The 56,301-nt window shown below is 62.5% G+C and carries 55 protein-coding genes (1 of these 55 cut by a window edge); 26 read left to right on the forward strand and 29 right to left on the reverse strand.

Translation table 11 applies throughout. The annotated features are described in order from the left end of the window. The 3 genes from NKI72_RS12865 to coaD form a co-directional block, all read right to left on the reverse strand. On the reverse strand, positions 1–315 hold the 5' portion of the coding sequence (locus NKI72_RS12865) for a peptidylprolyl isomerase (protein ID WP_254817363.1). The gene continues 198 nt to the left of window position 1, outside the view; the window shows 315 of its 513 coding nt (coding positions 1–315); it begins with the start codon at positions 313–315; its stop codon lies off the left edge, out of view. A gap of 29 nt (positions 316–344) precedes the next feature. Next, complete coding sequence (locus NKI72_RS12870; protein ID WP_352471695.1) at positions 345–935, reverse strand: peptidylprolyl isomerase; 591 nt, start codon at positions 933–935, stop codon at positions 345–347. A gap of 76 nt (positions 936–1,011) precedes the next feature. Then, entirely contained in the window at positions 1,012–1,512 is a 501-nt protein-coding gene (gene coaD / locus NKI72_RS12875) for a pantetheine-phosphate adenylyltransferase (RefSeq protein WP_352448768.1), read from the reverse strand. 195 nt (positions 1,513–1,707) lie between these two features. On the opposite strand from coaD, the gene NKI72_RS12880 reads away from it, so the two are divergent. After that, positions 1,708–1,860, forward strand: coding sequence for a hypothetical protein (locus tag NKI72_RS12880; protein WP_352540595.1), 153 nt, complete (start codon positions 1,708–1,710; stop codon positions 1,858–1,860). 53 nt (positions 1,861–1,913) lie between these two features. On the opposite strand, the gene gyrA is transcribed toward NKI72_RS12880, so the two are convergent. Both gyrA and NKI72_RS12890 read right to left on the reverse strand, forming a co-directional pair. After that, positions 1,914–4,718 (reverse strand): DNA gyrase subunit A, encoded by a 2,805-nt coding sequence (gene gyrA, locus NKI72_RS12885; RefSeq protein WP_352471697.1) that lies wholly within the window; start codon positions 4,716–4,718, stop codon positions 1,914–1,916. 147 nt (positions 4,719–4,865) lie between these two features. Further along, positions 4,866–5,693: a helix-turn-helix transcriptional regulator gene (locus tag NKI72_RS12890; protein WP_352833095.1), complete on the reverse strand. Its 828-nt coding sequence runs from the start codon at positions 5,691–5,693 to the stop codon at positions 4,866–4,868. Between the two features lie 86 nt (positions 5,694–5,779). Here NKI72_RS12890 and NKI72_RS12895 point away from each other — a divergent pair, with 86 nt between their 5' ends. After that, a complete protein-coding gene (locus tag NKI72_RS12895) occupies positions 5,780–6,310 on the forward strand; it encodes a hypothetical protein (protein ID WP_352455708.1) in 531 nt (176 codons plus the stop codon). 74 nt (positions 6,311–6,384) lie between these two features. Further along, entirely contained in the window at positions 6,385–7,014 is a 630-nt protein-coding gene (locus NKI72_RS12900) for a MarC family protein (RefSeq protein WP_352833098.1), read from the forward strand. A gap of 8 nt (positions 7,015–7,022) precedes the next feature. On the opposite strand, the gene NKI72_RS12905 is transcribed toward NKI72_RS12900, so the two are convergent. Continuing rightward, positions 7,023–7,448 (reverse strand): OsmC family protein, encoded by a 426-nt coding sequence (locus NKI72_RS12905; protein ID WP_352770376.1) that lies wholly within the window; start codon positions 7,446–7,448, stop codon positions 7,023–7,025. Positions 7,449–7,570: 122 nt separating this feature from the next. Further along, on the reverse strand, positions 7,571–8,083 hold the full coding sequence (locus NKI72_RS12910) for a single-stranded DNA-binding protein (RefSeq protein WP_352448761.1): 513 nt from the start codon (positions 8,081–8,083) through the stop codon (positions 7,571–7,573). A 208-nt stretch (positions 8,084–8,291) separates the two neighbouring features. Here NKI72_RS12910 and NKI72_RS12915 point away from each other — a divergent pair, with 208 nt between their 5' ends. The 9 genes from NKI72_RS12915 to NKI72_RS12955 all read left to right on the forward strand — a co-directional run bounded on the left by NKI72_RS12915 (position 8,292) and on the right by NKI72_RS12955 (position 15,956). Next, positions 8,292–8,681: a cupin domain-containing protein gene (locus NKI72_RS12915; RefSeq protein WP_352471700.1), complete on the forward strand. Its 390-nt coding sequence runs from the start codon at positions 8,292–8,294 to the stop codon at positions 8,679–8,681. Between the two features lie 82 nt (positions 8,682–8,763). Next, the gene (locus tag NKI72_RS12920; RefSeq protein ID WP_352448759.1) at positions 8,764–9,078 is read left to right on the forward strand and encodes an ArsR/SmtB family transcription factor; all 315 of its coding nucleotides are present in this window, start codon (positions 8,764–8,766) and stop codon (positions 9,076–9,078) included. Continuing rightward, entirely contained in the window at positions 9,075–9,599 is a 525-nt protein-coding gene (locus tag NKI72_RS12925) for an SRPBCC family protein (protein ID WP_352682875.1), read from the forward strand. Before NKI72_RS12920 ends, NKI72_RS12925 begins: the two co-directional genes overlap by 4 nt. A 26-nt stretch (positions 9,600–9,625) precedes the next feature. Continuing rightward, positions 9,626–10,231, forward strand: coding sequence for an ATP-dependent Clp protease proteolytic subunit (locus NKI72_RS12930; protein WP_352455702.1), 606 nt, complete (start codon positions 9,626–9,628; stop codon positions 10,229–10,231). Next, complete coding sequence (locus tag NKI72_RS12935) at positions 10,228–10,626, forward strand: hypothetical protein (RefSeq protein ID WP_352682877.1); 399 nt, start codon at positions 10,228–10,230, stop codon at positions 10,624–10,626. The genes NKI72_RS12930 and NKI72_RS12935 overlap by 4 nt, the downstream gene beginning before the upstream one ends. A 696-nt stretch (positions 10,627–11,322) precedes the next feature. Next, positions 11,323–14,244 (forward strand): excinuclease ABC subunit UvrA, encoded by a 2,922-nt coding sequence (uvrA, locus tag NKI72_RS12940; protein ID WP_352833101.1) that lies wholly within the window; start codon positions 11,323–11,325, stop codon positions 14,242–14,244. After that, positions 14,244–14,654, forward strand: coding sequence for a DUF302 domain-containing protein (locus tag NKI72_RS12945; protein WP_352448755.1), 411 nt, complete (start codon positions 14,244–14,246; stop codon positions 14,652–14,654). The genes uvrA and NKI72_RS12945 overlap by 1 nt, the downstream gene beginning before the upstream one ends. Further along, the gene (locus tag NKI72_RS12950; RefSeq protein WP_352833104.1) at positions 14,651–15,121 is read left to right on the forward strand and encodes a GNAT family N-acetyltransferase; all 471 of its coding nucleotides are present in this window, start codon (positions 14,651–14,653) and stop codon (positions 15,119–15,121) included. Before NKI72_RS12945 ends, NKI72_RS12950 begins: the two co-directional genes overlap by 4 nt. A 28-nt stretch (positions 15,122–15,149) precedes the next feature. Next, a complete protein-coding gene (locus NKI72_RS12955; protein WP_023674858.1) occupies positions 15,150–15,956 on the forward strand; it encodes a DUF72 domain-containing protein in 807 nt (268 codons plus the stop codon). Positions 15,957–16,001: 45 nt separating this feature from the next. On the opposite strand, the gene NKI72_RS12960 is transcribed toward NKI72_RS12955, so the two are convergent. The 6 genes from NKI72_RS12960 to urtA all read right to left on the reverse strand — a co-directional run bounded on the left by NKI72_RS12960 (position 16,002) and on the right by urtA (position 22,190). After that, positions 16,002–16,202, reverse strand: coding sequence for a hypothetical protein (locus tag NKI72_RS12960; RefSeq protein WP_023674857.1), 201 nt, complete (start codon positions 16,200–16,202; stop codon positions 16,002–16,004). A gap of 211 nt (positions 16,203–16,413) precedes the next feature. Continuing rightward, positions 16,414–17,109 carry an urea ABC transporter ATP-binding subunit UrtE gene (gene urtE / locus NKI72_RS12965; RefSeq protein WP_126041867.1) on the reverse strand — a complete coding sequence of 232 codons (696 nt, stop codon included), beginning with the start codon at positions 17,107–17,109 and terminating at the stop codon, positions 16,414–16,416. Positions 17,110–17,179: 70 nt separating this feature from the next. Further along, positions 17,180–17,926, reverse strand: coding sequence for an urea ABC transporter ATP-binding protein UrtD (urtD, locus tag NKI72_RS12970; protein ID WP_023674855.1), 747 nt, complete (start codon positions 17,924–17,926; stop codon positions 17,180–17,182). A gap of 7 nt (positions 17,927–17,933) precedes the next feature. Beyond that, positions 17,934–19,166, reverse strand: a complete 1,233-nt coding sequence (urtC, locus tag NKI72_RS12975; RefSeq protein ID WP_352455696.1) for an urea ABC transporter permease subunit UrtC — start codon at positions 19,164–19,166, stop codon at positions 17,934–17,936. Then, positions 19,163–20,779 carry an urea ABC transporter permease subunit UrtB gene (gene urtB / locus NKI72_RS12980; protein WP_352816657.1) on the reverse strand — a complete coding sequence of 539 codons (1,617 nt, stop codon included), beginning with the start codon at positions 20,777–20,779 and terminating at the stop codon, positions 19,163–19,165. The genes urtC and urtB overlap by 4 nt, the downstream gene beginning before the upstream one ends. Positions 20,780–20,879: 100 nt before the next feature. Next, positions 20,880–22,190, reverse strand: a complete 1,311-nt coding sequence (gene urtA, locus NKI72_RS12985) for an urea ABC transporter substrate-binding protein (protein ID WP_352455694.1) — start codon at positions 22,188–22,190, stop codon at positions 20,880–20,882. Between the two features lie 301 nt (positions 22,191–22,491). On the opposite strand from urtA, the gene NKI72_RS12990 reads away from it, so the two are divergent. Beyond that, on the forward strand, positions 22,492–22,887 hold the full coding sequence (locus tag NKI72_RS12990) for a hypothetical protein (protein ID WP_352502497.1): 396 nt from the start codon (positions 22,492–22,494) through the stop codon (positions 22,885–22,887). Positions 22,888–22,929: 42 nt separating this feature from the next. Here NKI72_RS12990 and NKI72_RS12995 read toward each other — a convergent pair whose 3' ends face one another. Together NKI72_RS12995 and cckA are read right to left on the reverse strand one after the other, a co-directional pair. Continuing rightward, on the reverse strand, positions 22,930–23,640 hold the full coding sequence (locus NKI72_RS12995) for a purine-nucleoside phosphorylase (protein ID WP_352502496.1): 711 nt from the start codon (positions 23,638–23,640) through the stop codon (positions 22,930–22,932). 83 nt (positions 23,641–23,723) lie between these two features. Beyond that, positions 23,724–26,297, reverse strand: a complete 2,574-nt coding sequence (cckA, locus tag NKI72_RS13000) for a cell cycle histidine kinase CckA (RefSeq protein WP_352742617.1) — start codon at positions 26,295–26,297, stop codon at positions 23,724–23,726. A gap of 203 nt (positions 26,298–26,500) precedes the next feature. Here cckA and NKI72_RS13005 point away from each other — a divergent pair, with 203 nt between their 5' ends. Continuing rightward, entirely contained in the window at positions 26,501–27,253 is a 753-nt protein-coding gene (locus tag NKI72_RS13005; RefSeq protein ID WP_352502494.1) for a hypothetical protein, read from the forward strand. 82 nt (positions 27,254–27,335) lie between these two features. Here NKI72_RS13005 and dksA read toward each other — a convergent pair whose 3' ends face one another. Further along, complete coding sequence (dksA, locus tag NKI72_RS13010; RefSeq protein WP_023674847.1) at positions 27,336–27,752, reverse strand: RNA polymerase-binding protein DksA; 417 nt, start codon at positions 27,750–27,752, stop codon at positions 27,336–27,338. Positions 27,753–28,012: 260 nt separating this feature from the next. Between dksA and NKI72_RS13015 the strand changes: the two genes are divergently transcribed. The 4 genes from NKI72_RS13015 to NKI72_RS13030 all read left to right on the forward strand — a co-directional run bounded on the left by NKI72_RS13015 (position 28,013) and on the right by NKI72_RS13030 (position 31,790). Continuing rightward, positions 28,013–28,516 carry a SixA phosphatase family protein gene (locus tag NKI72_RS13015; RefSeq protein WP_352471715.1) on the forward strand — a complete coding sequence of 168 codons (504 nt, stop codon included), beginning with the start codon at positions 28,013–28,015 and terminating at the stop codon, positions 28,514–28,516. 62 nt (positions 28,517–28,578) lie between these two features. Then, positions 28,579–30,057: a YcjX family GTP-binding protein gene (locus NKI72_RS13020; RefSeq protein WP_352833110.1), complete on the forward strand. Its 1,479-nt coding sequence runs from the start codon at positions 28,579–28,581 to the stop codon at positions 30,055–30,057. Further along, positions 30,054–31,148 carry a YcjF family protein gene (locus NKI72_RS13025; protein WP_352833113.1) on the forward strand — a complete coding sequence of 365 codons (1,095 nt, stop codon included), beginning with the start codon at positions 30,054–30,056 and terminating at the stop codon, positions 31,146–31,148. Before NKI72_RS13020 ends, NKI72_RS13025 begins: the two co-directional genes overlap by 4 nt. 87 nt (positions 31,149–31,235) lie before the next feature. After that, a complete protein-coding gene (locus NKI72_RS13030; RefSeq protein WP_023674843.1) occupies positions 31,236–31,790 on the forward strand; it encodes a hypothetical protein in 555 nt (184 codons plus the stop codon). Between the two features lie 63 nt (positions 31,791–31,853). Here the strand turns inward: NKI72_RS13030 and NKI72_RS13035 are convergent, their stop codons facing one another. After that, positions 31,854–32,018 (reverse strand): hypothetical protein, encoded by a 165-nt coding sequence (locus NKI72_RS13035; protein ID WP_352540610.1) that lies wholly within the window; start codon positions 32,016–32,018, stop codon positions 31,854–31,856. 134 nt (positions 32,019–32,152) lie between these two features. Here NKI72_RS13035 and NKI72_RS13040 point away from each other — a divergent pair, with 134 nt between their 5' ends. Together NKI72_RS13040 and NKI72_RS13045 are read left to right on the forward strand one after the other, a co-directional pair. Next, entirely contained in the window at positions 32,153–33,988 is a 1,836-nt protein-coding gene (locus NKI72_RS13040) for a monovalent cation:proton antiporter-2 (CPA2) family protein (RefSeq protein WP_352682898.1), read from the forward strand. 20 nt (positions 33,989–34,008) lie between these two features. Next, positions 34,009–34,557, forward strand: a complete 549-nt coding sequence (locus NKI72_RS13045) for a DUF924 family protein (protein WP_352471797.1) — start codon at positions 34,009–34,011, stop codon at positions 34,555–34,557. 24 nt (positions 34,558–34,581) lie between these two features. Here NKI72_RS13045 and folK read toward each other — a convergent pair whose 3' ends face one another. From folK to folP, 3 genes are read right to left on the reverse strand one after another with little or no spacing between them, the layout of a single operon-like run. Then, the gene (gene folK / locus NKI72_RS13050) at positions 34,582–35,106 is read right to left on the reverse strand and encodes a 2-amino-4-hydroxy-6-hydroxymethyldihydropteridine diphosphokinase (protein WP_352833116.1); all 525 of its coding nucleotides are present in this window, start codon (positions 35,104–35,106) and stop codon (positions 34,582–34,584) included. Continuing rightward, positions 35,090–35,449 carry a dihydroneopterin aldolase gene (gene folB / locus NKI72_RS13055; RefSeq protein ID WP_352471721.1) on the reverse strand — a complete coding sequence of 120 codons (360 nt, stop codon included), beginning with the start codon at positions 35,447–35,449 and terminating at the stop codon, positions 35,090–35,092. Before folB ends, folK begins: the two co-directional genes overlap by 17 nt. 3 nt (positions 35,450–35,452) lie before the next feature. Continuing rightward, positions 35,453–36,298, reverse strand: a complete 846-nt coding sequence (gene folP / locus NKI72_RS13060; RefSeq protein WP_352502492.1) for a dihydropteroate synthase — start codon at positions 36,296–36,298, stop codon at positions 35,453–35,455. Between the two features lie 96 nt (positions 36,299–36,394). Here folP and NKI72_RS13065 point away from each other — a divergent pair, with 96 nt between their 5' ends. Next, the gene (locus NKI72_RS13065; RefSeq protein ID WP_023674836.1) at positions 36,395–37,012 is read left to right on the forward strand and encodes a DUF922 domain-containing Zn-dependent protease; all 618 of its coding nucleotides are present in this window, start codon (positions 36,395–36,397) and stop codon (positions 37,010–37,012) included. A gap of 200 nt (positions 37,013–37,212) precedes the next feature. Then, positions 37,213–38,694: an MDR family MFS transporter gene (locus NKI72_RS13070; protein ID WP_352833119.1), complete on the forward strand. Its 1,482-nt coding sequence runs from the start codon at positions 37,213–37,215 to the stop codon at positions 38,692–38,694. 27 nt (positions 38,695–38,721) lie between these two features. On the opposite strand, the gene NKI72_RS13075 is transcribed toward NKI72_RS13070, so the two are convergent. The 3 genes from NKI72_RS13075 to NKI72_RS13085 form a co-directional block, all read right to left on the reverse strand. Further along, complete coding sequence (locus NKI72_RS13075) at positions 38,722–39,750, reverse strand: NAD(P)/FAD-dependent oxidoreductase (RefSeq protein ID WP_352766685.1); 1,029 nt, start codon at positions 39,748–39,750, stop codon at positions 38,722–38,724. Between the two features lie 81 nt (positions 39,751–39,831). Next, positions 39,832–40,152, reverse strand: coding sequence for a 2Fe-2S iron-sulfur cluster-binding protein (locus tag NKI72_RS13080; RefSeq protein WP_023674833.1), 321 nt, complete (start codon positions 40,150–40,152; stop codon positions 39,832–39,834). A 97-nt stretch (positions 40,153–40,249) separates the two neighbouring features. Next, positions 40,250–40,618, reverse strand: coding sequence for an Hpt domain-containing protein (locus tag NKI72_RS13085; protein ID WP_292660938.1), 369 nt, complete (start codon positions 40,616–40,618; stop codon positions 40,250–40,252). Between the two features lie 285 nt (positions 40,619–40,903). On the opposite strand from NKI72_RS13085, the gene NKI72_RS13090 reads away from it, so the two are divergent. After that, positions 40,904–47,290, forward strand: a complete 6,387-nt coding sequence (locus tag NKI72_RS13090) for an apolipoprotein A-IV repeat region-like domain-containing protein (protein WP_352850208.1) — start codon at positions 40,904–40,906, stop codon at positions 47,288–47,290. A gap of 131 nt (positions 47,291–47,421) precedes the next feature. Beyond that, entirely contained in the window at positions 47,422–47,877 is a 456-nt protein-coding gene (locus tag NKI72_RS13095) for a macro domain-containing protein (RefSeq protein ID WP_352448960.1), read from the forward strand. Positions 47,878–47,918: 41 nt separating this feature from the next. Here the strand turns inward: NKI72_RS13095 and NKI72_RS13100 are convergent, their stop codons facing one another. From NKI72_RS13100 to NKI72_RS13115, 4 genes are read right to left on the reverse strand one after another with little or no spacing between them, the layout of a single operon-like run. Next, complete coding sequence (locus tag NKI72_RS13100; protein ID WP_352742602.1) at positions 47,919–48,572, reverse strand: ABC-type transport auxiliary lipoprotein family protein; 654 nt, start codon at positions 48,570–48,572, stop codon at positions 47,919–47,921. Positions 48,573–48,609: 37 nt separating this feature from the next. After that, positions 48,610–49,983, reverse strand: coding sequence for an MlaD family protein (locus tag NKI72_RS13105; RefSeq protein WP_352540616.1), 1,374 nt, complete (start codon positions 49,981–49,983; stop codon positions 48,610–48,612). A 13-nt stretch (positions 49,984–49,996) separates the two neighbouring features. Continuing rightward, positions 49,997–50,815 (reverse strand): ABC transporter ATP-binding protein, encoded by an 819-nt coding sequence (locus NKI72_RS13110; RefSeq protein WP_352593549.1) that lies wholly within the window; start codon positions 50,813–50,815, stop codon positions 49,997–49,999. A 1-nt stretch (position 50,816) separates the two neighbouring features. Next, the gene (locus tag NKI72_RS13115) at positions 50,817–52,001 is read right to left on the reverse strand and encodes an ABC transporter permease (RefSeq protein WP_352833125.1); all 1,185 of its coding nucleotides are present in this window, start codon (positions 51,999–52,001) and stop codon (positions 50,817–50,819) included. Between the two features lie 78 nt (positions 52,002–52,079). Here NKI72_RS13115 and dgcA point away from each other — a divergent pair, with 78 nt between their 5' ends. Next, positions 52,080–53,063 carry an N-acetyl-D-Glu racemase DgcA gene (gene dgcA, locus NKI72_RS13120; RefSeq protein WP_352833128.1) on the forward strand — a complete coding sequence of 328 codons (984 nt, stop codon included), beginning with the start codon at positions 52,080–52,082 and terminating at the stop codon, positions 53,061–53,063. On the opposite strand, the gene NKI72_RS13125 is transcribed toward dgcA, so the two are convergent. Then, complete coding sequence (locus NKI72_RS13125) at positions 53,034–54,251, reverse strand: MFS transporter (RefSeq protein ID WP_352540619.1); 1,218 nt, start codon at positions 54,249–54,251, stop codon at positions 53,034–53,036. The two genes, dgcA and NKI72_RS13125, sit on opposite strands and share 30 nt — an antisense overlap. Positions 54,252–54,378: 127 nt before the next feature. Next, positions 54,379–55,200: a UDP-2,3-diacylglucosamine diphosphatase gene (locus tag NKI72_RS13130; RefSeq protein WP_352471734.1), complete on the reverse strand. Its 822-nt coding sequence runs from the start codon at positions 55,198–55,200 to the stop codon at positions 54,379–54,381. Positions 55,201–55,320: 120 nt separating this feature from the next. Here NKI72_RS13130 and NKI72_RS13135 point away from each other — a divergent pair, with 120 nt between their 5' ends. Next, entirely contained in the window at positions 55,321–56,100 is a 780-nt protein-coding gene (locus tag NKI72_RS13135; RefSeq protein WP_352816684.1) for an SDR family oxidoreductase, read from the forward strand. Positions 56,101–56,301: the final 201 nt, after the last annotated feature.

A 56,301-nucleotide genomic window follows, 5' to 3' on the forward strand; every position in this document is an offset into this window, starting at 1 on the left:
CATCGAGCAGGTGCCGCGGCCGTGGTTGGCGTTGGAGAACTCGGCCTTCAGATCGGGTTTGTCGGAACCGCCAGTGCCGGCGCGCGATGGCGCGAAAGACGGCTTGTTGGAATTGCCGAACTTCACGTCGCCGGTCTGCGCCATGAAGCCGTCGATGACGCGGTGGAAGACCACGCCGTCATAGGCGCCTTCGCGCGCCAGCTCCTTGATACGGCCGACATGGCCGGGCGCCAGATCTGGAAACAATTCGATGACGACCTTGCCCTTGGTCGTGTCCATGATAAGCGCGTTCTCGCGGTCCTTGATTTCGGCCATGTCAGAAATATCCTTTTGAACAATTGGGGTTACTTGCCGTCCGCGGCGATGCGCACCTTGATCATGCGATCGGGGTCGGTCACCGTCCCGTTCTGCGCCTCGTCGCCTTTCTTGATGTGGTCCACCAACTCCATGCCGCTGACGACATTGCCAACGATGGTGTACTGGCCATCGAGCGGCGGTGCCGGCGCGAACATGATGAAGAATTGCGAATTGGCGGAATTCGGATCGTCGGAGCGGGCCATGCCGACCACGCCGCGCTGGTAGTGCTCCGTGCTGGAGAATTCGGCCGGCAGGTCAGGAAGATCGGAGCCGCCGGTGCCGACAGCGTCGGCATTGAAGCCGCTCTTCATGTTGCCGAACTTGACGTCGCCGGTCTGCGCCATGAAGCCGTCAATGACGCGGTGAAAGGCGACGTTGTCGTAGGCGCCCTGGCGCACCAGCTTTTTGATCTGCGCGACGTGCTTCGGCGCAAGGTCGGGCCTCAGCGCGATGGTCACGTCGCCGTCCTTCAGCGTTACGATCATGGTGTTTTCCGGATCGGCGGCAAAGGCCGACACGGATGCGGTCACAAGACCGGCAAGCACGGCAAGCAAGAAGGCAAGCTTTTTCAGCTGCATGGGATCTTTCTCCGAATATCTTCGTTCATGCATGTCGTTACCCAAAGCCGGGTTCCACTTTTGGGTGACATGCATTTTATTTCGCGAATTTGGCGGTGAGCGCGCCGGCCACGGCCGCCGGCACGAAGGGGCGGATGTCGCCTCCCATCGAAGCTATCTGGCGCACAAGTGTGGCGGTAATGGTGCGCACTGAAGGGCTGGCGGGCAGGAACACCGTCTGCAGCTCCGGCGCCATGGTCTCGTTCATGCCGGCCATCTGCATCTCATAGTCAAGGTCGGTGCCGTCGCGCAGGCCGCGGATCATGATCGAGGCGCCATGCTTCCTGGCCGCGTCGATTACCAACCCGTCGAAGGCAACTACTTTGATACGCGCACCGTCGCTGCCGAATTCTGCCTTCGCGGCCGTTTCGATCAGGCCAACCCGTTCCTCGAAGGAAAACAACGGCTTCTTGCCGGGATGGATGCCGATCGCCGCATAGATTGTATCCGCCACGGCCAGCGACGCCTTCAGCACGTCGAGATGGCCGTTGGTCAGCGGGTCGAAAGAGCCGGCATAAAGGGCGATGCGTTCGGTCATGGCAGGTGCTTCTAGCGAGCCTCTCTCCTAAAGGCAAATCCGATCGCCAGCCCGCGCCGTGAACCTTTTGGCCGACGTGAACGACAGATGAATGTGCCGCTCACAACAGCTTCACGCAGTGTTCACTAAGTTGCAGCTGCAGGAGATGAAACCAAACACCCATCTAATCGTTGTTAGGCGCAGGAGAACACGCACATGCTGATCTACATGCTCGCCACCGCAATGACCGTCGCCATGCTGATCGCCACCGTATTCGGGTTGCATCAGGAAGCACAGCGCGTCCGCGCCAAGGCCAACACCAAGCGGTTCGAAGGCTTCGGCAACCGCAGGCCTTATCGCCGCTTCTAGATTGCGGGTGTCTTCACACGCCGGCCCACAGGGCTGGCGTCGTCGTGCCAAACTCACTCGACGGAAGTATCGGGCTCCCTACCATCGGCATCGGCAACAGCGCCGCTTTCAGCATTCTCTTCGATCTCTTCATCCGCTTGCGGTTCTGAAATTCGCTCCACCGAAACGACCTTCTCGCCCTCTGCGGTATTGAAGATGGTAACGCCCTTGGTGGCGCGGCTGGCGAAACGAATGCCGTTGACCGGAACGCGGATAACGGTGCCGCCATCCGAAACCAGCATGATCTGATCGTCATTGCCGACCGGGAAGGTCGCCACCAGGCGGCCGATTTCGGCCGTTTTCGAGACGTCGGTGGCGCGAATACCCTTGCCGCCACGGCCGGTCAGGCGGAAATCGTAGGACGATGAACGCTTGCCGTAGCCATATTCCGTCACCGTCAACACGAACTGCTCGTGCGCCTTGAGGAACTCATAGCGGTCGTCGGAAAGCTCCGCCTCTTCGCCGACCTCTTCATTGGTGAGCTGGATTTCTTCCTCCTCGCCGGCCGCGATGTCAGCAGCGAGCCGGCGTTCGGCCACCACCCGCTTGAGGTAGGCGGCACGTTCCGCCGGCGGCGCATCGACATGCTCGATCACCGCCATCGAGATCACCCGGTCGCCATCGGCCATCGCAATGCCGCGCACGCCGACCGAATTGCGGCTCTGGAAGACGCGTACGTCGCTGACCGGAAAGCGGATGCACTGGCCGGAACTTGCCGTCAAAAGCACGTCGTCATTGTCGGTGCAGGTCTCGACGCCGAGGATCTCGTCGCCTTCCTCGTCCAGCTTCATGGCGATCTTGCCGTTGCGGTTGACCTGGACGAAGTCCGACAGCTTGTTGCGACGCACGGTACCGCGCGTGGTGGCAAACATGACGTCGAGCTCGCCCCAACTCGTCTCATCCTCCGGCAGCGGCATGATCGTGGTGATGCGCTCGCCCTGTTCGAGCGGCAGCATATTGATCAGCGCCTTGCCGCGCGATTGTGGGTTGCCGATCGGCAGGCGCCAGACCTTTTCCTTGTAGACGATACCGCGCGAGGAGAAGAACAGCACCGGCGTGTGCGTGTTGGCGACGAACAGCCGGGTGACGAAATCCTCTTCTTTGGTCGACATGCCGGAGCGGCCCTTGCCGCCGCGGCGCTGCGCCCGGTAGAGCGACAGCGGCACGCGCTTGATGTAGCCGGAATGGCTGACCGTGACGACCATGTCCTCGCGCTGGATCAGGTCCTCGTCTTCCATGTCCGCCCCGCCCTCGGCGAGCTCGGTACGGCGCGGCGTGCCGAACTCGTCGCGAACGGCGATGAGCTCGTCCTTGACGATCTGCTGGACGCGGGCGCGGGACGAGAGGATGTCCAGGTAGTCCTTGATCTCGTCGCCGATCGTGTTCAGCTCGTCGGCGATCTCGTCGCGGCCGAGCGCGGTCAGGCGCTGCAGGCGCAGTTCGAGGATGGCGCGCGCCTGCTCCTCGGAGAGATTGTAGGTGCCATCCTCGTTGATGCGATGGCGCGGATCGTCGATCAGAAGAATCAGCGATTCCACGTCGCCCGAAGGCCAGCGCCGCTCCATCAACTGCTCGCGCGCCGTCTGCGGGTCCGGAGCGCTGCGGATCAGCTTGATGACTTCATCGATGTTGGCAACAGCGATGGCAAGGCCGACCAGCACATGGGCGCGGTCGCGCGCCTTGCGCAGCAGGAATTTCGTGCGCCGGCTGATCACCTCCTCACGGAAGGCGACGAACGCCTTCAGCATGTCGGTCAGAGTCAGCAATTCCGGCTTGCCGCCGTTCAGTGCCACCATGTTGGCGCCGAAGGACGTCTGCAGCGGGGTGAAGCGGTAAAGCTGGTTGAGAATGACATCGGCGACGGCATCGCGCTTCAGTTCGATGACGACGCGGTAGCCCTGGCGGTCGCTCTCGTCGCGAATGTCGGAAATGCCTTCGATGCGCTTGTCGCGCACCAGCTCGGCCATCTTCTCGATCATCGACGCCTTGTTCACCTGATAGGGAACCTCGGTGATGACGATCGATTCACGATCGTTGCCGCGCGCCTCGACGTTGACGCGGCCGCGCATGACGATGGAGCCGCGGCCGGTCGAATAGGCGCTGTAGATGCCGGAGCGGCCAAGCACGATGCCGCCGGTCGGGAAATCCGGTCCCGGAATAATCTCCATCAGCGCCGGAAGGTCGATCGCCGGATTATCGATGAGGGCAATGGCGCCGTTGCAGACCTCGCCCAGATTGTGCGGCGGGATGTTGGTGGCCATGCCGACGGCGATACCGCCGGAGCCGTTGACCAACAGGTTCGGAAAGCGCGCCGGCAGGACTTTCGGTTCGCTGCCCGACGCGTCGTAAGTGTCCTGGAAATCGACGGTGTCCTTGTCGATGTCTTCCAGCAACTCATGCGCGACCTTGGTCAGCCGCGATTCCGTGTAGCGCATCGCCGCCGGCGGATCGCCGTCGATCGAGCCGAAATTGCCCTGCCCGTCGATCAGCGGCACGCGCAGCGACCAATCCTGCGCCATGCGCACCAAAGCGTCGTAGATAGAGGCGTCGCCATGCGGATGGTATTTACCCATCACGTCGGCGACCGGGCGTGCCGATTTCACATATTTGCGGTTCCAGTGATAGCCGCTCTCATAGGCGGCGTAGAGGATGCGGCGATGCACCGGCTTGAGGCCATCGCGCACGTCCGGCAATGCGCGGCTGACGATCACGCTCATGGCGTAGTCGAGATAGGAGCGCTGCATCTCCTCGATGATGGATATCGGCTCGATGCCGGTGGGGCCGCCGTCGGCGCCGCGCGGTGTCTTTTGGTCGGTCAAATCGGATCACAATCTAATCAGGAATCACTTGGTGCTTATATAGGAAGCCAGCCTGAAACTCCAACAATCGCGGCAGTTTTCCAGTGTGGTTTTTAGCGGCAAATTCAAAAGGATAAACCAATTGCGACGATATGGCCGTGTACCCTTTCACGGGCGTCGCCGGCGGGCGCGATAAGTACCCGGCGCCTCGCCCATCAGCCGCCGGAAACGGCGATTGAAGGTTGATAGATCGTTGAATCCCGCCGAAAAGGCAATCGCCGAAATCGTCTGATCCGACGTCCGCAGCCGCACGGCTGCCCTGTGCAGCCGCGCTCTCAGCAGGAATTGGTAGGGCGTCATACCGGCAACGTGCCGGAAGGTGCGCAGGAAATGGTAAGGGCTGGTGGCGGTCTCGTCGGCGAGTTCGGCAAGCGAGATCGGCCGGTCGGCATCGACTTCGATGCGCCGCACCGCTTCGGCGACACGCTTCTGGTCACGGCGGCTCGGCGTCCGTCCCCGATCCGTAGCGCTGCAAGCCGCTGTTACCGCGGCACCGGCAATGCGCAGGGCGAGTTCCTCGAACGCGCCGGTGTCGGCCGTCTCGCGCGCCGCCTCCGCTTCGGCAAGCAGCGACATCAGCGCCGGCAAGGGCGGCAGGCGCGGCGTGCCGAAATCGAGCGTCTTCGTGCCCGGCACGTCGGCGACGATCCGCTCCATATAGGCCGGCCCGAAATGGAAGGAGAGGCAGCGGTCGCCGGCGCCATGCTCGTGACCGCATTCATAGCATGTGCCGGGATTGCCGAGCAGGAGCGCGCCCGGCGCCAGCATCGCCGTGCCCTCGCGCGCACGATAGCGGAAGGTGCCGTTGGTTACGGCGGCAACGCAGAAATCCCGATGCTCCTCCTCGAATGGCCTGTCGGCGGCGCTGGCGGTGCAGATGACATCCGACACCTGCCAGCCTCGGCCCGACGCCAGCCTGTACGCGCTCGTCGTCATCGCCGAAACATAGCAACTTTTCCCAAGCGCAGAACCCCTGTCGGCCTCTATGCTTGCCGGTCTCCTGACAAGATGAGAGCGAAGCCATGTCCAATTCCTTTGCCAAGGCCCTGCACAGCGATGGGCCCGTACCGGCCCTTGCCGAGAAACTGAATCTTTATGGCCGCTTCGTCGGCGCCTGGACGTTCGACGCCACGCGCCATCTCGAGGACGGTCAGGTGCTGACCGGGCGCGGCGAAGTGCATTTCGGCTGGGTGCTCGAAGGCCGCGCGATCCAGGACGTATGGATCCTGCCTGCCCGTGACGCCGGCCCCTCGCCCTCGCTCGGCAAATGGACCTTCTATGGCACGACGTTGCGCGTCTACGATCCCGGCGTTGACGCCTGGCACATCTTCTGGAGCGATCCGCGCAATCAGTACTACAGCCGCCAGCTCGGCCGTGCGGAGGGCGATACCATCATCCAGCAAGGCGCAGACGGCACCGGATCTGCTGTGCGCTGGAGCTTTTCGCGCATCACCGAAAATTCGTTCCGCTGGCTGGGCGAACGCTCACAGGACGACGGCGCTACCTGGCGTCTTGAAGTCGAGTTTCTGGCGCGCCGGGCCGTCAGCCCCTGATCCGCACGGTTTCCACTGGCTCCGCTTTGCTCTACCAATCCCGTTATCCGGCTTTGCCGGCGGGGAGGGTCAGCATGCCGAGCTTCGACAGCCTGTTCAACGCCTTCGTCACCATGCTGGTGACGATCGATCCGCCCGGCCTGGCGCCGCTCTTCCTCGCCGTGACCCGCGGCATGAACCGCGAGGAGCGCAACCAGGTCTCCGTGCGCGCCTCGGTCATCGCCTTCCTGGTAATGGCGTTGTTCGCAATCGCCGGCGCGTCGATCCTGTCAGTCTTCGGCATCACTCTGCCGGCCTTCCGCGTCGCCGGCGGCTTTCTGCTGTTCTTCATCGCCTTCGAAATGGTGTTCGAGCGCCGGCAGGACCGCAAGGAGAAGATCGGCGACGTCGCCATCACCAGGGACATGATCCACAACATCGCCGCCTTTCCGCTGGCGATCCCGCTCATTGCCGGTCCCGGCGCGATTTCGGCGACCGTCCTGCTCTCAAGCTCGTTTCAGGGTTTGGGCGCGCAGACAGCCCTTGTCGGCATCATCGCCATCTGCCTCGTCATCACCTACCTGGTGTTCGTGCTGTCAGAGCGCATCGACCGTATCCTCGGCCAAACCGGCCGTTCGATCCTGACAAGGCTGCTCGGCGTCATCCTGGCGGCGCTCGCCGTACAGTTCGTCGCCGACGGCATCAAGGCGCTGATGGCGACGTAGGAACAGCCCTACTTCGCTGTCGTTTCAATGACTTCGAAGTCGTGGGTAATCTCGGCAGTCTTGGCCATCATTGCCGAGGCCGAGCAGTATTTCTCGATCGAAAGCCCGATCGCCCGCTTCACCTTGGCGTGTGATAGCGCCCGGCCCTTGACGACAAAATGCATGTGAATGCGGGTGAACACCCTGGGATCGGCTTCTGCACGGTCGGCATCGAGTTCGACCACGCAATCTTCGACCGCCTCGCGCCCCTTTTCGAGGATATGGACCACGTCATAGGCCGAGCAGCCGCCAGTGCCGATCAGCACCAGTTCCATTGGGCTCGGCCCCGGCGTCTTGCCCTCCGGCCCGAACGCAGTGCCTAGCACCAGCTTGTGCCCATTGGCGGACTCGCCAACGAAAGTGCGCTCCTCGACCCATTTGACCCTTGCCTTCACCTGATACGTCCTTTCACCGCTCAAACGCACAACGTCCCGAAAATCCAAGACAGATTTTCGGGACGCCATTTCGTGGCCAAGGTGCCGGCGCTTTTCGCCGCAAGGGCAGTCCGCCCGAGAAATCAGAACGGGATTTCGTCGTCCAGCTCGCGCGACGAACCACCGCCGCCGCCCTTGTTGGCGCCACCGCGATTGAAACTTTCGCCCGGGCCGGACTGGCCGAAATCGGAACCGCGGCTCGCACCACCACCGGCATAGTTGCCGACCTGGCCGCCGCCCTCGCCCCGCGCATCGAGCATCTGCAGCTCGCCGCGGAATTTCTGCAACACGATTTCGGTCGTATAGCGGTCATTGCCGGTCTGGTCCTGCCATTTGCGCGTCTGCAGCTGGCCCTCGACATAGACCTTCATGCCCTTCTTCAGATACTGCTCGGCCACCTTGGCGATCTGGTCGTTGAAGATCACGACATTGTGCCACTCGGTCTTTTCCTTGCGCTCTCCGGACGTCTTGTCGCGCCAGCTTTCCGACGTCGCGATGCGGATGTTGACGACCGGGTCACCCGAATTCAGGCGGCGGATTTCAGGGTCCGCCCCGAGGTTGCCCACCAGAATGACCTTGTTGACGCTACCCGCCATGATACTTCTCCGCGCTCATCCGAAACCGAATTTTTGTCGCCGCACCTTACAGGCTATGGACAATCCCTGCCTGCCGTCGCTGCCTTTTCCCACAAGGTTTTTGTTCTCTTTTCGTTCTATAGGAGAGGCCCTGCACTGTCAATAGTTGTCAGTAAGAAGTAGTGTCTTGGCGTCGAATTTCCACAGACCATGGGATCGAGGCGAACGCATGAAGATGGTTGCGCATAACGATCAGCCGCAAGAAGAGTGGCGGACGGGAGTAAAGACCCGCATGCATGTCTCTGCCCGCAACGGCGCAACTCAACTTTGCATGTTTGAACAATGGGTCGAACCCACCGTTGGCGCCCCGACACATTGGCACCCGGTCGAGGAAGTACTTACCGTCATCGCTGGCAGGGCCGAGATGTGGATCGACGAAGAGCATCTCGTCTTGACTGCCGGACAGTCGCTTGTTGTCGCCGCGTACAGGCAACATGGCTTCCGAAACGTCGGCTCCGAATTGCTTCATATTCATGCTGTGCTCGCGTCACCAGTTTTCGAGGCGACGTTCAACGGATCCCCCGACATGGTGAGACGCTGGCTTCCAGCGAGTTTGTAAAACCTCGCCTGTCTTAAAAAATACCGCCTGTCTTAAAAAACACGGCTTGCCAAACCGATAAGTATTGACTTATGCTTTCGGCATGATCGAAGCAGACATTTTTCGGGCACTAGCGGATCCAACGCGTCGCGCCGTCTATGAGCGGCTCGCCGACGGCGAGATGACGGTGTCGGAACTGCGCACTGGCATACCGGTATCGCAGCCGGCGGTATCGCAACATCTCGCAGTGCTGCGCGGCGCCGGCCTCGTGGTCGAGCGCCGGGCCGGTCGCAACGCCTATTACCGCGTCGATCCGAAGGGGCTTGCGCCACTGCTCGGCTGGATCGAACGCTACCGTGCGTTCTGGCCAGAGCGCATCGAAAGGCTCAAGACGGTTTTGAAGGACATGGACCAATGACCAACCGAGGCAAAGAACGCGCCGAAATGGCCGCAGACAAGATCGAGTTCGAGTGCGAGCTGCCCGAACCGCCGGAACAGGTGTGGCGGGCGCTGACGGTGCCGGACCTGCTCGCGGCCTGGATGATGCCGAACGACATCAAGCCCGAAATCGGCAACCGCTTTGCCTTTAAAGCGCCGAATGCGCCGATCGAGTGCGAAATCCTCGACGCGGATCCCGGACGGCTGCTGCGCTATTCCTGGCGGGAGCGGCCGGCGCCCGGCGATACGCAGGTGCCGCCCGGCAATCCCCTGGACAGCGCAATGAACGACAGCCCAGTGGACAGCATCGTCACCTTTACGCTCGACCGCACCGTTTCCGGCGGCACGCATCTGCGCATCGTCCATGATGGTTTTGCTCGGGCAGCAGTGCCGGAGATCGCGATGGCAGGCGCCGGTTGCCGGCTTTCCTTTGACGCGCACACTCCCAGGCACAAGCAGATCGCCGCAAACACCCCGCGCCTCTTCCTGCGCGCGGCCTGAACGACAACAGTCAACGGAGACAACCGATGAGCGGCCTTGCCAATCTGGTGCCGATGGTGATCGAGCAGTCGAGCCGCGGCGAACGTGCCTTCGACATATTTTCGCGGCTGCTGCGCGAGCGCATCGTCTTCATCAACGGCCCGATCGATGACGGCACCTCAGCGCTGGTCTGCGCCCAGCTTCTGTCGTTGGAATCCGACAATCCCGACAAGGAGGTCTCGCTCTACATCAACTCGCCGGGCGGCGTGGTGACCAGCGGTTTCGCGATCTACGATACGATGCAGTATATCAGTTGCCCGGTCTCCACGGTTTGTATGGGCTTCGCCGCCTCGATGGCCTCGTTCCTTTTGATGGCCGGCACACCGGGGCGGCGCATCGCGCTACCCAACACCAGCATCGTGCTGCATCAGCCTCTCGGCGGTTTCCAGGGCCAGGCCTCCGATATCCAGCGCCATGCCGAGGGCATCCTTCGCACCAAGCGGCGCATGACCGATCTTTACGCCCGCCATTGCGGCCGCACCTACGAAGAAGTGGAACGCACGCTCGACCGCGACTTTTTCATGACCGCGCAGGAGGCCAAGGATTGGGGCCTCGTCGACCATGTTTTCGACACTCGCAAGCAGGCCGCATGAACGAGCCGGGCCGGCGGACGGAACTGAGGCGATTGAGCGCCCGCAATTTCAGCGCCATCGGTCTGGTCTTGCCGCTATCGCGGCACTATAGTCCGGCGATGACCGCCAGCCGCTCATCCAGCCTGTTATGCCTTGCCATCGCTACCGTTGCCGGCACGAACATGCTGGTGGGTATGGCACTTGCCCAAGATAATTCGACGTCTTCGCAAAAGCGCGCTCTGCCCGGTGTGACCAGCGATTATCGCATCGCCGAGCCAGCGCCGCGGCCTGAGCCTGACGATATGGCTCTAGGCAGCGGCAACGGCACCTTCAAGATTGGCGATACCGACGTTCGGATTTCCGGTAGCATCACCATTGATGTCGCTACCGGCGGGATCAGGCCCTCCAGCCGCTAAGTTCGCCTGGTGTGAACCACAAATATTGCGCTTCAAACGAACAGCCCCGCCATTGCTTTGCAACTGACGGGGCTTTCTTGGATCTGAAATCCAAATTGCCGGGAGTGTACTGCCGGCTTTTTATTTCGGATGCTTCGCGGCGTTCAGCCGACGATCCGACTAGCAGTCTCTGATTGTTGTGGGGATCGGCAGGTCAACGTGGGCAGGTAGCGCTAAACGCCTGACCTGGCTACTTATACCTGCCGCGGCTCCAGCGACACGTGGAGCCTCAAGGAACAATCCGGTGGAGTCATGCCTCTGCTCTCCTTCTGTTCGTTGCGACTGTCGTCGAAGCGCTCATCGCATAACCCGCGGCGTCTCGCAGGCTAGCCCCAGGCCGCGAGGCCATCGAAAGACGGCCGGCTTCGTTGACAATTGGATTCTGCCCCCATGACGCGGGGACGTCAACCTTGAATAGCCGGGTTGCCGAAAAATGTGATCGCGAGACGCTTTGTGAAGCCGGCTGCGCGGGCAGCTTTTGTCAGGAGCGTGTTCGGCCTTTGTTCTTTCCGCTTGCCCGTTCGCGCGAAAGGCGGTTAAACGCTTTGGTCGGGAGTTGTGGCGTCTCTCGAAAAGGCGGCGAAATTACCTACATAGGGGGTGGTCGGGAAAACCCGCCCATCCCGCGAATTCCAGATTCTGAGGCGGCGACCGGCGATGGCCGACCATAAATATCTCTCCATTCGCGGGGCACGCGAACACAATCTGAAGAATGTCGATCTCGACCTGCCGCGTGACAGCCTGATCGTCATGACCGGCCTGTCGGGGTCGGGCAAGTCGTCGCTTGCCTTCGACACCATCTACGCCGAGGGCCAGCGCCGCTATGTCGAGAGCCTTTCGGCCTATGCACGGCAATTCCTCGAAATGATGCAGAAGCCGGACGTCGACCAGATCGACGGCCTGTCGCCGGCCATCTCCATCGAGCAGAAGACCACCTCGAAAAACCCTCGTTCGACGGTCGGCACCGTCACCGAGATCTACGATTATATGCGGCTTTTGTTCGCCCGCGTCGGTGTACCCTATTCGCCGGCCACCGGCCTGCCGATCGAGAGCCAGACGGTCTCGCAGATGGTCGACCGGGTGCTTGCTGTCGAGGAAGGCACCCGGCTGTTCATTCTGGCGCCGATGGTGCGCGGCCGCAAAGGCGAGTACCGCAAGGAACTGCTGGAGCTGCAGAAGAAGGGTTTTCAGCGCGTCAAGGTCGATGGCGTCTTCTATGAGATCGCCGACGTGCCGGCGCTGGACAAGAAGTACAAGCACGACATCGACGTCGTCGTCGACCGCATCGTCGTGCGCGGCGATCTGGCGACGCGGCTCGCCGATTCCATCGAGACCGCGCTGAAGCTGGCCGACGGGCTGGCGGTGGCGGAATTTGCCGACAAGCCGCTCGACGCCAGCCAGACCGGCGAGGATTCGGTCAACAAATCGAAGAACGAGACGCATGAACGCATGCTGTTCTCGGAAAAGTTCGCCTGCCCGGTGTCCGGCTTCACCATTCCCGAGATCGAGCCCAGGCTGTTCTCCTTCAACAATCCGTTCGGCGCCTGCCCGACCTGCGACGGGCTCGGCAGCCAACGCGCCATCGACGCCAGCCTGGTCGTGCCCGACGAGAATGTCTCGCTGCGCGCCGGCGCCGTCAGCCCGTGGGCGAAGTCGACCTCGCCCTATTATGCGCAGACGCTGGAAGCGCTGGGCATTGCCTATGGCTTCAAGCTCGGCGACAAGTTCAAGGATTTGAGCGAGGAGGCAAGGCAAGCCGTCCTGCACGGCACCGGCGAGCGCGAAATCACCTTCCATTATGATGACGGTCTGCGCTCCTACAAAACGACGAAAACCTTCGAGGGCGTCATCCCCAATCTCGAGCGCCGCTGGAAGGAAACCGAATCCGCCTGGATGCGCGAGGAGATCGAGCGCTTCATGTCGGCCACGCCCTGCCCGGCCTGCCGCGGCTATCGGCTGAAGCCCGAGGCGCTCGCGGTCAAGATCGCCGGCAAGCACATTGGCGAGGTCACCGAGCTGTCCATCCGCAAGGCCGACCAGTGGTTCACCGATCTGCCCGCTTCGCTCAACGACAAGCAGAACGAGATTGCGGTGCGCGTGCTCAAGGAAATCCGGGAGCGGCTGCGCTTCCTCAACGATGTCGGTCTCGACTATTTGACGCTGTCGCGCAACTCCGGCACGCTTTCAGGCGGTGAGAGCCAGCGCATCCGTCTGGCGTCGCAGATCGGCTCCGGCCTGACCGGCGTACTTTACGTGCTGGACGAGCCGTCGATCGGTCTGCACCAGCGCGACAACGCCCGCCTGCTCGACACGCTGAAGCATCTGCGCGACATCGGCAACACGGTCATCGTCGTCGAGCATGACGAGGACGCCATCCTGCATGCCGACTACGTCGTCGATATCGGCCCGGCGGCCGGCATCCATGGCGGCCACATCATCGCCCAGGGCACGCCGCAGCAGATCATGGCGACGCCCGCTTCGATCACCGGCAAATACCTGTCGGGCGAGCTCGAAGTGGCGACGCCGGCAGCGCGGCGTGAGGCCAAGAAGAACCGCCGGCTGAAGGTCGTCGGCGCGCGCGGCAACAACCTGAAGAACGTCACCGCCGAAATCCCGCTCGGCACGTTTACCGCCGTCACCGGCGTATCCGGCGGCGGCAAGTCGACCTTCCTGATCGAGACCCTGTTCAAGGCGGCGTCGCGCCGCATCATGGGCTCGCGCGAGCATCCGGCCGAGCACGACCGCATCGAGGGGTTGGAATTCCTCGACAAGGTCATCGACATCGACCAGTCGCCGATCGGGCGCACCCCGCGCTCCAACCCCGCCACCTATACCGGCGCCTTCACGCCGATCCGCGACTGGTTCGCCGGCCTGCCGGAGGCCAAGGCGCGCGGCTACCAGCCGGGCCGCTTCTCGTTCAACGTCAAGGGCGGCCGCTGCGAGGCTTGCCAGGGCGACGGCGTCATCAAGATCGAGATGCATTTCCTGCCCGACGTCTATGTCACCTGCGACGTCTGCCACGGCAAGCGCTACAACCGCGAGACGCTCGACGTCCTGTTCAAGGGCAAATCAATCGCCGACGTTCTCGACATGACGGTCGAGGAAGGCGTCGATTTCTTCGCCGCCGTGCCCGGCGTGCGCGACAAGCTGGAGACGCTGAAACGGGTCGGCCTCGGCTACATCCATGTTGGCCAGCAGGCAACGACTTTGTCGGGCGGCGAGGCGCAGCGCATCAAGCTTGCCAAGGAACTGTCGCGCAAGGCGACCGGCAAGACGCTCTACATTCTCGATGAGCCAACCACCGGCCTGCATTTCCACGACGTCGCCAAGCTGCTTGAAGTGCTGCACGAGCTGGTCGACCAGGGCAACACGGTCGTCGTCATCGAGCACAATCTAGAGGTGATCAAGACCGCTGACTGGGTGCTCGATCTTGGCCCCGAAGGTGGCGACGGCGGCGGCGAGCTGGTAGCGTCCGGCACGCCGGAGGACATCGTCCGCGAAAAACGCAGCTATACCGGCCAGTTCTTGAGGGAATTGCTGGAGCGGCGCCCCGGAGGCAAGCGCGAAGCGGCGGAGTGATGGCAAAGAACGGTCTCATCACGGTCCAAAGCCGCTTCGGCGTGGCCGAGACGATCGATCGCCTGGTCGGGACTGTGGAAGGTGCAGGATTGCTGGTCTTCGCCCGCATTGACCACGCCGCCGGTGCGCGCAGTGTCGAAGCTTCCCTGCGTCCGACCCAGCTTCTGATTTTTGGCAACCCGAAAGGCGGGACGCCGCTGATGCAGGACCGGCAGCTTGCCGGCATCGATCTGCCGGTCAAGGCACTGGCTTGGGAGGATAAGCAAGGCAAGGTCTGGCTCTCCTACAATGACGCGCACTGGCTCGCTGAGCGCCACGGCTTGGGCGACGCCAGTCGCAATGCCGTCGCCGCGATAGCGGCCGGCATGGACAAGGTGATTGCGGCCGCTGCCGGCGCGGGCCAGTTTTGATCATGAGAGCCGCTCGGGCCGATGATCTCCCCACGGTGATCTCGCTCACCACCGACGCCTACGCGCCCTACACTGCCCTGCTCGGCGCACCGCCGATCCCTGTCACCGAGGACTACGCGCCGCGCATAGAACGCGGCGAGGTCTGGCTTTCGGAGCAGGACGGACAGCCGGCCGGCTTGATCGTTCTCGAACGACATGCGGACCATACAATGATCTTCAGCGTCGCCGTTGCGCCCGCCTTTCAGGGCAAGGGTTTCGGCATCGGGCTGCTCGACTGGGCCGAGCAACAGACGCGCCTGTGGAGCTTGCCGGAAATCCGACTCTACACCAATGCCAGAATGGAACGGAACGTTTCGTTGTATAAGGCCTACGGCTTTCGCGAAACGGGTCGCCGGCCCAATCCATATCGGCCAGGATGGACGGTCGTCGACATGGCGAAAGCCGTCGAGACGACCGCCATCGCGTGATCCTTTTCTGCAAACCGGGAGGACGACCATGACTCAATCAGGAACAATCCGCGCCGGCATGGGCGGCTGGACCTTCGAGCCGTGGGACACGTCCTTCTACCCGGACAAATTGTCGAAGGCCAAGCAACTGCATTATGCCAGCCGGCAGGTGCTCACTATCGAGGTCAACGGCACCTATTATTCGAGCTTCAAGGAGCCGACCTTCGTCAAATGGGCCAACGAGGCGCCGGATGGTTTCGTCTATTCGCTGAAGGGCAACCGCTTCGTCACCAACCGCCGCGTGCTCGGCGAGGCCGGGGAATCGATCATGCGCTTCCTCGGGTCGGGCGTCGCGGCACTTGGCGACAAGCTCGGGCCGATCCTGTGGCAGTTCGCGCCGACCAAGAAATTCGACCCGGACGATTTCGAGGCCTTCCTCAAGCTGTTGCCGGAAAAGCAGGACGGCGTTGCGCTGCGCCACGCGGTCGAGGTGCGCAACGACAGCTTCATCGTGCCGGAGTTCGCCGCCTTGGCGCGAAAGCACAAGGCCGCCATCGTCTATGCCGACCACGCCAAATATCCGGGGATTGCCGACGTTACCGGCGATTTCATCTATGCGCGGCTGCAGACCGGCAGCGACGACAATCCCGATTGCTATACGCCAAAGGCGCTCGACGAATGGGCGGCGCGCGCAAAAACCTGGGCGGAAGGCAAGGTGCCGGCCGACCTGTCGCGCGCCGATCCTTCAACCGACGCGCCGGTCAAGCCACGCGATGTGTTCGTCTACTTCATCACCGAGGGCAAGGTCCGCGCTCCATTCGGCGCCATCGCGCTGATGAAGCGGGTCGCAGGCTGACGCCCCGCTGTCGGTGGTCCGCCTGGCTTGGTCCTAAACTACCGGCTATGCGGCGCGTTCGTCCGGACGCCGATCAACCCTGACGATCTCGTTAAAGGCATCGAGATCGACATAGAAGACCTTGGTGATCTCCGCGATGAGTTCGTCGTGGTCATACCCCTGCGATTTCAGAATGTTGATGGCTGTCAGGATGTCGACGCGCTCCGTGAGCCGTCGTTTCTGGTAGTCCTCGACATAGCGCTCCATTGACTGGCCCTGGCTCCCAAGCACCCGAAATGTTGGACGACAACAGATCGCTGGAAGGGCTTGCGCGCAAGCGTGCGGACGCAGCCGCGCCTTCCCCTGATCTGCCAAGTTGAAACTGCTACGGAAAGCGGCCGACTCACCAAGGCCAAGCAAAATCTAGCACGCAATCTGCAGCGCGCCAGAGTTGCAAAGTAATGGAATCAATAAGAATTCAGACAGTCAGGAATTTGCGGACGTCCGCCCGGTCGAGATCCTCGGCGGGGCCGGTATGGACGATCTGACCGCGGTCCATGATGTTGACCTCGTCGGCCAATTCCCGGCAGAAGTCGAGATATTGTTCGACCAGAAGCACGGCGATACCGGCCTGGTCGCGCAGATAGCGGATGGCGCGGCCGATGTCCTTGATGATCGACGGCTGGATGCCTTCGGTCGGCTCGTCGAGCACCAGCAGCTTCGGCCGCATCACCAGCGCCCTGCCGATGGCAAGCTGCTGCTGCTGGCCGCCGGAAAGATCGCCGCCGCGGCGCGCGAGCATCTGCTTCAGCACCGGAAACAATTCGAAGACGTGACCGGGAATGTTGCGATCGGCGCGCTTCAACGGCGCAAAACCCGATTCGAGGTTTTCCCGCACCGTAAGCAGCGGAAATATCTCCCTGCCCTGCGGCACGAATGCGATGCCCGACCGGGCGCGATCATACGCCGCGCTCCGGTCGAGCGCCTTCCCCTCGAAGGCAACGCTTCCGCTCGTCAGCCGGTGATGGCCGACGATCGATCTCATCAAACTGGTCTTGCCGACGCCGTTGCGGCCGAGCACGCAGGTGATCTTGCCGGCGCCGGCCTTCAGCGAGACGCCGCGCAGCGCCTGGGCAGCGCCGTAGTGCAGCGTGGCATTGGAGACTTCGAGCATGGTCAGCGCTTTCTCCAACGCGTGAAGAACGAAAGGTCGAAATGATGGAACGGAACGCGCCAGACCATGTTCATCTCCCCAGATAGACTTCGACGACGCGCTCGTCGGCCGAAACGAAGTCGAGGCTGCCCTCGGAAAGCACCGAGCCTTCGTGCAGGCAGGTAACCTTGACGCCGAGCTCGCGCACGAAATGCATGTCGTGCTCGACGACGATGACCGAATGGTCGCGCGCGATATCCCTGAGCAGCCGCGCGGTTTCCTCGGTCTCGGCGTCGGTCATGCCGGCAACCGGTTCGTCGACCAGCAGCAGCTTCGGATCCTGCGCCAGAAGCATGCCGATCTCGAGCCATTGCTTTTGGCCGTGGCTCAGATTGGCGGCGAGTTCGTCACGCTTGTCGCCAAGCCGGATGATGCCGAGGATGTCGTCGATCTGCCGCACGTCCGCGGCCGAGCGACGATGGAACAGTGCCGGGAAGATCGAGCGCGGGCCTTTCAGCGCCAGCATCAGATTGTCCTCGATCGTGTGGCTTTCGAAGACGGTCGGCTTCTGGAATTTACGGCCGATGCCCATCATGGCGATTTCGGCCTCGTCGTGTTTGGTTAGGTCGACCTCACCGTTGAAGAAAACTTCACCCGCGTCGGGCCGCGTCTTGCCGGTGACGATGTCCATCATCGTCGTCTTTCCGGCGCCGTTGGGGCCGATGATCGCCCGCATCTCGCCCTTGTCGAGCACCAGCGAAAGGTTGTTGATGGCGCGAAACCCGTCGAAGGAAACCGACACGCCGTCGAGATAGAGGATGGTGTTGCTCTTCGACATCAGGCCATCACTCCGCCGGCTGCGGTTCGGCGCCGGAGGCCGACCAGTCGCCCGGCCTTCTCGCCGCCGAGCGGTCGGTTTTCGGCGGCACCGGCGCATCGGGATCGATGCCGACTTCCTCGGCAACCGAGGCCGCCCGCAGCGCCTTGGCGTTGCCGCGCCAGGAATCCCACATGCCGATGATGCCCTTGGGCAGGAACAGCGTGACGGCGACAAACAGTCCGCCCAGCGCAAACAGCCAGAATTCCGGCAGCACGCCGGTGAACCAGGATTTACCGGCATTGACCAGAAGCGCGCCGATGATCGGCCCGACGATGGTGCCGCGCCCGCCGACGGCCGCCCACACCACCACCTCGATCGAATTGGACGGCTCGAATTCGCCAGGGTTGATGATGCCGACCTGCGGCACGTAAAGCGCACCGGCGATGCCGGCCATCACCGCCGACACGGTGAAGGCGAACAGTTTGACGTTCTCCGCCCGCCAGCCGAGAAAGCGCGTGCGGCTCTCGGCATCGCGCACCGCCATTAAAAGCTTGCCGTACTTGGAACCGACGATTGCCCAGGTGACGAAGACGGCAAACGCCAGCATGACGGCGCTGGCCGCGAACAGCGCCGACCGCGTCATGTCGGCCTGCACGTTGAACCCTAGAATGTCCTTGAAATCAGTCAGGCCGTTATTGCCGCCGAAACCCATGTCGTTGCGGAAAAACGCAAGCAGCAGCGCATAGGTCATCGCCTGGGTGATGATCGACAGGTAGACGCCGGTGACGCGGCTGCGGAAGGCAAACCAGCCGAAGACGAAGGCGAGCAGGCCGGGCACCGCAAGCACCATGATCGCGGCAAACCAGAAATGGTCGAAACCATACCAGAACCATGGCAATTCCTTGTAGTTAAGGAACACCATGAAATCCGGCAGCAGCGGATTGCCGTAGACGCCGCGCGAGCCGATCTGGCGCATCAGATACATGCCCATCGCATAGCCGCCGAGTGCGAAGAAGGCGCCGTGGCCGAGCGAGAGGATGCCGCAATAGCCCCAGACGAGATCGAGCGCCAAGGCGAGCAGTGCGTAGCAGAGGTATTTGCCGGTGAGCGCGACGATATAGGACGGCACGTAAAACGCACTTGTCGGCGAGACCGCAAGATTGAGCAGCGGCACGACGATTGCAACCGCCAGCAGGATGAAGATGGTGATGGCGACGCGGCGGTCGGCGCCGGCGGCAAAGAAGCGTCCCGTGATCATGCTTCCACCGACCGGCCCTTTAGCGCGAACAGACCGCGCGGCCGTTTCTGGATGAACAGGATGATCAGCACCAGGACGACGATCTTGCCGAGCACTGCTCCGGCATAAGGTTCGAGGAACTTGTTGACGATGCCGAGCGAGAAAGCGCCGACCAGCGTGCCCCAAAGATTGCCGACACCGCCGAAAACGACGACCATGAAGCTGTCGATGATGTAGCCGCGGCCGAGATTGGGCGAGACGTTGTCGATCTGGCTGAGCGCGACACCGGCGATGCCGGCAATGCCGGAGCCGAGTGCAAACGTCAGGGCGTCCACCCACGGCGTCCTGATGCCCATCGAGGCAGCCATGCGGCGATTGGCGGTGACGGCACGCATCTGCAGCCCCCAGGGCGTGCGTTTCATCACGTAGAGCAGCACCGCGAACACGCCGAGCGCGAATACCAGGATCCAGAGTCGGTTCCAGGTCACGGCAAGCTGGCCGATATTGAACGAGCCGGACATCCAGGACGGGTTGCCTACCTCCTGGTTGGTCGGTCCGAACATGGTGCGTACGGCCTGCTGCAGGATCAGCGACACACCCCATGTCGCCAGCAGGGTTTCCAGCGGCCGACCGTAGAGGTAGCGGATCAGCCCGCGCTCGATGACAAGGCCGACGAGCGCCGCCACCAGGAAGGCCAGCGGCAGGGCGATGACCAGCGACCAGTCGAACAGGCCGGGAAAGGAATTGCGGATAACCTCCTGCACGACGAAGGTCGTGTAGGCGCCGAGCATGACCATCTCGCCATGCGCCATGTTGATGACGCCCATGACGCCGAAAGTGATGGCAAGGCCAATCGCCGCCAGCAGCAGCACCGATCCAAGCGATATGCCATACCAGATATTCTGGCCGGCATCCCACAGCGCCAGCGTCGAATTGATGTTGGCGATCGCAGCCGTCGCCGCGTCCTTCACCGCACCTTCGGAACTGGCCTCTACCGACGTGAGCAGCGACACCGCATCGCGGTCGCCGCGCGCACCGATGAGCGCGATCGCGCCCAGTTTGTCGGTCTCCGGCCTGTCGGAAACGAGAATCGACGCGGCGCGGGCCTGTTCTAGCAGCGCCTTGACGCTTGCCACGCTCTCATTTGCGATCGCGGTGTCGAGCGGCTCGATGTTTGCCGCGTCCGGCGTCTTGAACATTGTGTCGGCGGCGGCAATGCGCACGGCCGGATCCTTGGAGCCAAGCGTCAGTGTGCCCAGCGCGTCGCGGATAACGCGGCGCAGCGTGTTGTTGACCTTGATCTTGGTGATGTCGGCCTTGGCAGCTTCGCCCGATCTTTCGCCGGTAAGCGCATCGAGCAGCTCGATGCCGTCGCCGCTCTCCTTGCCGACAAAGACCAGTGAATCGGCCTTGCGCACGTAAAGGCTGCCCTCCGCAAGCGCGGCAAGCGGCCGTTCTACGGCCGGATCGCCGGAAGCCGCAAGCTCCCGCACCACGGCTTCTATCGCCGGAAAATTGGCGGCGGTAGCGAATTTGGCGATGACCACGCGCAGATCTGCTTCGCTGGCGTTCGACGGCAGCAGCATCCCCAGGAGAAGGAGCAGCATCAGGCCAATCGCGCGGATCAGGATCATTGGTTTCTGGTGGCTCTTGAAGATTGAATGTCGCCTCCGGGCAGGCTGGAGGAGGAGCCTGCCCGGAGGCTTGCGGGTCTGGGAGGACAGACCGGGAGGATCAGTTGGTTCCCTTGCCGCCGCATTTGCCGGTGGCAACGTTGAAGTTGCCGCAGGACAGAGGCGCGCGCCAATCGGAGATCAGGTCCTTGGAGTCAGGCAGATAGTCGGACCACTCGTCGCCCATCACCAGGCCGGGCGTCTGCGAGACGGTTTCGAACTGGCCGTCGGCCTGGATTTCGCCGATCAGCACCGGCTTGGTGATGTGATGGTTCGGCATCATCGTCGAATAACCGCCGGTCAGGTTCGGCACCGAGACGCCGACCATGGCGTCGATGACCTTGTCCGGATCGGTGGTGCCGGCCTTCTCGACCGCCTTCACCCACATGTTGAAGCCGATATAATGGGCTTCCATCGGGTCGTTGGTGGTGCGCTTGTCGTTCTTGATGAATTTGTGCCAGTCGGCGATGAACTTCGCGTTCTCGGGCGTGTCGACGCTCTCGAAATAGTTCCAGGCGGCGAGATGGCCGACCAGCGGCGCAGTGTCCAGACCGGCAAGCTCTTCCTCGCCGACCGAGAAGGCCATGACCGGGATGTCCTCGGCCTTGATGCCCTGGTTGCCGAGCTCCTTGTAGAACGGCACGTTGGCGTCGCCATTGACGGTCGAGACCACGGCGGTCTTCTTGCCGGCCGAGCCGAACTTCTTGATCGCCGAAACTTCGGTCTGCCAGTCGGAGAAGCCGAACGGCGTGTAGTTGACCATGATGTCTTCCGCAGCGACGCCCTTGGCCTTCAGATAGGCCTCGAGGATTTTGTTGGTGGTGCGCGGGTAGACGTAGTCGGTGCCTTCGAGAACCCAGCGCTTCACCGAACCGCCGTCCTCGCTCATCAGATAGTCGACCGCGGGAATGGCTTGCTGGTTCGGCGCCGCACCGGTGTAGAACACGTTGCGTTCGCTCTCCTCGCCCTCATACTGGACGGGATAGAAAAGGATGTTGTCGAGTTCGCTGAACACCGGCAGCACCGATTTGCGCGACACCGAGGTCCAGCAGCCGAACACCGCCGCGACCTTGTCCTTGGAGATCAGCTCGCGCGCCTTTTCGGCGAACAGCGGCCAGTTGGAAGCCGGATCGACGACCACCGCCTCGAGCTTCTTGCCGAGCAGGCCACCCTTGGCATTCTGCTCTTCGATGAGCATCAGCATGGCGTCCTTCAGCGTCGTCTCCGAGATCGCCATGGTTCCCGACAGCGAATGGAGGATGCCGACCTTGATGGTGTCGTCGGCCGCCTTGGCGGGAACGCTCATCAGCAGGCCGGCGGTGACCACGCCGGCCGAAAACATTTTTGTTATTGTCGAGAAACTGCCCCTCATACTTTTAAACTCCCAAGCTGGTTAACTGCATCGGAACAGACCATGCAACGGCTGTGCCAATCACCGGCGAAAGATCGGAGGGTTTGAGATTTCCCAGCCCTGTCAGTCGGTTAATGTATTAGCCGCAGGAGATGAACCTCGCCTGCCAGGTTTGAAATGAGAAAAGATCACTCGTATCAGCCTAAGTTTTACTCATATACAGGCCAATGCCCGAATTTTGAGCAGCATCATATGAGCGCTGGCGAGGATTGCAGCGCCGCAGCGAAATGGGGCAAATTCGAACCCTTAAACGAGCGACGCCATGGCCTTCCGAACGTCTTGCATTTTCATCACCATGCTTCTGCTGGCGACGACGACCGTAGCGCGCGCCGGCTTCAGCGACGGCAAGCTGCCGGACGGCTCCTATCATTGCGAAGTCTATCTGCTGGGCATGTTCCTCAGCCTCGGCGACATTACCATCAAGGGAAACGTCTATAGCGGTCCGGTTAGCTTCGGCACCGCGCCGCAGAGTTATAACTACCAGATGGATGCAGACGGGGTGATTACCTGGCTGGGTCCGCTGGGCGGCTACACCAGCGGTGGCAACTCGATCTCGCTTACGCAAGCGACGCTGGAAAGCGGAACCACCCCGTCCTTCGACATCATCATGAAGCAGCCAGACGGCGCCTTTACCGCCTCGACCTGCACGAAGCGTTGAAAAGGAACCTGGCGAGGTTCCGTACTCCGAAGTAGAAGCCGCCTAGCTCTCCGCTGCCATGTCGAGCGCCAGCCGGGTCATATCGGTGAAAAGCCCCTGGCGTTCGGAATAGTCGGTCTGCTCGCCGGTTGCCACATTGTCGACGACGGTCAGGATGGACAGCGCCCGGGCGCCGAAATCGGCCGCAATGCGGTAGAGTGCGCTGGTTTCCATATCCACGGCGAGCGCCCCCTGTGCCTGTGCTTCGGCAAAGCGTTCGCGCCCCAGCGGATGATAAAAAATATCGCTGCAGATCGTCAGTCCGGCCCGATGGTCGATGCCGAGTTCCGAAGCGCGGGCCAACGCCTGGGCCAACAATGCAGGATCGGGGCCGGCATCGGCACGATAGAGACCAAAAACCTGGCCGCTCTCCGCATTTTCGCCGCGCACCGATTGTGCGATCACCAGGCTGCGCAGCGCCATCTCGGCGGTCAGGCCACCGCAGGTGCCGGTGCGGATCAACGTTTTCGCACCGTAGAAGTCCAGCAGCTCGTGCACGTAGACCAGGAATGACGGGACGCCGATGCCGGTGGACTGGATGCTGACAGGCTTGCCGCGAAACAACCCGGTAAAGCCGAGCGCGCCGCGGCGGCGGTTGACGCAGCGCGGCGCTTCCAGAAAGGTCTCCGCCATCCATTCAGCGCGCTGCGGGTCGCCCGGCAGCAGCACCGTGCTTGCGTAGTCGCCTTTGCTAGCCTCGTTGTGTGGCGTCACGGCATGCTTTCCAAAACCCGTCGCCCGTTTCGCCTGTAATCATGGCAGTCTCACGACATTGCGCAAGCGGAGCGTTGGAAGGGTCAGGATTCCAGCATGTCCTTTACGATCGTGGCCAATTGCTTGAGCGAAAACGGCTTCGGCAAGAAGCCGAAATGCGCGTCGGCCGGCAAGTTCTTGGCGAACGCGTCTTCGGCATAGCCGGACACGAAGATAAACTTGATGTCGGGCTGCCGTTTGCGCAATTCGCCAAGCAGCGTCGGACCATCCATTTCCGGCATCACCACGTCCGACACCACGACGTCGACCTTGCCGCCGAGCGCTTCGTAGACTTCAAGCGCCTCGACGCCCGACGACGCCTCGTGGACGGTGTAGCCGCGCGATTTCAGCGCCCGCATGCCGCCCATGCGCACGGCGTCCTCGTCCTCGACCAGCAGCACCGTGGCCGAGCCCGACAGATCCTTGGCTGAGTCGGCGATCTTGGCAGGAGCGGCCGGCACTTCTCCAGCCTCGCCCGCCTTCCTTGCCTCCGCAATGTGCCGCGGCAGGAAGATGCGGAACACGGATCCCTTGCCAACTTCGGAATCGCAGAAGATGAAGCCGCCTGTCTGCTTGATGATGCCATAGACCATGGACAGGCCGAGGCCAGTTCCCTTGCCAACCTCCTTTGTCGTGAAGAAGGGCTCGAAGATCTTTTTCAGCACATCAGGCGCGATACCACTGCCGCTGTCCTCGACCTCGACCAGCACATAGTCGGCCGGAGTAAGTTCGCGGTAGGAAAAGGTCTTGCATTCCCCGGCGCTGACGTTGCGGGTGCGCACCGTGAGGTCGCCGCCGGCCGGCATTGCATCGCGCGCATTGACCACCAGATTGACCACCACTTGCTCGAACTGCCCGATATCGACCCTGACCGGCCACAGGTCGCGGCCATGGTCGATCTTGAGCTTGATATCGTTGCCGACCAGCCGGGCAAGCAGCATTCTGAGATCGGCGAGCACGTCGGTCAGGTTGAGCACCTCCGGCCGCAGCGTCTGCTTGCGCGAGAAGGCCAGCAACTGCCGCACCAGCGAGGCCGCCCGGTTGGCATTCTGCTTGATGTTCATGATGTCCGGGAATGACGGATCGGACGGCCGGTGGTTGGTCAACAGCAGGTCCGAGGCCATGATGATGGCGGTCAGCACATTGTTGAAATCATGCGCGATGCCGCCGGCGAGTTGGCCGACCGCCTGCATCTTCTGGCTCTGCGCCATCTGGCCCTCGAGGGCCTTTTGCTCAGTAGTCTCCACGGCATAGACGATGGCCGATTCCTCGGCGCCCTCGCCACCGGTACCGTCTGCGACCGCGTTGACGTAGAAGCGTATGTGGCGCTCCTCATTGCCGGGCAGCACCGTATCGATCGGCTCGATGTCAGCCTGTTGCTGGCGTGCCTTTTCAAAGGCCGCGGCGAAAGCCGGCCGGTCGCGCTCGTGGATCACCGTATCCAGCCGCACACGCCGATCGACCGCGTCGCGGTCGACGACCGAGGAAAACAGCGACAGGAATGGCGCATTGGTGCGCAGGATGCGGCCGGCATGGTCGACGCCGGCTATCGCCATCGGCGTCGAGTTGAAGAACCGCGTGAAGCGTATTTCCGATGCGCGGAGGTCGGCCGAAGCGTCCTCGCCTTGCGTCCGGTTGAGCACGATGGTGCGAGTCGGGCCGTTGAGCCCCTCTCGGCTGGCCGAGACACGATGCATGAAGCGCACCGGCAGCGCCTCGCCGGTCATCGTCGTCAGATCGAGGTCGATAACGGCATTGCGCGTGGTACCAGCGTCGGCCTTGACCGAACGGACCAGCGCCATGCCGTCCCCGGCGACGATCTCCGGCAGCGTGATGGCGCCGGGAGTGAAGCTGGCCAGGTCGATGCCCAGCCACTCCGCAAGAGTCGCGTTGATATAGGTGACGCGGCCTTCCTGGTCGGCCGAAAAGAAACCGGCCGGCGCATGGTCGAGGTGATCGATCGCCTTTTGGAGGTCGAGAAAGAACCGCTCCTGCTCGGCCCGTTCCCGCGAGATATCGGCAAGCTGCCAGGCAAGCATGGGCAGCCGCTGGCCGGGAACGCTGAAGGCGCGAGCCCGAACGCGGTACCAGCGCGCGCCCGGTTCGGCGCCTGGCCGAATGGACTGCGCGAGCCGAAACTCGCCGTCGCCCGGCTGGCCGTCCCGCAGGCCGGACGCCAGCCGGTATATGGTCACCGAGGCCTCGGGAACGTCTGAAAGCAAACCTTCGACGGTCTTGAGGTCGGCGGCCGACTCGGCACCCGTCATATCGGCATAGGTCCGGTTGGCGTAGATGATACGGCCTTTGGTGTCGGTGACCAGGAGACCTTGCGACATCGAATCGACGAAAGCTTTCGACAGTTCGTCGCTTGTCGAGCGCGGCGTGATGTGCACGAAGCCGATCGCAGTGGCGAATAGAAAGCCGACGCCGATCATCGCCAGCACGCCAAGCATGCCAAGCAGGAATGGATCGCCAAGGCGCTCGCGGAAAAGGCCGAAGACGATCGCTGCCCCAGTCAGGACGACGATGAAGACGATGAGCCGGGTGACCGCTCCCGGTCGCGTGTTCTGGTCGACGATAGGTACCGGATAGAAATCGCCGCGCGCTTCCTTGGCCATGTGCCCCCTGCTCGTGAATTCCGGTGTCGGTTGAATCATATTCTCAGGGTTGGGAAAAGGCCCGGCTGCAGATGTCCGCTAAAAATGACGCCGTTCGGCTCCCGGCGTTTCAAGCTGTTCACGAAGCGTGAAAGGCAACTTGCGGTGGCCTGCCGCAACAGTCTAGTGTCGCTTCTCTTCGAAAGCTGATTTTGGGGGAACCAATGCTGCAATGGCTGGATGGCGTGGCGGGTCCTGGTTATGCCGCAGCAATCCTATGGACGTTTGCAGTACTTGTCCTTCTGCTCATCATTCTTCTTATCATCAGGCTGATCCGCAGCCTGACGTTCGGGACATTCGTCGCCGGCGGCAGGAACCGCAAGACGCGGCTGGCTGTCATGGATGCCACAGCGGTCGACAGTCACCGGCGGCTGGTGCTGGTGCGCCGTGACGATATCGAGCACCTGCTCTTGATCGGTGGTCCGACCGACGTCGTCGTCGAGCGCGACATCAGGCTCTCGGCGTTGCGGCGCCCGGCATTGACCGGAGACAACGGCCACCAGCCGGCAGCAAGGTCTGCTTCGACCACAGCCGCGCCGGTGAGGCAAGCGCCACCGCAGCCGGCAAGCGTAACCGCGACCCCTGTCCGAGCCCGCCAGACGGCGACGATGCCGGCAACAATGCCGGCGCCGGCGCCGAAACCGGCATCGAACGTCACGCCGTTGCCAAGTTATGGATCCGTCAACGCCAGTGCCTCGCGGCATGCGCAGCCGCCGGCAAGACAGGACTCCCCGGCAAGATACGAGCCGCCGGCACAGCACGAGTCGATTGACGATGCGCTGATGAAGGAGCTGGAGGTTTCCCTTGACGAGCCACGCTTCAGCCAAACGCCGAGCAAGCCGGTGGCGAAGGCATCACCCTCTCTCGACGACGAGATGACGAAGCTCCTCGGCGAGTTGTCCAATCAGAAAAGATAGGCCGATAGCGAACGGCCAATGAAAATGGCCGGAAAACCGGCCATTGTGAACGCTTTACCGATGCCGCTGTTTTCCCGGCGACTCAGTCGTCGCGGTAGACCTTCTCGCGCCGCTCATGGCGCTCCTGTGCCTCGATCGACAAGGTGGCGATCGGGCGCGCGTCGAGCCGCTTCAGCGCGATCGGCTCGCCCGTCTCCTCGCAATAACCGTAAGTGCCTTCGTCAAGGCGCTGGAGGGCCGAATCGATCTTGGAGATGAGTTTTCGCTGGCGATCGCGGGCGCGAAGTTCGATGGCGCGGTCGGTTTCTGAGGAGGCGCGATCGGCGAGGTCGGGGTGGTTGGCGTTTTCCTGCTGCAGGATTTCGAGAGTTTCGCGCGCTTCGCGCAAGATGTCGTTCTTCCAGGTGACGAGCTTCATGCGAAAGTAGGATTTCTGCCGCTCGTTCATGAACGGCTCGTCTTCGGAGGGTACGTAATCGGCGGTAACGATGTCGTTCATTCGACTCACCCAACAAACCCCAAATTTGGCGCCTATATATTCGCGGACCGAAAGCTGCACAAGGTCAATCGACGACAGTTTCACGCAATTGTTAGTCTCGGACAAAACGGCATCGGCGATGCCCTTTTTGCGAAGAATACGACCGAATCCGTACATGATTCGCTATGCTTGAGGGGCGCTTGCCATTGCGCACGGAGCTCTTCTGATGGCAAATCCTGCGGCGTGCTGACGGGTTCGGTGCCCGGCACAACGGGGATCCGGTGACCAGACTGTACCTGCTGAGGCATGCGAAGGCCGGCTGGGCGCTGCCTGGCGTGGCTGACTTCGACCGCCCGCTCGATCCATCCGGCTTCGCCGATGCCGAAGCGATGGGCGTCCTGATGCGTTCCCGCAAATACGCACCGGCCCTCACCCTTTGCTCAAGCGCCAAGCGCGCACGCCAGACGCTGGAAAGCCTGGCTGGCCACACCGACACGGGCCGGGTGCTGTTCTGTGACACCCTCTACAGCGACGATGCCGCCGCGTACCTCACTGCCATCCGGCAGAATGGCGGGCTGGATGCCTTGCTCGTCATCGGCCACAATCCGATGATTGAGGATCTCGCCATGGCGCTCTCGGGCGACGGCGACGAGACCGCGCGGGCCATGCTGAACCACGGCTTCCCGACCTCCGCACTTGCGGTGGTCCGGTTCAACGGCAGACTTGCCGAGGCTGCGCCAGGCACCGGCTATCTCGAAGCCTTCCTGACGCCTGCCGATATCTGAGGCCATTTCAAAGCCGCGCATCAAAGCCTATATCGGATCCTGACCGGCCCGCGAGAACAGATTTGCCATCAGCGCTGACGACTTTTACCGACGAGGCGAAGATTGCCTTGGATACATTGTCAGGCCGCGCTGCCGGGCTTTTCGCTCCGTCACTGCGTCTTGGCGTGACCGGGCTGTCCCGCGCCGGCAAGACGGTGTTCATCTCGTCCCTTGTGCACAATCTCGTCCATGGCGGACGCTTGCCGCTGTTTGAGGCACAAAAATCGGGGCGCATCGCCAGGGCTTTTCTCGAAGAGCAGCCGGACGACGCGGTCCCACGCTTCCAGTACGAGGATCACATCGCAGCTCTTGTCGACGATCGCGTCTGGCCGGATTCGACGCGTGCGATTTCCGAACTGAGGCTCACCATCGAATACGAATCGGCCTCTGGCTGGAGCCGCATGTTTTCCGCCGGCAAATTGTCGGTCGACATCGTCGATTATCCCGGCGAATGGCTGCTCGACCTGCCGCTGCTCGGCAAGTCCTACGCCGATTTTTCGCGTGAGGCCTTCGAGATGGCCGTGTTGGCGGTGCGTGTCGACCTTTCGCGGGAATGGCGGGCGCTCTCCGATCCGGTCGACCCCAACGCCGAGGCCGACGAGATGACGGCGCGCCGTCTCGCTGAGAGCTTCGCGGCCTATCTCAAGGCCTGCAAACTCGACGAGCGGGCGCTTTCGACCTTGCCGCCCGGCCGCTTCCTGATGCCTGGCGATCTTGAAGGCTCGCCCGCTCTCACCTTCGCGCCGCTGCCGAATCTGGGCGGCCGGCGCGCCCGCTCGGGATCGCTGCAGGCTATGATGGAGCGGCGCTACGAGGCTTACAAGACGCATGTCGTCAAACCGTTCTTTCGCGAACACATCACGCGTCTCGACCGCCAGATCGTGCTCATCGACGCATTGCAGGCATTGAATGCCGGCCCCGGTGCGATGGCCGATCTGGAGCGCGCGGTCACCGAAATTCTGTCCTGTTTCCGGCCCGGCCGGGGCAATTTCCTGACCGACCTGTTTTCGAGGCGTATCGACCGTATATTGGTGGCCGCGACCAAGGCCGACCATCTGCACCACGAAAGCCACGACCGGCTGCAGGCGATCGTGCGGCGGCTAGCCGACCGAGCCGTGGCGCGGGCGAATTTCACCGGCGCCGACGTCGACGTCGTCGCTTTGGCTGCCATGCGCGCGACCCGGGAAGGCACGGTCAAGCAGGACCGCGAGACTTTGCCGGTCATTATCGGCACGCCATTGCGCGGCGAAAACATCGATGGCGAAACCTTTGACGGAAAGACCGAAACAGCCATATTTCCCGGTGATTTGCCGGAGAAAGTTGATGCGGTGTTCGACGTTTCCGAATCGACCCGCCGGCAGAACAATGACGACCCCGCGATCCGCTTCGTGCGCTTTCGCCCGCCGAAACTCGAGCGCACCGCCGAGGGCGTGACGCTGTCGCTGCCACATATCAGGCTCGACCGCGCGCTGCAGTTCCTGATCGGAGATCATCTCGCATGAGTGCGCCCCGCAGACCGGCGGCCTTTCGCATAGAGCCGGAGCCCCAGCAGAAGGAAGACTCGACGGCTCACCATGCTCCGTCCGAGACCGCGCCGGCGCGAAAGCCGCGTACCGTGACGGCGGATCTTGCCGTGGTCACACCGGCGGAGACCGACGTCTTCGACGAGCCTGATATCGTCGTTGCCGAACCGCCGCCGGCGATTGCGCCGCGAAAACGTTCGCTGCTTGGCAGCCTGTTCTTCGGCGCGCTGGGCGTTCTGGTTTCGCTCGCCGTCGGCCTCTGGACCGACCAGCTGATTCGCGATCTGTTCGAGCGCGCCGAGTGGCTGGGCTGGCTGGCTGCCGCTATGGCCGCGATCGCCATCCTGGCGCTTCTGATCATCCTCGTGCGCGAATTCATGGCGATTGCCCGCCTTGCCGAGGTCGAAAAGTTGCAGAAGCGGGCGCTCGATGCGATTGCCCGTGACGATCCGAAGGCCGCCCGCGCCGTGGCCGACGAGTTGTCGGTCTTTGTCTCGGCCAAGCCTGAAACCGCGGCCGGCAGGCGCTCGCTGGCCGAATTGCGCGGCGAGATCATTGACGGCGGCAATCTGGTGCGGCTGGCCGAGACCGAGATACTCGGCCCGCTCGATGCCCGCGCCAGGGTGATGATCCTCGAAGCGGCGAAGCGCGTCTCCCTGGTGACCGCGGTCAGCCCCCGCGCGCTGGTCGACGTCGCTTATGTCGTGTTCGAAGCCGGCCGGTTGATTCGCCGGCTGTCGGAGCTTTATGGCGGCCGCCCCGGCACGCTTGGCTTTTTTCGCCTGGCGCGCAGCGTTCTGGCCCATCTCGCGGTCACCGGGTCGATCGCCGTCGGCGACAGTTTCGTCCAGCAGATCGTCGGCCACGGCCTTGCCGCCCGGCTCTCGGCCAAGCTCGGCGAAGGCGTCGTCAACGGCATGATGACTGCGCGCATCGGCATTGCAGCGATGGAAACCGCAAGGCCCCTGCCCTTTTGCGCGGTCAGGCGGCCCGGATTGGGCGATTTCCTCTCCGCGCTGACCTCCTTTGCAGCAAAGAAAGAAAAAGAAACATCCGCTTCCGGAACGTGACTATTGCCTTGGGGTGACAAAGCATTAACCAATCTTGTCCATGGTCGGAAGCGTCCAAACCAGTCTCTTTGTTGCCGGGTGTCGTCGATGAAAAGCGTTATTCTGTCCAGCGGGCTGCCCGTGGCGCTCGCGCTTGTCGCAACCGTCGGCATTGCCGGAAAGACCTCGGCGGCGGAACCGGACAAGCAGTTCTTTCGGTCGGTCGAAGGCAAATGGGTCGGCCCCGGGGAAATCGTTGCCGGCAAATACAAGGGCACGAAATTCACCTGCAGCTTCATCGGCTCGACGCCTGACGGCAAGGTCGGCATGTCGCTCGACGGCGGCTGTCGGGTAGGCATGTTCACCCAGCAGATGTCGGCAACGATCGAACACAAGGGCCGGCAGGGCTACAAGGGCAGCTTTATGGGCGGGGCCGCCGGCTCCGGCCTCGACATTATCGGCGGCAATGTCGTCGATGCGCACAAGGTGGTTTTCACCATCAATCGCAATCAGTTGCGCGGCGTGATGCAGGCGCTTGTCCCCGACGACAATTCGATGACAGTGACCGTTGCCGTGCGCGTCGACCAGCAGCTGGTCCCGGTCATCGGCATGAAGCTGAAGCGGATCGATGCAGTCGAGGTCGGCTCCATAACTCCGAACTGACTTTCAGCGTGAGAAGGGCGGCGGCCAAACGGCGCCGCCCTCTTTTGATTTGCAAATAAATGCTCAGCCTTTGATCGCGGCAATCACCTCGTCATAGGCCTTGCAGGCCTCGGCTGCTGTCGTGCCGCCCTGATACTTGGTTGTCACCGCCTGAAAGGGCCGCGACTTGATCGTCGCTCGCCCTTCACTGGCCGAAGCCGGGTCCTTAGCGCCGGATTGCTGGAACAAGCAACGCGCGGGAGCCCATTATCCTGTTCAGTGCGCCTGCAATATCGCCTTCACAACGCGCCGGATTCGCACTGTTCGATCCGCCCCGAAGCCCCTATCTTGGCCGCTTGTTGCAAGAGAGCGGAACGGCAGGCATGGCGGCAGAGGCATCAAACGGCGATCTGATCCAGGTGGTGGCGCTGCTTGCCGCCGGCGTCGTTGCGGTGCCGATCTTCAGGCGTATCGGACTTGGCTCCATCCTCGGCTATTTGACGGCCGGCGTCGTGATCGGTCCGTTCGGGCTGCGCATTTTTTCCGAATCGGAAGCCATTCTTCATGTCGCCGAACTCGGCGTCGTCATGTTCCTGTTCATTATCGGGCTGGAGATGCAGCCGTCACGGCTATGGGGCATGCGCCGCGAGATCTTCGGGCTTGGCGCGCTGCAGGTCGGCGTCTGCGCGGTCCTGCTGACCGGCGTCGGCCTGGCGGGAGGTTTCCCGATCGCGCAATCCTTCGTCGCCGGCGCCGGTTTCGTACTCACCTCGACGGCAATCGTCATGCAATTGCTGGAAGAACGCGGCGACCTGGCCACGCCCAAGGGCCAGCGCATCGTCTCGGTCCTGCTTTTGGAAGACCTGGCCATCGTGCCGCTGCTGGCGCTGATCGCCTTCCTCGCGCCGGGCGGCGCCGACATGAGCCTGTCGGATCGGTTGACGGAGGTCGGCATCGGCCTTGCCGCGATCGTCGGGCTGGTGCTTGCAGGACGCTATCTGCTCAATCCGTTCTTCCGTATCCTGGCGGATGCGCGCGCCCGTGAGGTGATGACCGCAGCCGCCCTTCTGGTCGTGCTCGGGTCGGCGCTCGCCATGCAGCTTTCCGGCCTGTCGATGGCGATGGGCGCCTTCCTGGCCGGCGTGCTTTTGTCGGAATCGACCTTCCGCCATCAGCTGGAGGCGGACATCGAACCGTTCCGTGGCATTCTGCTCGGACTGTTCTTCCTCGCCGTCGGCATGTCGCTCGACCTGCATGTGGTCGTCGTCAACTGGCAGCTCATTGCCATCTATGTCGTCGCCTACATGATGATGAAGGCGATCGGCATCTATATCGTCGCCCGCATTCTCAAAACCGGCCACCGGGAAGCGCTCGAGCGCGCGGTCTTCATGGCGCAAGGCGGCGAATTCGCCTTCGTCCTCTATTCCGCAGCGGCGGCTGTCGGTATCATCGATAGCCAGGCCAATGCGATGCTGACCGCCATCGTCATCATTTCCATGGTGCTGACGCCCTTAGCGATCATAGCATTGCGGTATCTGACGCCACGCGACGAGCAGTCGCTTGAAGGCGTCGATGTCGCCGAAGGCCTGACCGGCAGCGTGCTGATCATCGGCTTTGGCCGGTTCGGCCAGATCGCCAGCCAGCCGCTTTTGTTGCGCGGGATTGATGTGTCGATCATCGACAATGAGGTCGAGATGATCCAGGCGGCGGCCGATTTCGGCTTCAAGGTCTATTACGGCGACGGCACGCGGCTGGACATTCTGCGTGCCGCGGGAGCCGGGCGCGCACGCGCCGTGCTGATCTGCGTTGACAAGCCCGATGCCGCCGTGCGCATCGCCGAGCTCATCAAGGCGGAGTTTCCATTGCTGACGGTGCTGGCGCGGGCTTTCGACCGCGGCACGGCATTGCAGCTCATTCGTGCCGGCGTCGACTATCAGCTCCGCGAGACGTTCGAATCGGCGCTTGTCTTCGGCGGCTCGACACTGGAAGCTCTCGGCGTCGATCCGGAAGAGGTCGCCGAGGTAGTCGAGGACGTCCGCCGCCGCGATGCTGCCCGTTTCGAACTTCAACAGGCAGAAGGCATCCGCGCCGGGCGGCGCTTCCTCAAAGGCAATATCGGCACCCCCATCCCGACGCCGCTCAGCACGCCACGGCGCGTGGGCCAGGCGCTCAACGAGGAGACCGCCGGCGTGCTGCAGAAATCCGAACCGGCCGATTAAACGTTGGAAAGACGCGAATGATGAACGAACTGGACGACCGCGCTGTCTCCATCACCAGATTCTGGCGCGATGCCGGGGAGGACGCGTGGTTCGAGAAGAACGACGCCTTTGATGCCGACTTCCGCACCCGGTTTCTCGATCTGCACTTTGCCGCCGCCCGCCGCGAATGCGACGGCTGGTCCGAACACGCCGAAGGGTCGCTGGCACTGATGATCCTGCTCGACCAGTTTCCGCGAAACTGCTTTCGCGCCACCGGCCACATGTACGCCACGGACCCGCTGGCGCGGCATTTCGCCGGGAAAGCGATCGCTGCCGGCCATGACCTGGCACTCGACGAAGAGCTCCGCGTTTTTCTCTATCTGCCCTATGAGCATTCGGAGGACCTCGCCGATCAGCTCAAATCGGTAGAGCTTACCGCCGCCAAAGCCCCGATCTATCTGAAATATGCGATCGAGCATCGCGACATCATCCAGCGCTTCGGCCGCTTTCCGCATCGAAACAGGATGCTTGGCCGCGAGACGACACCGGACGAACAAATGTTCCTCGACGGAGGTGGGTTCTCCGGCTGATTTCAGGCACCGATGGCGACAGCATCAGGTTTTCCACCAATCCCGGCCTGACGCCAGCCGTTCAATGCCCGATGTGTCGACGGCGGCCAGCCGCTCCGATACGCTCTTGCCGTCGACCACAAGCTCCGGCGCAATTTCTGCCAGCGGCGCCAGCACGAAGGCGCGCTCCAGCATGCGCGGATGCGGCACCTCCAGTCCGGTCTCGTGGATGATGCGGTCGCCGAACACCAGAATGTCGATATCGATCAGGCGTGGACCCCAGCGCTCCTCGCGCACCCGCTTCAGTTTTCGCTCGGCGTCGAGGCAAAGGTCGAGCAAGGCCCGCGGCGCGAGCGCGGTCGAGATTCCGGCCGCCGCGTTGAGGAAATCCGGCTGATCGAGCTTGCCCCAGGGCGGCGTGCGGTAGAGCGACGAAACGGCAACGACGCGTGTTCTCTCGTTGGCATCCAGAATGCCCAGTGCCGCAGCCATCGACTTCGCCGGATCACCGAGATTGCCGCCAAGGCTGAGATAGACGGTGTTGTTGTTGTTACTATTCTGGCCAGACAACGGTCACCTCGACATGATCGAGCACACCCGGCACCGGGGCGTTCGGCTTGCGCACGGTGATCTCGGCCTTCTTGATCTGCGGAAACCGCGCCGTCAGCGCCCTCGCCACTTCGAGCGCCAGCGCTTCGATCAGAAAGCGCCGTTCGCCGGTAATGATCTTCTCGATGACCGCAAAGGCGATGCCGTAATTGACGGTGTCCTCGATGGAATCCTCGACCAGCGCCCGCCCGGGATCCACCATGAGTGCCGCATCGACATAAAAGCGCTGGCCGAGCGTCTCTTCTTCGTCCAGCACACCGTGCCGGGCAAAGAAGGCGCAGTTCTTCATGCGGATGACATACATGGCTCAGCTTTCCCCGATCTCACGTGCCAGCATAGCATCGGCGATGGCCAGCGCATCCACGTTGATTGCGACATCGTGGACGCGAAAGAGATGCGCGCCTTTGAGCCTCAGGATGACGCTGGTGGCCGCGGTCCCGGCGCCTCTTGCGGCTGCGTCGCGGCCGGTGACGGTGCCGATAAAGCGCTTTCGCGATGTGCCGGCCATCAGTGGAAAACCCAGCGCATGAAGTTCGGAAAACCGTGCCATCAGGTCAAGATTTTCCGCTGCCGTCTCCTTGGCAAAGCCGAAGCCCGGATCGAGCACGATATGATCGTCGGCAACACCGCTCCGCCGCGCGATTTCCAGCGACTTCCTGAGGAAGAAGAGCTGATCGGCAATCACGTCGGGCAGTTTCTGCCGGTCCCGTCCCGTGTGCATGACGACAAGGCCAGCGCCGGTTTCGGCCGCGACGCGGGCAATGCCCGGTTCGCGCTGCAGGCCCCAGACGTCATTGACGATATGCGCGCCGGCTTGGACGGCAAGCCGGGCCGTATCCTCGCGATAGGTATCGACCGAGATCAGCGTTCCGCCGGCCTTCACCAGCGCCTCGATGACGGGCAGTATGCGGGTTTGTTCCTCCTTTGCGGAGACCGCAGACGCCCCGGGACGTGTCGATTCTCCGCCGATGTCGATGACGGAGGCCCCCTCCTCGACCATGCGGCGCGCCTGGGCCACTGCTTTTTCCGGCGCATCGAACAGGCCGCCGTCGGAAAAACTGTCCGGCGTGATGTTGAGGATGCCGACGACCACGGCCTTGCCGCCAAGGTCGACATGGCGTCCGTGCGCCAACTGCCATCGCCCTGTCATCATTGCCCATCAACCATGTTCGATCCCGCGGCGTGGCGGGGGATCAATTCCGTTGCGCCGAGGACGGCGGTAAAGCAAGGTGGGGAAAGAGGCAACACGATGAAACGATCCCTCCTCTGCGCCCTGATGCTCGCTCTGACCGCATTCCCGGCCGGCGCTGCAACGCTCGTCAAGACATATAGTTATTTCCCGATCGGCGGCAGGACGCTCGACGACATCGAGACCCAGCTGTCGAAACTCGGGCCTCAGGTGAAAAGCACCGGGTCGCGGCATCCGGGAGCTACCCAGATGGCGTTCACCACCCGCGTCAGCTATGCGCAAAAGCCGGGCTCGTGCTGGATTGCCGACGCTGTCGTCACCGTCAAGGTCAAGGTCATCCTTCCTGAGTGGCGCCGCCCGCGCAAAGCCGATGCCGGCGTCAGGCTGTTCTGGGATACGTTGTCCGCCGACATCAAGCGCCATGAGGAACGCCACGTCGAGATTGCCAAGAACCACGGCCGCGAACTAGAAGACGCCTTGAAGGCGAGCTACCCGGAAAAGACCTGCGAACTGGCAAAGGCCAAGGCCGCAAAAATCACTGCGGCCATGCTTGCCAAACACGACCAGGACCAGATGCGCTTCGATCGTGTCGAAAGCGCCAATTTCCAAAGCCGCATCCTGCGGCTTTTGCACTATCGCATCGAGCGCATTGAGAACGGCCGGCTCGCTCCCGGCTGAACTCCGCGTCGTCGGACAAAGCCAATTTTGCCGAAACATAGTGCCAGCTTCGGAAAACTTTCGAGCCGCTGTCGAAATCGGCCTATAGCGAACGACATATGCCAGGTTCGCAGGGATCAGCCTCCGGCAACGCCAATCGGCGTACTAGATGCTTCCCAGCCCGTCGCGGACGTGCACGCAGGCATAATGGATGAACGGATATGGACCAGACTGTCGACAAGCAAACGATGGTGGAAACCAGCGCGCCGCTGACCGAAACCGAGAAAAACGCCATCATCGGCGGCGTGCTTTTGTCGATGCTGCTGGCGGCGCTCGACCAGACCATCGTCGCGCCGGCGATGCCGACGATGGCACGTCTGCTCGGGCATGCCGAATATCTGCCATGGATCGTGACCGGCTATCTTCTGACCGCGACCGCCGTGGCGCCGCTCTACGGCAAGATCTCCGATATTTATGGTCGCCGGCCGACCGTCTATGCTGCAATCCTGATCTTTCTCGCCGGCTCGCTGGTCAGCGCCACGGCCCCCAACATGCTGGTCCTGGTTGTCGGCCGGGCGATCCAGGGCGCCGGCGGCGGCGGTCTGTTCGCCCTGACGCAGACCGTGATCGGCGACCTCGTGCCGCCGCGCGAGCGGGCCCGATACGCCGCCTGGATCTCGGGCACATGGGCCGTCGCCAGCATCGCCGGGCCGCTGCTCGGCGGCACCTTCGCCGAACATCTGCATTGGTCGCTGATCTTCTGGATCAACATTCCGCTGGGCCTGCTGGCCATGGCGATCATCAACAACCCGCTCAAGAAGCTGCCGATCGCCGCAAAACATCACCGCATCGACGGCCTCGGCGCGCTGCTTCTGGTCGCGGCCACCTCGCTGCTGCTGCTTGCCTTGAACTGGGGCGGCAGCGAGTATCCGTGGCTGTCGCCTGAAATCCTTGGACTGCTCGCCTGCTCGGCGGTGTTCTGGAGCGCGTTCGCGCTGCGGCTCATGCGCGCGGCCGAACCGCTGATCTCGCTCGAAGTGCTCGGCAATCCGATCGTTCTCGCCGGCACATTGTCGATGTTCCTGCTGCAGGCCGCCAATGTCGGCTTGTCGGTCTATCTGCCGGTCTACCTGCAGTCGGTCGTCGGCCTGTCGGTCAGTCAATCGGGCACCGCATTGCTTGGGCTGATGCTCGGCACGGTGGCCGGTGCGACCTTTAGCGCGCGAATGATTCCGCGCTTTTTTCACTATAAACGCATTGCCATGATCGGAACTGTTTTCTCGATCCTGTGCCTCGGCGTGCTCAGCCTGGTCGCCGGGCATGCCTCACTGTTGCTCGTCGAGGTGTTGACGACCTGCGTAGGCCTGGGCACAGGCACGACCTTTCCGGTTGCCACCGTCTCGGTCCAGAACGCCGTCGATCGTATGCACCTTGGCGTGGCGACCGGCGTTCTCACCTTCCTCCGCTCGCTGGGCAGCGCGCTTGGCGTCGCCATGCTCGGTGCCGTCGCCCTTGGTTACGGGCTGCCGCTGGCCAGCGAAGGCACGCAGCCGGCCGGCCATATCGCCTCGGCCATGCCGTTCGTGATGATCTTTCTTGCCGCGGCCGCGATCTTGCTGTTGTCGCTCATCACGCTCTGGCTGATGCCGGAGAAAACGCTTCGCGGCCATGCCGAGGCTGTGGCTCCAGCCCTGGCGGAGTAGACCGGCCCGACAAAAATATGGCGAGGTTCAGTCGACCACGCCGAGCTTCTTCTGCAGACTGGTTGACGAGGTCGTATACTGAAAAACGATGCGCTCGCCGGGGCTGACGATGCGCTTGGCCGCTTGCGCCATCAAGGCGACCTCGTGGAAGCCCGACAGGATCAGCTTCAGCTTGCCGGGGTACCAGTTGATGTCGCCGACGGCGAAGATGCCGGGCACCGACGTCTGGAATTTTTCGGTGTCGACCGGGATCAGGTTCTCGTGGAGGTTGAGGCCCCATTCGGCGACTGGGCCGAGCTTCATCGTCAGGCCGAAGAACGGCAGCATCCGCGTACACGGCACTTCGATATCGCCCTCCGGCCCCTTGATGGTGGCGGAGGCGAGCCGGCCGTCGGCGCCGGCCAGGCCAGTCACCTGTCCGACCTGGAATTCCAGTTGCTTCATCTCCTGCATGGCATACATCTTGTTGACGCTGTCGGGTGCTGCACGGAATTCGGGCCGCCGGTGCACCAGTGTCACGCTCTTGGCCACCGGCTGCAGGTTCAGCGTCCAGTCGAGCGCCGAATCGCCGCCGCCGACGATGACGAGGTCATGGCCGCGAAAGTCCTCCATCCGGCGCACCGAGTAGAACACGCTCTTGCCTTCATAAGGTTCGATGCCTGGGATCGGCGGCCGCTTCGGCTGGAAAGAGCCGCCGCCGGCGGCGATCACCACAATTTTGGCTTCGAACACCTCGTTTTCGTCGGTGGTGACGCGGAAGCTGCCGTCGTCCAGCCTTTCCAGGCCCGAAACCATGCGGTTATAAGTGAATTCGGGCTTGAACGGCGCGATCTGCTCAAGCAGCTTGTCGACCAGACCTTGTGCCGAGATCGAGGGCCAGCCCGGAATGTCGTAGATCGGCTTTTCCGGGTAGAGTTCGGCACACTGCCCGCCGGGCCGGTCGAGTATGTCGATCAGATGGCACTTCATGTCGAAGAGGCCGAGCTCGAACACCGCAAACAGGCCGACAGGCCCTGCCCCGACAATGAGTACGTCTGTCTTGTTGATAGCCGTCATGAAGCATGCGCCTTTATGGGAAAACGCGCGACACTGCATGACCATTCGCCCGCTGCCAAGCGGCAGCGGCAAAAATCGGCTTCACCCCTGGCGGGCCGGCACGCGCACGACCAGCCCGTCGAGGGCGTCGCGCACCTTGATCTGGCATGACAGCCGCGAGTTCGGCTGGACCTCGTAGGCGAAATCCAGCATGTCCTCTTCCATGGCTTCCGGCTCGCCGACCTCCGCCGTCCAGGCTTCGTCGACATAAACATGGCAGGTCGCGCAGGCGCAGGCGCCGCCGCATTCCGCTTCTATTCCCGGCACCGCATTGCGGATCGCATTTTCCATGACGGTCGAGCCGTTTTCGGCATCCACGTCAAAATGCGTGCCGTCATGGGCGATGAAGGTCAGTTTGGTCATTTGTCACCTGAAGGGAGTCTGAGCCGACATAATCACTCTGCCGGACAAGTCAACTGCGGCGCCAAAGCGCCGCTGTGTGGCGTTTTGGGAATAAGCGCTATCGGCTGATGGCGGCGACGAAGTCGCGCACTTCTTCGATCAGCGAGCCAAGCCGCTTCAGCGTGCTGGCGTCTTCGGGCCGGCATTCGATCGCGCTGGCGCAATCGGCAATGGCGAAGGCGCCGACCCCGCGCGCCGAGCCTTTGAGCCCGTGTGCCAATAGCAGCCGCTGCCTGACATCCGCATCGACGATCTTGTCGCGCACCGACAGCGCCTGCTGCACGAACAGAGCCAGCACCTCCTGCTCGAGGCTCCGATCGCCCATCGTCTGGCGCGCAAGATGCGCCAGGTCGATCGGCCGCGCCCCGGCTGTCCCCGACACGTCGCCGCCGGGCATCGAGAAGGCAATGCCGTTTTCGCCACGTATCACTTTGAGACTCCGTTCTTCGACCGCCGCAAAAACTAGGCGTATCCGGTGGACAACGGGTTAATGATTGGCCCGGAAAAATGTCGCGATAACGGCGCCGGAATCACGGCTGTGTTAACCTTATATTTAAAGTTTTACGTATCGGGCGGAATGCATGTTTTCTTTACCCGGCTGTGTCATTACGATACGACAGGTCCATTTTCAGCCTCCTGCGCGGGACACGCTAGGCAGAATCAATAAGCACAACCATAGGTCCCGCGGCAGCTTGTACAGGGTAGCGAAGGCATGGCGAAGAAACCAACGACGACAAGAACGCTCGACAGCGACGTAGCCAGGGAACTTGAAAAGGCACTTGATATCGATCTGAGCGGCGATGCCGGCGGCGACTTCGACATGGCTGCATCCATGGAAGATCTCGAAGCGCAAATATCGCAAGCCGCCGACGAGCTGGCGCGCGAAGGTCGCAGCCAGAACGAAGCGCCTGCCCCGGACCAGACCCAGAACGCGGCACCTGCCGCCAATCAAGGCCAGATCGCAAATCCCGCGCCAAAGACCAAGCCGGCTGAGTTGCGTCCTGTCGCAACGCGCAATGGCTCCCAGCCGGCAGCTTTCTCGCCGGCCAACGACGATCGTCAAAAAGACTATAAGACGCTCCTGCACACCCTCAATCGGCGCGCCTCGAACACGATCTACTGGGTCGTGGCTCTCGTTTCGCTGGCCTGGATCGCCGGCGCTGGCGGCCTTGCGAACCTGTTGTTCGGACCTGGCATCTGGAACATCCGCACCTTCGATCAGTTTTTCGCCCGTCCCGAGCTGATCGGCCTGGCGGTCGCGGCAATCGTGCCCGTCATCCTGTTCTGGGCATTCGCAGTGATGATTCGCCGCGCTCAGGAGATGCGCCTTGCCGCGCAGTCGATGACCGAGGTGGCCTTCCGTCTGGCCGAGCCGGAAAATCTTGCCCAGGATCGCGTCATGATGATCGGCCAAGCGGTTCGCCGCGAGGTGGCAGCCATGGGCGAAGGCATCGAACGCACGCTTGCGCGTGCCGTCGAGCTCGAAACGCTGGTCCACAGCGAGGTGAACCAGATCGAGCGCTCCTATTCAGAGAACGAGTCCCGCATCCGCTCGCTGGTCGATGGGCTGGGCAGCGAGCGCGAAGCGGTCGTCACCCATGCCGAGCGCGTGCGCGCCTCGATCACCGGCGCCCACGAGACACTGAAAGACGAGATCAACGCCGCCAGCGATATCATTCGCGACAGCATTCTCAACGCCTCGACCAAGCTGTCGATGACGATCAACGAATCCGGCGACACGCTGATCGACAGGATCAACGGAAGCTCGATGTCGATCTTCGATTCGGTGGAAGGCCGGCTCGAATCGATCACCGATCGGCTGTCGACGTCGGGCGAGGCCTTCGCCAGCCTGCTCGACACCCGGATCGCCAAGCTGACGGACACCACCGACGGCCTGACGCGGTCACTGACCGACCTGCTCGACGACCGCACGAGCGGCATGGTGTCGCTGCTCGGCGGTGCCGCTCGCACACTCAATTCGGAATTCGAAGCCAGTCTCAACGGCATCGAACGGACGCTTGCTGAACGTGGCCAGGCGCTGATCAGCGAGTTCCAGACCCGCGCCGAGGCGCTCGACACCGGCACGCAGAAGCTCAACGCCGCGCTGGAGGCTCGCGCACGCCAGATCAACGAGACGCTGGTCGAGCGCGCGCGCGAAATCGCCCACACCTTCCAGGATAGCAAGGAGACGCTGTCGGCGATGATCGATCAGGGCAAGACCCAGATCGGCGCCGACATGGCCGATATCATTTCATCGACCTCGACCATGCTTGAAGCCCGCGCCGGCGATTTCGCCGGGCGCATGGAAGCGGCGCGCCATGTCGTATCGCGTTCGTTCGATACGGACATCGAGCGGCTTGCCGATGCTCGCGCCGGCATCGAGGAAGCCGTCGAGAACCACAGCCGCAAGCTTTCCGAAAGCCGCGACCGGATGGCGGCGGCAATGCAGGCCGATCTGGCGAAGTTCGCCGAAGGTCGCGCCGAAATCGACGCAGCGGTGGCTAACCAGGTGCAGAAGCTAGCCGAAGGCCGCGGCCTGATCTCGCGCGCCCTTGAAGAGGATCTGCGCAAGGTCAATGAATCGCGCGCAGCGATCGACGCTTCGCTGGGCAGCCATCTCGAAAGCCTTGAAGAGGGTCGCAACAGGCTTGCCCAGGCCTTGAACGAAGACTCTGGAAAACTCGTGCAAGCCCGCACGATAATTGATGAAATGGTTGCCGGGCATGTCGGCAAGCTCGCCGAAGGCCGCAGCATCCTTTCGCGCGCGCTCGAGGCCGACCTCGGCAAACTGGCAGAGAGTCGCGCCAGCATCGACGGCCTCGTCGCCGGTCAGGTCGAAAAGATCGCCGAGGGCCGCGCCATACTCGCCAGTGCGCTGGAAGCCGACATTGCCGGCATCAATGGCCTCATCGAGGCCCATTCGGCGAAATTGGCGCAAGACCGCAGCGGGCTTTCCCAGTCACTCGATAACGACCTGTCCGACATCAGGAGCCTGATCGCCGATCATTCGGGCAGGCTCGCCGATGATCGCAGCCTGCTTTCGAAGACGCTTGAAGACGATCTTGCCAAGCTGGCCGAAAGTCGGTCGAGCATCGACGGGCTGGTTGCCGGCCAGGTCGAGAAGCTGGCCGAAGGCCGCGACATCCTCAAGCGCGCGCTGGAATCGGACCTGAACGCTATCAAGGGCGTCATCGCCGGCCAGTCCGAAAAGCTGGCGGAAGACCGTGGCCAGTTGTCGCGGGCACTGGAGAGCGACCTGCAGGCCGTGCGGGGCGTTGTCTCCGATCACATGAACAAGCTCGCCGAAGACCGTTCGACCCTTTCGAAGGCGCTCGAAGACGATCTCGCTAAGTTGGCCGAAAGCCGCTCGAGCATCGATGTGATGGTTGCCGGCCAGGTCGAAAAGCTGGCAGAGGGCCGCGACATCCTCAAGCGTGCGCTCGAAGCCGATCTGAGCACCGTCAAGGGCGTCATCGCCAGCCAGTCCGAAAAGCTGGCGGAAGACCGTGGTCAGCTGTCGCGGGCACTGGAGACCGATCTCGAGACCGTGCGGGGCGTCGTCTCCGAACATATGAACAAGCTTGCCGAAGACCGTTCGGCCCTGTCGAAAGCGCTCGAGGACGATCTTGCCAGGCTGGCAGAGAGCCGTTCGAGCATCGACGGGCTGGTCGCCGGCCAGGTCGAGAAGCTGGCTGAGGGTCGCGACATCCTCAAGCGCGCCTTGGAAGACGATCTTGCCAAGCTGGCCGAAAGCCGCTCGAGCATCGACGGACTGGTTTCCGGCCAGGTCGAGAAACTGGCCGAAGGCCGCGATATCCTCAAGCGCGCCTTGGAGGCCGATCTCAACACGATCAGGGGCGCCATCGCCGATCAGTCGCAGCTATTGACCGATAATCGCGCGCAGTTTTCGCGTGCGCTGGAAGCCGATCTCGGCAACGTCAACAGCCTTGTCGCAACCCACGCAGAGAAGCTCGTCCAGGACCGCTCGACCCTGTCGAAGGCGCTCGAGGACGATCTCGCCAAGCTGGCCGAAAGCCGCTCGAGCATCGATGGGCTGGTCGCCGGCCAGGTCGAGAAACTGGCGGAAGGCCGCGACATCCTCAGGCGCGCGTTGGAAGCCGACCTGGAGAGGCTTGCAATGAGCCGCAGCGAGGTCGACGAGATTGTCGCCGGTCATGTCGGCAAGCTGAGCGAGGGCCGCGACATGCTGACCCGCGCATTGCAGGACGATCTCTCCAGGCTCGCCGAGACGCGCAAGGATGTCGACCGTTCGCTGTCCGGCCATATCGATCAGATCGCCGCCAGGAGCACCGACATCTCTGATGCGATCGCTGCGGACGTAGAAAAGATCGAGCAGGCGTTCAGCCGGCAGACAGGCATCATTGAAGAGCGCGCCAGCACAATGGAGCGGGCGCTGTCGACGGGTGTCGACAATGTGCGCAGTGTGCTCGAAAGAAGCGCGGTCTTCGTCGCCGGCGCGCTGCGCGAGAAGGTCATGGAAGTTACCAGCGCGCTGCATGAGCAGGCGGGCGCGGCATTCAGCGATGCCGACCGCAAGATCGCCGAGCGCGCCGAGCAGACCTCGGCCGCCCTGCTCGCCAGGGCGGAGGACATCGCCCGCACCTTTGAAGAGGCGGATCGTCGCCTCGCCGCCCGCGCCGAGGATACGTCGAGCGCACTGATTGCCCGCGTCGACGACACGTCGAACAGCTTGCTCGCGCGTGCCCAGGAAACGGCCGATCAGCTGGCAGCCAGAGCAAGTGAGATTGCCGGCACCTTCGACGCGGCGGACCACAGGCTGGTCTCTCGCGCCATCGAAACGGCCCAGTCGCTGGCGGCACGTGCCGGCGACATCCTGCGCAATTTCGAAACAGCCGACGAGCGGCTGGGCGTGCGCATCGGCGAATCCGCCGAAGCGCTCGCGGCACGTGCGTCGGATCTCGGCCGCATTTTCGATGCCGCCGACCAGCAACTTATTTCGCGCATTGCCGAGGGCTCCGAAGCACTTTCGGCCCGTGCGTCCGAGATCGGCCGCATCTTCGAGGAGGCCGATCATCGCCTGGTGTCCCGTATCGCTGACAGCAGCACCGCAATCGGCGAACATGCCGACACCATTGTCGGTGCCTTCACCAGCACCGAGCAGCGGGTTGCCGAACGCGCCAGGCAGACTGGCCAGGAACTCGCAGTCCATGCCCGTGAAATCGAGCAACTGCTTGCCGGTGCCGACGAACGCCTGGCATCGAGTGCTGCCGCCACTGCGGCCCGCGTCGAGGAGCAGGTCGCCAGCGTCGAGAACCGCCTCGCTTACTCCGCCGAGACAATGGGCCAAAAGCTCAACGAACAAGTCTCGGGTGCCGAAGCGCAACTGGTCTCGCGTGCCAACACCATCGCCGAAACCTTCACCGCGGTCGGCCAGCATATCGGTCAGAGCACCAATGACGCTGCAAAGACCATCGGTGCCAATACTCGCGAGCTCAGTACGATGCTTGCGGCCCGTTCGGCAGAAATATCGAAAATCCTGGACGAGACGGCGCGGCCTCTGGTCGAGCGCTTCGCCCAGGGCGGCTCCGAGCTGCAAAAGAGCATGGAAGAGGTCACCGAACGTGCGACCGAGAAGCTGCGCAATCAAAACGCCGCCCTCGTCGACGCCATCGCCAGCCGCACGGCCGAAACCCTGTCGGCCGTCGAAGGCGCGCGCTCGACGCTTGCCGACAGCGTTGCCGACCTCATCGGCCGCATGACCACCTCCAGCTCGCAGCTCGGTCAATTGATCGAGCAGGCGGCGACCAATCTCGGCCAGGTCGACGAACGCCTGACCGGGAGCACGCAAAGCTTCGCGGCGACCACGGAAAAGACCGCGCAGACCTTCGCCAGTTCGGCGCGTCTGGTCGATTCGAACACGACGCGGCTCACCGAGCTGTCGTCGTCGACCTTACGCGAGGTTGCTTCAATCGCCACCAAGTTCGACGAGCACAGCCGGTTGCTTTCCAGTGCCTCGGACCTGTTGAGCTCGGCCCAGAGCAATCTTGAGCACACGCTCGAAAGGCAATCGTCGCTGGAGGACCTCGCCGTCGGCCTTGTCAAGAAGTCGGAAGATCTCGAAAGGGTCATGCGCTCGTTCGAGAATTTGGTCGGCCAGACGCTGCAGAACGCCGAGGGCAAGACGCTGGAATCCGCCGACAAGATCCGTACCGCGATTTCCGAAGTGGTCGATTCGGCAACCAAGCGCTTTGCCGATGCGACCGAGGAGATGCGGCGTACCGCCGGCTCGATCAAGAGCGAGCTCGACCTCACCCGGGCCGAGCTTAAGAAAGGCGTCATCGAGATGCCGGAAGAGGCAAAGGAATCAACCACGGCTATCCGCCGTGCCGTTTCAGAGCAGATCAACGCGCTGAAGGAACTTTCTGAAATCGTTGCGAAATCTGGCCGCAGCGCCGACAGTTCGGAACAGCGCAACCTGCGTCCGGCGCCGCAAGCGCCTGCCGCACGCCCCGCCGAACCGCCACGTCGCCCGGCTCCGGCTCCCGAACAGCGCCGTGCACCGCAGGCGCCTTCGGGCGAGACGGCGCTGCGCGGCACGCTCGACCTCGAACGTCCCGCAGACCAAGCGCCGCGCCAACGCGACCCCAACGGCCGCACGCCGCAGGGCGGTTGGGTGCGCGACCTCCTGACCGGTGCATCGCGCGAAGACGACGCCAAGCCGGCAGCGCCTGCCGAAGCGCCGCGCCCGGCTCCCGCTGCGCGTTCGCCGCTTCATGTCGTGGAATCGCTGAACTCGCTCTCGGTCGATATCGCACGCGCCATCGATCACGACGCCTCGATCGAGTTGTGGAACCGCTACCGGCGCGGCGAGCGCGACGTCTTCACGCGCCGACTTTACACGCTGAAGGGCCAGCAGACGTTCGACGAGATCCGCCGCAAATATCAGTCAGAGGCGGAGTTCCGCGCTGCTGTCGATCGTTACTGCGACGATTTCGAAAAGCTGCTCAAGGACGTGTCGCGCAACGACCGCGACAACATCATGGCGCAGACCTACCTGACGTCGGACACCGGCAAGGTCTACACCATGCTTGCCCATGCCAGCGGCCGTCTGCACTAAGCGGCGGGACAGGAAAACAGAAAGTGCACTCTGCCCTTTCTGCTTAGACCCGATACTGAAAAAGATAGTCCGCAAATCTCCTGATTTGGTCGGATGTTTGCGCCCAGAGCAGAGGCCGGTATCTCGTGGCAATGCAGACAATTCGCGGTGATCTGCTTCAGCTTGCGCTCGACGGAACGTTCGATGTCATTGTGCATGGATGCAACTGCCAGTGCCAGATGGGCAAAGGAATTGCTCTTTCCATAAAGCAGCGTTTTCCCGAAGCATATGCTGCGGATTGCGCGACATTGAAGGGTGACCCAGCCAAGCTGGGAAGCATATCCGTTGCCGAAATCAAGCGAGGCAGCCGCATTTTCCATGTTGTCAACGGCTACACTCAGTTCCATTGGCAGGGCAAAGGCGTGAAAGCCGACTACCAGGCAATTCGAAAAGTCATGCAGGCCGTCAAAGGTAAATTCGCGGGCAAAAGAATCGGCTACCCGAAAATTGGCGCAGGGCTGGCTGGAGGTGATTGGGAAACCATAGCCTCAATCATCAACGATGAACTCGCGGGCGAAGATCATACGCTTGTCGAATACGCTCCGTGAGCTGCTTCGGTCTCCAGCCGCCTCACAGCAGCTAGCCCGGTTCAGATCACGGTGTCCGTCCAGCGGACGATTTGCCCGGCCGCATCGCCGAACGCGGCATCGAGCGCGCCGACATAGGCCTGGTTGCCGTTGCCCGAAACGGGCGCGATGGCGCTAAACGTCTTCGAAGCGCGCACTTCACCGTTGCGGTCATTCAATAGGCGCACGAACAGCTCGACCTCGGCATGTTCGCCGCCATCGACACGCACCTCAAACGAGCGGATCTCAACGATCACCTGATAGTCGATCGCCAGCCCCTCGCCTGGCTTGCCAACGCCGGTGAAGCTGCCCGAGCGCTGGAACGTCTCTGCCAGCCGCGCCTGTACGATCATCGGCAGCCGGTCGGCCCATTGCGCGCCCTTGAGATACTGGATCGATCGCGGCGATGGCTTAATGACGATGTTCTGGCTGTCCAGCGCCTTGAGCGCCGATGGCTGGGCGATGAGGATCTGGCGACGGCTGTGGGCACGCGCTTCCAGCGACGGCGCCGAAAGCTCGAATGTATCCAGCGGCGCCGGCTTGCCGCCCAGCGCCGCGCAGCCGGCGAGCGAAAGCGCCAGCAGTGCCACTCCGGCCTTGAACCCACTCGATCTGACGCTGCCTGAACTGATCGACTTCAAACGCGATCCCCCCCGGATCGTGGAAACAATGCGCATCCGCAAGCTATGTTCTTGCGGTGGGCGCAGGCCGAAGTCAACGGCGCACCCTGCCGTCGAACTGCCGGACCTCACCCTCGCCGCCGGACAGGATCCGCTGTGGATTGCGGCTGAGGTCGGTCACCGCCTCTTCGATGCGGTTGATCGAACGACGGCTGTCCTGGACCAGCGATTCGACGTTTTGCAGCCCCTGTCCCGAGAACCGCGCCAGATTGTCGGTGATGGTGCCGAGGCGGGCGTTCAGCGTGTCGGCGACCTGCTTGAACGATTTGAGCGTCGCCCTGGCATCGGCCATGACGCCGTCGGCCTGACCGGAGCCGAGCAGTTTGTCGACCTTGGCAAGGATACCGTCGACTCGCACCGAGGCATCGTTGAGGCGTCCTGCGAGTTGGTGCGCGTCTTTGATGGTTTCGTCGATGTCGTCGGCCCGGTTGGCGAACTTGTTGGTCACCTTGGCGATGTCGGCGGCAGCCTCGTTGGCGTTTTCGCTGGCCTTCTGGATATTGGCCAGCGCGGTGCGAACCTCAGCCGGATCGATGCCGTCGAGAACGCCGTCGACCTTGGCCAGTGTGCCTTGCGTCTTCTGGGCGAAGTCGTTGATCGAGCCGACCGCGGTGTCCACGTTCTTGATGACCGTGTCGAACTGCTTGCTGGTTTCCTTGAGGTTGGAAGTGACCGTGTCGACATTGGCGACGATGCTCTTGATCTGGTCCTTGTCGACGGCGTTGAGTAGCCCTTCCGCCGCCTTCAGGGTGCCGTCGAGTTTGCCCGAAACACCCTTCAGTTCGTCCGCCAGCGAGCTGACGCTGGCCAGGAACTTGTCGACGCCGTCCGCATTCCTGGCCAGTGCATCGGAGAAGGTCTGGACATTGTTGACGGTCTGCGTCAGCGGCCCGCGAACATCCTTGGTGAAGCCTTCGAGCTCCGAAAGGACCTTGTCGGCGCGGGTGAAGATGTTCTGCGCTGTCTGTAGCAGATTGGTGACCGCCGACGGGTTGGCAACGATCTCGGCGACACGGCCTTCCTTTTCCGCCTCGTCGAGAAGTTTTGGCTCTTTGGGGTCGGCGCCCTTGAGCTCGATGTTGGCCTGGCCGGTGAGGCCGGCAAGCCCGATATCGGCCTGTGTCGACTTGGTGATAGGCGTATTCCGGTCTATTTCGGTGTCGGCGATAGCAGCGGTCGGATTGTCGACGTCGATATAGACACGGCGCACGTCGCCGACTTTGACGCCATTGAACAGCACGAAACTGCCACGGCCGAGCCCCGAAGCGGAGCCTGGAATGCGCACGCGCAGCACCGTCGTCTCACCCTTTTCGCCGATTGCCGCCGTCCAATAGACGAAAGCGAAAGCCGCGAGGATCGCGGCCAGCGTGAAAATGCCGACAATGACGTAGTTGGCCCTGGTTTCCATTGCTCACTTATGGCTATGCGCGCGCCGCAAGATCAAGTTGCCGGGCGCGTTTTCCGCGGAAATAGGATTTTACCCAGGGTTCCTCGCTCCTGAGCATGTCGTCGATCGTGCCCTCGACCAGCACTTTCTTGTTGCCGAGCACCGCCACGCGGTCGCACGCGGTAAACAGCGTGTCGAGATCGTGCGTGACCATATACACGGTCAAATCCATCGTATCGCGCAGTTTGACGACCAATTCGTCGAACTCAGCCGCGCTGATCGGATCGAGCCCGGAAGTCGGTTCGTCGAGGAAGACGATATCCGGATCGAGCGCCAGAGCGCGCGCCAGCGCAGCACGCTTAATCATGCCGCCGGAGAGCTCGGAGGGGAATTTCTGCGCCGCATCCGGCGGCAATCCCACCAACTCGACCTTGAGCATGGCAAGTTCGTCCATCAGCTTCTTCGGCAAATCGAGATATTCGCGCATCGGCACCTGGACGTTTTCGAGGACGGTCAGCGCCGAAAACAGCGCACCATGCTGGAACAGCACGCCAAGCCGCATGTCGATGCGAAGGCGCTCCCTTTCGGTTGCCCTCTCGACGTCGACCCCGAACAGTTTGATTGTTCCCGATTGCTTACGCGTCAAGCCAAGGATGGTGCGCAAGAGAACAGATTTGCCGGCACCGGAGGCACCGACGAAGCCGAGAATCTCCCCGCGCCAGATATCGAGCGATAATTTGTCGAGAACGACCTGATCGGCGAACGACACCGTGACGTCGTGCGCCGACAGCACGATCTCGTCTTCTTTGGCTTTCGCCGCCACCTTGGTCGTGTTTGTGCCCGGCAGCGCCATCTCAGAACTCGATCGCTGCATAGAACATGGCGAAAAGCCCGTCGAGGATAATGACCACGAAGATCGACTTCACCACTGAGGCGGTCACATGCTGGCCAAGCGATTCGGCGCTGCCGCCAACCTTCATGCCCTCGACCGAGGCAATTATACCGATGATCATGGCCATGAACGGCGCCTTGATCAGGCCGGCAAAGATGGTGCTGAGGTCGATTGCGACACGCAGCCGGTCGATGAACGCTGCCGGTGCAATATCGGAGTAGAGCCATGCAGCCAAAATGCCGCCGCCCAACGCGGCAAAGTTGGCGACGATCGTCAGGCAAGGCAGCGCGATGACCAGCGCGACCAGCCGCGGAAACACCAGCACGCCGATTGGGTTAAGACCGATCACCTTCAGCGCATCGACCTCCTCGCGCATCTTCATCGAGCCGATCTCGGCGGTGATCGCACTGCCGGAGCGGCCGGCGATCATGATCGCCGTCATCAGCACGCCGAGCTCGCGCAGGATCAGCACCCCGACCAGGTCGACGACGAAGATGTCGGCGCCGAAATAGCTGAGCTGATAAGCGCCTTGCTGGGCGACGATCGCACCGACGATGGCCGACATCAGCACGACTACCGGTATGGCGCCGACACCCATGCGATCGATCTGGTTGAAGATCGCCGCCATGTTGACGGCATGGCCACGGCCAAGCTTCATCTGCGAGCCGCGTATCGTGGCGCCGAGGATATTCATTGCGGCCAGGAAATCGTCGCGCATCTCATAAACGCGCCGACCTACCGCCTCGAGCCCGCGAATGATGAAGTTGGGCGGCTTTGCCGGACCTGATTCGGGCTCGCGACGAACGGCGTCCCCGACGGCGCCAAGCAGGATCGAGGCGATCTCGCTCTGCCCCTGCATCGTGATCTCGACGCCCTTTTTTTCGAAGCTGCTGACCAGGCGGTCGATCAGCCACGCCCCGGCAGTGTCCATCTTCTCGATTTGTGAAAGGTCGAGCGCCAGCGTCTTGAAGCCGCCGCGCTTCTCGATCTTGCGCATCTCGGCATCGACCAGCGCCACGGTACGTGTCGTCCAGGTTCCCGAGAAAGCGCAGCCGAGAACGTCGCCCTCCTCGCCGATCGCGATGCGCGGCTGGTGGTCGGGCTCCTTGGCAGGGCCGCTTGCGTCGCGTTTGCGGATGGTCAACATGGCGTCCTGTTTAGCCTGACGGGGCCGACCTGTCGATTTGCCGACATCCTCCTTGTTGCACAGCCGGAGCAGAAAAATATGGCGCGTGTCATTTCGGTCGAGGCCGAGCGCTTTCCGATAGCCGGGACCTTTACCATTTCGCGCGGCTCGAAGACCGAAGCGGAGGTGATTTCCTGCGCCATCACCGAAAACGGCCGTACAGGACGCGGCGAATGCGTCCCTTACAAGCGCTATGGCGAAACCATGGAGGGTGTGCGCGACGCGATCGAGGCGATGCGCAGCGAGATCGCGCGCGGCATCAGCCGCATCGCCCTGCTCGATGCCATGCCTGCCGGCGCGGCACGCAACGCCATCGATTGCGCGCTCTGGGACCTGGAAGCGAAGATCAGCGGAACACCGGTGGCGCATACGATACGAACCGTTCCGTTACGACCGCTCGAGACTGCGTATACATTGTCGCTCGCCGAGCCGGAGGCGATGGCGGCGCAGGCCCGCGCCAACGCCCAGCGCCCGCTACTCAAGGTCAAGATCGGCGGCGACAACGACATCGCGCGCATCCGTGCAGTGACGGCGGCAGCACCCGACAGCCGAATCATTCTCGACGCCAACGAGGGCTGGAATAACGACAACATCGTCGCAAACCTCGCCTTTGCCGCCGAGCACGGTATCGCCTTGATCGAACAGCCGCTGCCGGCGGGACATGACAGTATTCTTCGCCACATCGCGCATCCGGTACCGATCTGTGCCGACGAAAGCGTGCACGAGGCGAAGGACCTTGAAGCACTTGTCGGCCTTTACGACGCCGTCAACATCAAGCTCGACAAATCGGGTGGCCTGACCGCTGCACTCGTGCTTCGCGACCGCGCCCGCGAACTGGCTCTTGGTGTCATGGTCGGCTGTATGGTCGGCACATCGCTTGCGATGGCGCCGGCCGTGCTGTTGGCGCAGGATGCCGATTTCGTCGATCTCGACGGTCCGCTGCTGCTGGCCCGCGACCGCGTTCCCGGTCTCGTCTACCAAGGTTCGCTGGTGTCACCGCCCGAGCGGGCGCTGTGGGGCTGAACGCGCGGCAAGCCCGATCAGAGCCAGGCCCGTCAGGGCGATCGGGATCATCGCAAAGAAGCCATTCGCGCCGAAGCGGTCGTAAAGAGGACCGGAAATCAGCGTCGCCGCCGCCATGAAGAAGCCATTGGAGAAGTAGGCGATGCCTTGCGCCGCCCCGGTGCGTTCTTCCGCGACCGTCTCACCGATCATCTTTTGCAGGCCGATCAGCACCAGCGCCACCGAAACCGCGTGCAGCGTCTGGATCGCGAAAAACCCGCCAACGCCAAGCCCAAGCGGCCAGATCAGCGGAAAGGCGAACCAGCGCACGATCGCGCCGATCCCGGCAATCAGCATGATCGAGACGACCGAGAAGGAGGCGAAAGCGCGGGTGAAAACGACGAACATGCATATCTCGGCGACGACGCCCCACCCCCACAGAAGCCCGACAACCGAATCGCTGATGCCGATCGACTTCCAGTAGATCGACACGAAACCGTAGAGAAATGCGTGGCTGGCGGTGATGACGCCGACGCCTGTCGAAAAATAGAGGAAGTACCGGTTGAGGAGTTTCGGTGCCGATTGCTGGATATCGGCGGCCGAAAGCGGCGAGGCGCGGCGTGGACGACCAAGGCGCGGCGCAATCAGTCCGGCGGCTAGCGCGGCACACAGCGCCGCGAAGATGATCACCGGGACAGCCTGGGCACCGCTCGCCGACAGGATGAAACCGCCGGCGAGATTGGCACAGAGATAGGAGATCGAGCCCCATTTGCGCATGCTTGCGTAATTCGAGCCGAAGCGGCGAACACCTGAAAGGGCGAGCGAATCGGCAATCGGCGAATGCGGCGTCCAGACGACCGTCAGGGCCAGCGACACGGCAAGTACCGTTGCGTAGGTCGGCGGCAGGAGGTAGCCGGCGGACAGGATCAGCGATGCGGCGACCAGCGCAACATAGACATTGGCGCGGTCGCTCGCTTTGTCGGCCAGCGCAGTAAGAAAAGGCGTCGTCGCCACGCGCAGGAACATCGGCGCGGCGAGGATCACGGCTATCTGTTCGGCATGGAACCCCTTCGCCTGCAGCCACAGCGGGAAATACGGCACATGCGTCCCGAGCGGAACGAAGAGCGTAAAGAAGATCAAGCTCATGCGCAGTTCGAAATGGCGTGGCTTGACGAGCTGTTCGGGCGAAAGCGGCGGCAGCGAGGACATTGACAGGCGATCCGTCGGCACGGCATTCAGCCGGGTCGGCCCGCCACACCTGCCGCTGCTTAACACGGCGAAAAAGTCGATGAAACCGCTGGACTAACCGATTGAAGCGAGATGCGGCCGGATTTGGTCAAGCCGCCTGGACTGCCCTGCCCTTGATGTCGATCGGCACGAGCACCTCGCTGCCGACCGGAGTCTCCGGCAGGACATGCGCCCAGTGCAGGATCTCCATCCTGCCGTCAAAATGCTCGACCACCGCCGTGCAGCTCTCCACCCAGTCGCCCGTGTTGATGTATTGCACGTCCTCATAGCTTTCGATCGCGGCATGGTGGATGTGCCCGCAGATCACGCCGTCGACATGCGAGCGGCGCGCCTCCTCGGTCAGCACGGTCTGGAACGAGCCGATGAAATTCACCGCCTTCTTGACCTTGACCTTGGCCCAGGACGAGAACGACCAGTAAGGCAGGCCGAGCACCTGGCGCAGACGTGTGATGATGCGGTTGAGCAGCATCGCCGCGTCGTAGGCATAGTCGCCGAGATAGGCCAGCCAGCGCGCATTATGGACGACGGTGTCGAACTGGTCGCCATGGATGACAAGAAGGCGTTTGCCGTCGGCGGTCTCGTGGATGGCGCGGTCGGCGACGACAATGCCGCCGAAATGAACGCCCTGGAACTGTCGCGCGAACTCGTCATGGTTGCCGGCGATGTAGGTGATGCTGGCGCCCTTGCGCGCCTTGCGCAGCAATTTCTGGATCACGTCGTTATGGCTTTGCGGCCAATGCCAGCTTCGTCTCAGGCGCCAGCCGTCGACGATGTCGCCGACGAGATAGATGATATCGGCATCGTGATGGCGCAGGAAATCGATCAGGAATTCGGCCTTCGCCGCCTTCGATCCGAGATGGACGTCGGAGATGAACATGCTGCGGAAAGTGCGAGGCTCTGCGCCGGACATCATTTGTCACCGTTGCTTTCGCCTGAGCCTATGCCCCGATTCATGCAACAACCGTATGACGGTTGCGATTGGTCCAGCCATCCGGATAGGTTGCCGCGGCAATCAGAGGAGAAAATCACCATGGATCTCGGCATTCGCGGCAAGAAGGCCATCGTCTGCGCTTCGAGCAAAGGCTTGGGACGCGGCTGCGCCATGGCACTGGCAGAGGCAGGTTGCGATCTGGTGATCAATGGCCGCAACGCCGACGTGCTGGCCAAAACCGCCGCTGAACTGCGCGAGAAATTCGGCGTCAAGGTGACCGAAATCGTCGGCGACGTATCCAAGCCCGATGTCCAGAAGGCGCTGCTTGCCGCCTGCCCCGATCCCGACATCCTCGTCAACAACAATGGCGGTCCGCCGTTTCGCGATTTCCGCGCGCTCGACCGCGAAAAGATCCTCGAGGGCGTCACCCACAACATGGTGACCCCTGTCGAGCTGGTTCAGGCCGTGATCGACGGCATGGCGGCGCGCGGCTTCGGCCGCATCGTCAACATCACCTCGCTGTCGGTCTATGTGCCTATCCCCGGCCTCGACCTGTCGTCCGGCGCCCGCGCCGGCCTCACCTCGTTCCTCGCCGGCGTCGCGCGCACGGTGGCCGACCGCAACGTGACGATCAACAACATGCTGCCAGGCAAGCTCGACACCGACCGGCTGCGTGATCCGAAGGAGGCCGGCACGCCCGAAGATCCGGCAGCGGCCGCCGCGCGCAAAGCGCAAGCAGCAGCCAACGTTCCGGCCAAACGGCTCGGTACACCGGAGGAATTCGGCCAGATCTGCGCCTTCCTCTGCTCGGTCCATGCCGGTTACCTGACCGGTCAGAACATACCGGTCGACGGCGGCCTCTATGTCAGTGCGTTTTAGTGGGTATCTGACGCTTTGGTATCCGCTGGGAACGGCGGGAAACGACCGATAGTGTTGAAGAAGTCGGCGATGAAGCCGTGGATCCACTCGCACCGAAGCGTCTTGATTAAGGTCGACGCGACCTCCTCGCCTTAAGTGGCTCGGACGTTTGTTCCGAGGGTGCAAATCTTGGCCAATTTCCTGAGGTTCTGGGCGATGGCT

The organism is Mesorhizobium sp. M0437 (genome assembly GCF_040321335.1).
Classification (GTDB): Bacteria; Pseudomonadota; Alphaproteobacteria; order Rhizobiales; family Rhizobiaceae; genus Mesorhizobium.

Excerpts from the sequence above, each read along its gene's own strand:
- NKI72_RS12870 (WP_352471695.1), bottom strand. The coding sequence starts at position 935 with ATGCAGCTGAAAAAGCTTGCCTTCTTGCTTGCCGTGCTTGCCGGTCTT.
- coaD (WP_352448768.1), bottom strand. The coding sequence starts at position 1,512 with ATGACCGAACGCATCGCCCTTTATGCCGGCTCTTTCGACCCGCTGACC.
- NKI72_RS12880 (WP_352540595.1), top strand. The coding sequence starts at position 1,708 with ATGCTGATCTACATGCTCGCCACCGCAATGACCGTCGCCATGCTGATC.
- NKI72_RS12890 (WP_352833095.1), bottom strand. The coding sequence starts at position 5,693 with ATGACGACGAGCGCGTACAGGCTGGCGTCGGGCCGAGGCTGGCAGGTG.
- NKI72_RS12895 (WP_352455708.1), top strand. The coding sequence starts at position 5,780 with ATGTCCAATTCCTTTGCCAAGGCCCTGCACAGCGATGGGCCCGTACCG.
- NKI72_RS12900 (WP_352833098.1), top strand. The coding sequence starts at position 6,385 with ATGCCGAGCTTCGACAGCCTGTTCAACGCCTTCGTCACCATGCTGGTG.
- NKI72_RS12910 (WP_352448761.1), bottom strand. The coding sequence starts at position 8,083 with ATGGCGGGTAGCGTCAACAAGGTCATTCTGGTGGGCAACCTCGGGGCG.
- NKI72_RS12915 (WP_352471700.1), top strand. The coding sequence starts at position 8,292 with ATGAAGATGGTTGCGCATAACGATCAGCCGCAAGAAGAGTGGCGGACG.
- NKI72_RS12920 (WP_352448759.1), top strand. The coding sequence starts at position 8,764 with ATGATCGAAGCAGACATTTTTCGGGCACTAGCGGATCCAACGCGTCGC.
- NKI72_RS12925 (WP_352682875.1), top strand. The coding sequence starts at position 9,075 with ATGACCAACCGAGGCAAAGAACGCGCCGAAATGGCCGCAGACAAGATC.
- NKI72_RS12930 (WP_352455702.1), top strand. The coding sequence starts at position 9,626 with ATGAGCGGCCTTGCCAATCTGGTGCCGATGGTGATCGAGCAGTCGAGC.
- NKI72_RS12935 (WP_352682877.1), top strand. The coding sequence starts at position 10,228 with ATGAACGAGCCGGGCCGGCGGACGGAACTGAGGCGATTGAGCGCCCGC.
- uvrA (WP_352833101.1), top strand. The coding sequence starts at position 11,323 with ATGGCCGACCATAAATATCTCTCCATTCGCGGGGCACGCGAACACAAT.
- NKI72_RS12945 (WP_352448755.1), top strand. The coding sequence starts at position 14,244 with ATGGCAAAGAACGGTCTCATCACGGTCCAAAGCCGCTTCGGCGTGGCC.
- NKI72_RS12955 (WP_023674858.1), top strand. The coding sequence starts at position 15,150 with ATGACTCAATCAGGAACAATCCGCGCCGGCATGGGCGGCTGGACCTTC.
- NKI72_RS12960 (WP_023674857.1), bottom strand. The coding sequence starts at position 16,202 with ATGGAGCGCTATGTCGAGGACTACCAGAAACGACGGCTCACGGAGCGC.
- urtE (WP_126041867.1), bottom strand. The coding sequence starts at position 17,109 with ATGCTCGAAGTCTCCAATGCCACGCTGCACTACGGCGCTGCCCAGGCG.
- urtD (WP_023674855.1), bottom strand. The coding sequence starts at position 17,926 with ATGTCGAAGAGCAACACCATCCTCTATCTCGACGGCGTGTCGGTTTCC.
- urtC (WP_352455696.1), bottom strand. The coding sequence starts at position 19,166 with ATGATCACGGGACGCTTCTTTGCCGCCGGCGCCGACCGCCGCGTCGCC.
- urtB (WP_352816657.1), bottom strand. The coding sequence starts at position 20,779 with ATGATCCTGATCCGCGCGATTGGCCTGATGCTGCTCCTTCTCCTGGGG.
- urtA (WP_352455694.1), bottom strand. The coding sequence starts at position 22,190 with ATGAGGGGCAGTTTCTCGACAATAACAAAAATGTTTTCGGCCGGCGTG.
- NKI72_RS12990 (WP_352502497.1), top strand. The coding sequence starts at position 22,492 with ATGGCCTTCCGAACGTCTTGCATTTTCATCACCATGCTTCTGCTGGCG.
- cckA (WP_352742617.1), bottom strand. The coding sequence starts at position 26,297 with ATGGCCAAGGAAGCGCGCGGCGATTTCTATCCGGTACCTATCGTCGAC.
- NKI72_RS13005 (WP_352502494.1), top strand. The coding sequence starts at position 26,501 with ATGCTGCAATGGCTGGATGGCGTGGCGGGTCCTGGTTATGCCGCAGCA.
- dksA (WP_023674847.1), bottom strand. The coding sequence starts at position 27,752 with ATGAACGACATCGTTACCGCCGATTACGTACCCTCCGAAGACGAGCCG.
- NKI72_RS13025 (WP_352833113.1), top strand. The coding sequence starts at position 30,054 with ATGAGTGCGCCCCGCAGACCGGCGGCCTTTCGCATAGAGCCGGAGCCC.
- NKI72_RS13030 (WP_023674843.1), top strand. The coding sequence starts at position 31,236 with ATGAAAAGCGTTATTCTGTCCAGCGGGCTGCCCGTGGCGCTCGCGCTT.
- NKI72_RS13040 (WP_352682898.1), top strand. The coding sequence starts at position 32,153 with ATGGCGGCAGAGGCATCAAACGGCGATCTGATCCAGGTGGTGGCGCTG.
- NKI72_RS13045 (WP_352471797.1), top strand. The coding sequence starts at position 34,009 with ATGAACGAACTGGACGACCGCGCTGTCTCCATCACCAGATTCTGGCGC.
- folB (WP_352471721.1), bottom strand. The coding sequence starts at position 35,449 with ATGTATGTCATCCGCATGAAGAACTGCGCCTTCTTTGCCCGGCACGGT.
- folP (WP_352502492.1), bottom strand. The coding sequence starts at position 36,298 with ATGATGACAGGGCGATGGCAGTTGGCGCACGGACGCCATGTCGACCTT.
- NKI72_RS13065 (WP_023674836.1), top strand. The coding sequence starts at position 36,395 with ATGAAACGATCCCTCCTCTGCGCCCTGATGCTCGCTCTGACCGCATTC.
- NKI72_RS13070 (WP_352833119.1), top strand. The coding sequence starts at position 37,213 with ATGGACCAGACTGTCGACAAGCAAACGATGGTGGAAACCAGCGCGCCG.
- NKI72_RS13075 (WP_352766685.1), bottom strand. The coding sequence starts at position 39,750 with ATGACGGCTATCAACAAGACAGACGTACTCATTGTCGGGGCAGGGCCT.
- NKI72_RS13080 (WP_023674833.1), bottom strand. The coding sequence starts at position 40,152 with ATGACCAAACTGACCTTCATCGCCCATGACGGCACGCATTTTGACGTG.
- NKI72_RS13090 (WP_352850208.1), top strand. The coding sequence starts at position 40,904 with ATGGCGAAGAAACCAACGACGACAAGAACGCTCGACAGCGACGTAGCC.
- NKI72_RS13095 (WP_352448960.1), top strand. The coding sequence starts at position 47,422 with ATGCAGACAATTCGCGGTGATCTGCTTCAGCTTGCGCTCGACGGAACG.
- NKI72_RS13100 (WP_352742602.1), bottom strand. The coding sequence starts at position 48,572 with ATGCGCATTGTTTCCACGATCCGGGGGGGATCGCGTTTGAAGTCGATC.
- NKI72_RS13105 (WP_352540616.1), bottom strand. The coding sequence starts at position 49,983 with ATGGAAACCAGGGCCAACTACGTCATTGTCGGCATTTTCACGCTGGCC.
- NKI72_RS13110 (WP_352593549.1), bottom strand. The coding sequence starts at position 50,815 with ATGGCGCTGCCGGGCACAAACACGACCAAGGTGGCGGCGAAAGCCAAA.
- NKI72_RS13115 (WP_352833125.1), bottom strand. The coding sequence starts at position 52,001 with ATGTTGACCATCCGCAAACGCGACGCAAGCGGCCCTGCCAAGGAGCCC.
- dgcA (WP_352833128.1), top strand. The coding sequence starts at position 52,080 with ATGGCGCGTGTCATTTCGGTCGAGGCCGAGCGCTTTCCGATAGCCGGG.
- NKI72_RS13125 (WP_352540619.1), bottom strand. The coding sequence starts at position 54,251 with ATGTCCTCGCTGCCGCCGCTTTCGCCCGAACAGCTCGTCAAGCCACGC.
- NKI72_RS13130 (WP_352471734.1), bottom strand. The coding sequence starts at position 55,200 with ATGTCCGGCGCAGAGCCTCGCACTTTCCGCAGCATGTTCATCTCCGAC.
- NKI72_RS13135 (WP_352816684.1), top strand. The coding sequence starts at position 55,321 with ATGGATCTCGGCATTCGCGGCAAGAAGGCCATCGTCTGCGCTTCGAGC.